The sequence below is a fragment of the Sulfitobacter sp. 15WGC genome (genome assembly GCF_005068605.1).
Classification (GTDB): Bacteria; Pseudomonadota; Alphaproteobacteria; order Rhodobacterales; family Rhodobacteraceae; genus Sulfitobacter; species Sulfitobacter faviae.
In genome coordinates this window covers 1-55,781 of record NZ_SZNL01000019.1, presented here as the reverse complement: position 1 = coordinate 55,781, position 55,781 = coordinate 1, and the positions used below count along the sequence as shown (strand labels likewise).

58 protein-coding genes and 4 pseudogenes (1 of these 62 running past the window's edge) are annotated in these 55,781 nt (G+C 59.1%); 30 read left to right on the top strand and 32 right to left on the bottom strand.

From position 1 onward, the window contains the following. From FCK22_RS14955 to FCK22_RS14900, 12 genes and pseudogenes are all read right to left on the bottom strand, one after another. Nucleotides 1–98: the 5' end (the start) of a type II toxin-antitoxin system PrlF family antitoxin gene (locus FCK22_RS14955; protein WP_005668772.1), read on the bottom strand. It extends 229 nt beyond the left edge of the window; the window shows 98 of its 327 coding nt (coding positions 1–98); the start codon lies at nt 96–98; the stop codon falls past the left edge of the window. Nucleotides 99–222: 124 nt separating this feature from the next. After that, a complete protein-coding gene (locus tag FCK22_RS14950; protein WP_067268401.1) occupies nt 223–876 on the bottom strand; it encodes a hypothetical protein in 654 nt (217 codons plus the stop codon). Nucleotides 877–979: 103 nt separating this feature from the next. Beyond that, entirely contained in the window at nt 980–1,573 is a 594-nt protein-coding gene (locus tag FCK22_RS14945) for a regulator (RefSeq protein WP_067268398.1), read from the bottom strand. Between the two features lie 72 nt (nt 1,574–1,645). Next, nucleotides 1,646–3,628 (bottom strand): ParB/RepB/Spo0J family partition protein, encoded by a 1,983-nt coding sequence (locus tag FCK22_RS14940; RefSeq protein WP_067268397.1) that lies wholly within the window; start codon nt 3,626–3,628, stop codon nt 1,646–1,648. 159 nt (nt 3,629–3,787) lie between these two features. Next, a complete protein-coding gene (locus tag FCK22_RS14935) occupies nt 3,788–4,177 on the bottom strand; it encodes a DUF3768 domain-containing protein (RefSeq protein ID WP_067268396.1) in 390 nt (129 codons plus the stop codon). An 87-nt stretch (nt 4,178–4,264) separates the two neighbouring features. Next, the gene (locus FCK22_RS14930; protein ID WP_067268395.1) at nt 4,265–4,474 is read right to left on the bottom strand and encodes a DUF6330 family protein; all 210 of its coding nucleotides are present in this window, start codon (nt 4,472–4,474) and stop codon (nt 4,265–4,267) included. A gap of 23 nt (nt 4,475–4,497) precedes the next feature. Next, a pseudogene (locus FCK22_RS14925) lies at nt 4,498–5,437 on the bottom strand (zincin-like metallopeptidase domain-containing protein). A gap of 40 nt (nt 5,438–5,477) precedes the next feature. Next, on the bottom strand, nt 5,478–5,948 hold the full coding sequence (locus FCK22_RS14920) for a hypothetical protein (RefSeq protein ID WP_231886454.1): 471 nt from the start codon (nt 5,946–5,948) through the stop codon (nt 5,478–5,480). Between the two features lie 1,220 nt (nt 5,949–7,168). Beyond that, nucleotides 7,169–8,380, bottom strand: a complete 1,212-nt coding sequence (gene repC, locus FCK22_RS14915) for a plasmid replication protein RepC (protein WP_067268408.1) — start codon at nt 8,378–8,380, stop codon at nt 7,169–7,171. A 213-nt stretch (nt 8,381–8,593) separates the two neighbouring features. Continuing rightward, nucleotides 8,594–9,523 carry a plasmid partitioning protein RepB gene (gene repB, locus FCK22_RS14910; protein ID WP_067268391.1) on the bottom strand — a complete coding sequence of 310 codons (930 nt, stop codon included), beginning with the start codon at nt 9,521–9,523 and terminating at the stop codon, nt 8,594–8,596. Next, nucleotides 9,507–10,700 carry a plasmid partitioning protein RepA gene (gene repA / locus FCK22_RS14905; RefSeq protein WP_040179904.1) on the bottom strand — a complete coding sequence of 398 codons (1,194 nt, stop codon included), beginning with the start codon at nt 10,698–10,700 and terminating at the stop codon, nt 9,507–9,509. Before repA ends, repB begins: the two co-directional genes overlap by 17 nt. A gap of 135 nt (nt 10,701–10,835) precedes the next feature. Beyond that, entirely contained in the window at nt 10,836–11,717 is an 882-nt protein-coding gene (locus tag FCK22_RS14900; protein ID WP_067268389.1) for a recombinase family protein, read from the bottom strand. A gap of 226 nt (nt 11,718–11,943) precedes the next feature. Here FCK22_RS14900 and FCK22_RS14895 point away from each other — a divergent pair, with 226 nt between their 5' ends. From FCK22_RS14895 to FCK22_RS19380, 3 genes are all read left to right on the top strand, one after another. Beyond that, nucleotides 11,944–13,011, top strand: coding sequence for a hypothetical protein (locus FCK22_RS14895; protein ID WP_076695219.1), 1,068 nt, complete (start codon nt 11,944–11,946; stop codon nt 13,009–13,011). 297 nt (nt 13,012–13,308) lie between these two features. Then, complete coding sequence (locus FCK22_RS14890) at nt 13,309–14,088, top strand: arsenic resistance protein (protein ID WP_231886354.1); 780 nt, start codon at nt 13,309–13,311, stop codon at nt 14,086–14,088. A gap of 54 nt (nt 14,089–14,142) precedes the next feature. Then, nucleotides 14,143–14,301 (top strand): hypothetical protein, encoded by a 159-nt coding sequence (locus FCK22_RS19380; RefSeq protein ID WP_231886353.1) that lies wholly within the window; start codon nt 14,143–14,145, stop codon nt 14,299–14,301. 69 nt (nt 14,302–14,370) lie between these two features. On the opposite strand, the gene FCK22_RS14885 is transcribed toward FCK22_RS19380, so the two are convergent. Then, the gene (locus FCK22_RS14885) at nt 14,371–14,772 is read right to left on the bottom strand and encodes a helix-turn-helix domain-containing protein (RefSeq protein ID WP_037953553.1); all 402 of its coding nucleotides are present in this window, start codon (nt 14,770–14,772) and stop codon (nt 14,371–14,373) included. Nucleotides 14,773–14,868: 96 nt separating this feature from the next. Here FCK22_RS14885 and FCK22_RS14880 point away from each other — a divergent pair, with 96 nt between their 5' ends. From FCK22_RS14880 to FCK22_RS14855, 6 genes are all read left to right on the top strand, one after another. Next, a complete protein-coding gene (locus FCK22_RS14880) occupies nt 14,869–15,276 on the top strand; it encodes a mercuric transporter MerT family protein (RefSeq protein ID WP_009824452.1) in 408 nt (135 codons plus the stop codon). Between the two features lie 12 nt (nt 15,277–15,288). Further along, the gene (locus FCK22_RS14875; protein WP_048535538.1) at nt 15,289–15,594 is read left to right on the top strand and encodes a heavy-metal-associated domain-containing protein; all 306 of its coding nucleotides are present in this window, start codon (nt 15,289–15,291) and stop codon (nt 15,592–15,594) included. A gap of 37 nt (nt 15,595–15,631) precedes the next feature. Then, the gene (gene merF, locus FCK22_RS14870) at nt 15,632–16,072 is read left to right on the top strand and encodes a mercury resistance system transport protein MerF (protein ID WP_081285561.1); all 441 of its coding nucleotides are present in this window, start codon (nt 15,632–15,634) and stop codon (nt 16,070–16,072) included. Continuing rightward, entirely contained in the window at nt 16,056–17,405 is a 1,350-nt protein-coding gene (locus FCK22_RS14865; RefSeq protein ID WP_050672455.1) for an NAD(P)/FAD-dependent oxidoreductase, read from the top strand. Before merF ends, FCK22_RS14865 begins: the two co-directional genes overlap by 17 nt. 58 nt (nt 17,406–17,463) lie before the next feature. After that, complete coding sequence (gene merA / locus FCK22_RS14860) at nt 17,464–18,915, top strand: mercury(II) reductase (protein WP_050672454.1); 1,452 nt, start codon at nt 17,464–17,466, stop codon at nt 18,913–18,915. 322 nt (nt 18,916–19,237) lie between these two features. Further along, a complete protein-coding gene (locus tag FCK22_RS14855) occupies nt 19,238–19,840 on the top strand; it encodes a hypothetical protein (RefSeq protein WP_231886352.1) in 603 nt (200 codons plus the stop codon). Nucleotides 19,841–19,883: 43 nt separating this feature from the next. Here the strand turns inward: FCK22_RS14855 and FCK22_RS14850 are convergent, their stop codons facing one another. The 5 genes and pseudogenes from FCK22_RS14850 to FCK22_RS14840 all read right to left on the bottom strand — a co-directional run bounded on the left by FCK22_RS14850 (nt 19,884) and on the right by FCK22_RS14840 (nt 23,478). Further along, nucleotides 19,884–21,128: a sialidase family protein gene (locus tag FCK22_RS14850; protein ID WP_050672453.1), complete on the bottom strand. Its 1,245-nt coding sequence runs from the start codon at nt 21,126–21,128 to the stop codon at nt 19,884–19,886. 169 nt (nt 21,129–21,297) lie between these two features. After that, nucleotides 21,298–22,074 (bottom strand): multicopper oxidase domain-containing protein, encoded by a 777-nt coding sequence (locus FCK22_RS19605; RefSeq protein ID WP_330220389.1) that lies wholly within the window; start codon nt 22,072–22,074, stop codon nt 21,298–21,300. Between the two features lie 89 nt (nt 22,075–22,163). Next, complete coding sequence (locus FCK22_RS19565) at nt 22,164–22,277, bottom strand: multicopper oxidase domain-containing protein (RefSeq protein WP_233152357.1); 114 nt, start codon at nt 22,275–22,277, stop codon at nt 22,164–22,166. A gap of 52 nt (nt 22,278–22,329) precedes the next feature. Further along, a pseudogene (locus FCK22_RS19560) lies at nt 22,330–22,455 on the bottom strand (multicopper oxidase domain-containing protein); the annotation flags it as partial. Between the two features lie 255 nt (nt 22,456–22,710). Continuing rightward, nucleotides 22,711–23,478 (bottom strand): DUF3047 domain-containing protein, encoded by a 768-nt coding sequence (locus FCK22_RS14840; RefSeq protein ID WP_231886351.1) that lies wholly within the window; start codon nt 23,476–23,478, stop codon nt 22,711–22,713. 357 nt (nt 23,479–23,835) lie between these two features. On the opposite strand from FCK22_RS14840, the gene lgt reads away from it, so the two are divergent. Then, entirely contained in the window at nt 23,836–24,765 is a 930-nt protein-coding gene (lgt, locus tag FCK22_RS14835; RefSeq protein WP_050672452.1) for a prolipoprotein diacylglyceryl transferase, read from the top strand. 69 nt (nt 24,766–24,834) lie between these two features. Here the strand turns inward: lgt and FCK22_RS14830 are convergent, their stop codons facing one another. Further along, nucleotides 24,835–25,218 carry a hypothetical protein gene (locus FCK22_RS14830; protein WP_009824461.1) on the bottom strand — a complete coding sequence of 128 codons (384 nt, stop codon included), beginning with the start codon at nt 25,216–25,218 and terminating at the stop codon, nt 24,835–24,837. A gap of 213 nt (nt 25,219–25,431) precedes the next feature. Between FCK22_RS14830 and FCK22_RS14825 the strand changes: the two genes are divergently transcribed. Beyond that, nucleotides 25,432–25,998, top strand: a complete 567-nt coding sequence (locus tag FCK22_RS14825; protein WP_009824462.1) for a Crp/Fnr family transcriptional regulator — start codon at nt 25,432–25,434, stop codon at nt 25,996–25,998. Nucleotides 25,999–26,115: 117 nt separating this feature from the next. Here FCK22_RS14825 and FCK22_RS14820 read toward each other — a convergent pair whose 3' ends face one another. The 8 genes from FCK22_RS14820 to FCK22_RS14790 form a co-directional block, all read right to left on the bottom strand. After that, nucleotides 26,116–26,988 carry a cation diffusion facilitator family transporter gene (locus tag FCK22_RS14820; RefSeq protein WP_231886349.1) on the bottom strand — a complete coding sequence of 291 codons (873 nt, stop codon included), beginning with the start codon at nt 26,986–26,988 and terminating at the stop codon, nt 26,116–26,118. 85 nt (nt 26,989–27,073) lie between these two features. Further along, entirely contained in the window at nt 27,074–29,419 is a 2,346-nt protein-coding gene (locus tag FCK22_RS14815) for a heavy metal translocating P-type ATPase (RefSeq protein ID WP_043847221.1), read from the bottom strand. Between the two features lie 121 nt (nt 29,420–29,540). Then, on the bottom strand, nt 29,541–30,098 hold the full coding sequence (gene petA / locus FCK22_RS14810; protein WP_009824465.1) for a ubiquinol-cytochrome c reductase iron-sulfur subunit: 558 nt from the start codon (nt 30,096–30,098) through the stop codon (nt 29,541–29,543). 87 nt (nt 30,099–30,185) lie between these two features. Next, nucleotides 30,186–30,860 (bottom strand): TVP38/TMEM64 family protein, encoded by a 675-nt coding sequence (locus tag FCK22_RS14805; RefSeq protein ID WP_043847219.1) that lies wholly within the window; start codon nt 30,858–30,860, stop codon nt 30,186–30,188. Continuing rightward, the gene (locus FCK22_RS18975) at nt 30,850–30,993 is read right to left on the bottom strand and encodes a hypothetical protein (RefSeq protein ID WP_009824469.1); all 144 of its coding nucleotides are present in this window, start codon (nt 30,991–30,993) and stop codon (nt 30,850–30,852) included. The genes FCK22_RS14805 and FCK22_RS18975 overlap by 11 nt, the downstream gene beginning before the upstream one ends. A 70-nt stretch (nt 30,994–31,063) precedes the next feature. Beyond that, nucleotides 31,064–32,515: a multicopper oxidase domain-containing protein gene (locus FCK22_RS14800; protein ID WP_043847217.1), complete on the bottom strand. Its 1,452-nt coding sequence runs from the start codon at nt 32,513–32,515 to the stop codon at nt 31,064–31,066. Nucleotide 32,516: 1 nt separating this feature from the next. After that, on the bottom strand, nt 32,517–32,984 hold the full coding sequence (locus tag FCK22_RS14795) for a rhodanese-like domain-containing protein (protein WP_043847215.1): 468 nt from the start codon (nt 32,982–32,984) through the stop codon (nt 32,517–32,519). Between the two features lie 39 nt (nt 32,985–33,023). Continuing rightward, nucleotides 33,024–33,569: a calcium-binding protein gene (locus FCK22_RS14790; protein WP_043847211.1), complete on the bottom strand. Its 546-nt coding sequence runs from the start codon at nt 33,567–33,569 to the stop codon at nt 33,024–33,026. A 196-nt stretch (nt 33,570–33,765) separates the two neighbouring features. Between FCK22_RS14790 and FCK22_RS14785 the strand changes: the two are divergent. The 4 genes and pseudogenes from FCK22_RS14785 (at nt 33,766) to ccmI (ending at nt 37,955) form a co-directional block, all read left to right on the top strand. After that, nucleotides 33,766–35,765, top strand: a pseudogene (locus FCK22_RS14785) (heme lyase CcmF/NrfE family subunit). 2 nt (nt 35,766–35,767) lie between these two features. After that, nucleotides 35,768–36,334 (top strand): DsbE family thiol:disulfide interchange protein, encoded by a 567-nt coding sequence (locus FCK22_RS14780; protein ID WP_009824474.1) that lies wholly within the window; start codon nt 35,768–35,770, stop codon nt 36,332–36,334. Next, the gene (locus FCK22_RS14775; protein ID WP_009824475.1) at nt 36,331–36,801 is read left to right on the top strand and encodes a cytochrome c-type biogenesis protein; all 471 of its coding nucleotides are present in this window, start codon (nt 36,331–36,333) and stop codon (nt 36,799–36,801) included. Before FCK22_RS14780 ends, FCK22_RS14775 begins: the two co-directional genes overlap by 4 nt. After that, entirely contained in the window at nt 36,798–37,955 is a 1,158-nt protein-coding gene (gene ccmI, locus FCK22_RS14770; RefSeq protein ID WP_043847209.1) for a c-type cytochrome biogenesis protein CcmI, read from the top strand. The genes FCK22_RS14775 and ccmI overlap by 4 nt, the downstream gene beginning before the upstream one ends. Nucleotides 37,956–38,235: 280 nt before the next feature. Here the strand turns inward: ccmI and FCK22_RS14765 are convergent, their stop codons facing one another. From FCK22_RS14765 to FCK22_RS14755, 3 genes are all read right to left on the bottom strand, one after another. After that, on the bottom strand, nt 38,236–38,547 hold the full coding sequence (locus FCK22_RS14765; protein ID WP_037953520.1) for a DUF2933 domain-containing protein: 312 nt from the start codon (nt 38,545–38,547) through the stop codon (nt 38,236–38,238). A gap of 119 nt (nt 38,548–38,666) precedes the next feature. Beyond that, nucleotides 38,667–39,209 (bottom strand): hypothetical protein, encoded by a 543-nt coding sequence (locus tag FCK22_RS14760; RefSeq protein ID WP_050672448.1) that lies wholly within the window; start codon nt 39,207–39,209, stop codon nt 38,667–38,669. A gap of 97 nt (nt 39,210–39,306) precedes the next feature. After that, a complete protein-coding gene (locus FCK22_RS14755; RefSeq protein WP_043847208.1) occupies nt 39,307–39,753 on the bottom strand; it encodes a DUF411 domain-containing protein in 447 nt (148 codons plus the stop codon). Nucleotides 39,754–39,878: 125 nt separating this feature from the next. On the opposite strand from FCK22_RS14755, the gene FCK22_RS14750 reads away from it, so the two are divergent. The 10 genes from FCK22_RS14750 (at nt 39,879) to FCK22_RS14705 (ending at nt 47,923) form a co-directional block, all read left to right on the top strand. After that, entirely contained in the window at nt 39,879–40,598 is a 720-nt protein-coding gene (locus FCK22_RS14750) for a response regulator (RefSeq protein ID WP_067264443.1), read from the top strand. Continuing rightward, nucleotides 40,595–42,037, top strand: a complete 1,443-nt coding sequence (locus FCK22_RS14745; protein ID WP_050672446.1) for an ATP-binding protein — start codon at nt 40,595–40,597, stop codon at nt 42,035–42,037. Before FCK22_RS14750 ends, FCK22_RS14745 begins: the two co-directional genes overlap by 4 nt. 17 nt (nt 42,038–42,054) lie before the next feature. Then, a complete protein-coding gene (locus FCK22_RS14740) occupies nt 42,055–42,648 on the top strand; it encodes a L,D-transpeptidase (protein WP_005619183.1) in 594 nt (197 codons plus the stop codon). A 128-nt stretch (nt 42,649–42,776) separates the two neighbouring features. After that, nucleotides 42,777–43,349 carry a L,D-transpeptidase gene (locus FCK22_RS14735; protein WP_043847205.1) on the top strand — a complete coding sequence of 191 codons (573 nt, stop codon included), beginning with the start codon at nt 42,777–42,779 and terminating at the stop codon, nt 43,347–43,349. 87 nt (nt 43,350–43,436) lie between these two features. Then, nucleotides 43,437–43,808, top strand: a complete 372-nt coding sequence (locus FCK22_RS14730; protein WP_248646541.1) for a cytochrome c — start codon at nt 43,437–43,439, stop codon at nt 43,806–43,808. Between the two features lie 5 nt (nt 43,809–43,813). Continuing rightward, on the top strand, nt 43,814–44,413 hold the full coding sequence (locus FCK22_RS14725) for a cytochrome c (RefSeq protein WP_009824484.1): 600 nt from the start codon (nt 43,814–43,816) through the stop codon (nt 44,411–44,413). 4 nt (nt 44,414–44,417) lie between these two features. Beyond that, the gene (locus FCK22_RS14720) at nt 44,418–45,308 is read left to right on the top strand and encodes a cytochrome c (protein ID WP_067264441.1); all 891 of its coding nucleotides are present in this window, start codon (nt 44,418–44,420) and stop codon (nt 45,306–45,308) included. 16 nt (nt 45,309–45,324) lie between these two features. After that, the gene (locus FCK22_RS14715; RefSeq protein ID WP_050686572.1) at nt 45,325–46,713 is read left to right on the top strand and encodes a multicopper oxidase family protein; all 1,389 of its coding nucleotides are present in this window, start codon (nt 45,325–45,327) and stop codon (nt 46,711–46,713) included. Continuing rightward, nucleotides 46,710–47,204 carry a cytochrome c gene (locus tag FCK22_RS14710; RefSeq protein ID WP_005619169.1) on the top strand — a complete coding sequence of 165 codons (495 nt, stop codon included), beginning with the start codon at nt 46,710–46,712 and terminating at the stop codon, nt 47,202–47,204. The genes FCK22_RS14715 and FCK22_RS14710 overlap by 4 nt, the downstream gene beginning before the upstream one ends. Beyond that, on the top strand, nt 47,204–47,923 hold the full coding sequence (locus tag FCK22_RS14705) for a DsbA family protein (RefSeq protein ID WP_067264438.1): 720 nt from the start codon (nt 47,204–47,206) through the stop codon (nt 47,921–47,923). The genes FCK22_RS14710 and FCK22_RS14705 overlap by 1 nt, the downstream gene beginning before the upstream one ends. Before the next feature lie 8 nt (nt 47,924–47,931). On the opposite strand, the gene FCK22_RS14700 is transcribed toward FCK22_RS14705, so the two are convergent. Then, nucleotides 47,932–48,126 (bottom strand): heavy-metal-associated domain-containing protein, encoded by a 195-nt coding sequence (locus tag FCK22_RS14700; protein WP_037953528.1) that lies wholly within the window; start codon nt 48,124–48,126, stop codon nt 47,932–47,934. Between the two features lie 149 nt (nt 48,127–48,275). Between FCK22_RS14700 and FCK22_RS14695 the strand changes: the two genes are divergently transcribed. The 4 genes and pseudogenes from FCK22_RS14695 (at nt 48,276) to FCK22_RS14680 (ending at nt 53,045) form a co-directional block, all read left to right on the top strand. Beyond that, nucleotides 48,276–50,786 carry a heavy metal translocating P-type ATPase gene (locus FCK22_RS14695; RefSeq protein ID WP_067264436.1) on the top strand — a complete coding sequence of 837 codons (2,511 nt, stop codon included), beginning with the start codon at nt 48,276–48,278 and terminating at the stop codon, nt 50,784–50,786. A gap of 9 nt (nt 50,787–50,795) precedes the next feature. Continuing rightward, on the top strand, nt 50,796–51,185 hold the full coding sequence (gene cueR / locus FCK22_RS14690; protein WP_009824489.1) for a Cu(I)-responsive transcriptional regulator: 390 nt from the start codon (nt 50,796–50,798) through the stop codon (nt 51,183–51,185). Between the two features lie 120 nt (nt 51,186–51,305). Next, the gene (locus tag FCK22_RS14685; protein ID WP_009824490.1) at nt 51,306–52,256 is read left to right on the top strand and encodes a DUF305 domain-containing protein; all 951 of its coding nucleotides are present in this window, start codon (nt 51,306–51,308) and stop codon (nt 52,254–52,256) included. A 20-nt stretch (nt 52,257–52,276) separates the two neighbouring features. Continuing rightward, nucleotides 52,277–53,045 (top strand): annotated as a pseudogene (locus FCK22_RS14680) (MauE/DoxX family redox-associated membrane protein). A gap of 2 nt (nt 53,046–53,047) precedes the next feature. On the opposite strand, the gene FCK22_RS14675 reads toward FCK22_RS14680, so the two are convergent. After that, the gene (locus FCK22_RS14675; protein ID WP_043847195.1) at nt 53,048–55,141 is read right to left on the bottom strand and encodes a protein-disulfide reductase DsbD domain-containing protein; all 2,094 of its coding nucleotides are present in this window, start codon (nt 55,139–55,141) and stop codon (nt 53,048–53,050) included. A gap of 350 nt (nt 55,142–55,491) precedes the next feature. On the opposite strand from FCK22_RS14675, the gene FCK22_RS14665 reads away from it, so the two are divergent. After that, the coding region (locus FCK22_RS14665; protein WP_136720531.1) for a transposase at nt 55,492–55,781 on the top strand (290 nt) is incomplete at its 3' end.

Below are 55,781 nucleotides of genomic sequence, written 5' to 3'. Positions count from 1 at the left end.
TCGCCCTTGCCCAGCTTGAGCTGTTTGCGCACACCCGCCGGCACGGTCGTCTGATACCGATCCGTGAGTTTCGAGACATCTTGTGCGAGGGCTGTCATGGCAGTCTCCTGAAGAAAAGGTTCTTTGCTGCCCGCGATAGGTAATGCATTTGCATTGCCTTGTCAAGACAAGCCGCAGCATCTGCTGTCGCCGGGCAGGTCGATGAACCGTCCGGCGCAGGACCTAATTTCGCCCCGCCAGGAACTCCGCCAGCACCGGGCTAGCCGCACCTTTCGCGGAGCTGAGCAGCTCCGAGCCCGCAAGCGAGGCCTTCGACAGACGTACGAGCCCACCGGTTTCCTCGATGCGGTAGCAGCGGCGTTTTTGCCGCCCCCGCCTGTAGTGCGTCGCAGTGACGATCTGGCAGGTGCTGCCATCGGTGAGCGTCACCGGTGCTGCGAGCTTGATCTTGTCGCCTTCCTCGTAGTCCGGGATCGAAGCCCAGTCCCGGCAGCGCTGGCGCCAGTCCTGGGCGTAGCTGTCCGGGTCTTTCAGGTCGGAGAGAAGCTCGATCAGCCCAAGCGGAGCACGAGATTCGTTCGGGCCAGCACTTTCCTCCATGTCCTTGTAGCCCCAGCAGCCGTCATCGTATCGGGTGAGGAAGACAGCCCCGAAAGTGATGGAACCATCCGCATCGGTGACATAGGTCGTGTCTTCGACAGGGGTGCCGTCGAGATTGGTGACCTTTGCCGCCGCATACCAGGTTGAGCCGACCTTGCAGGCCTTGACCAGTTCAGTTTTGCGCGTGTCGCCCTCAAAAGTGCAGAGCCGGGCGATTTCTGCTTTCTCATCCACGTAGTTCTGGACGCGGCCGTCGGTGTAGAAAAGCCAACCCATTTCAGAGTCCTTTCTCTCGTTTGGGAAAATTGTTGTCGCCAATGTCCCGAGAGGGCCGCAGGCCCGGCAGGGTATTGGCGATGCTTGTTTGAGAATGGGCGCGTTACGCCGCCCTCCGGTCATCGATTTCCATCAGCGCATCGAGCGGCACGCGGTAGGGCTGCGTGGCGTCGAAATCCTCGCAATTGCCGCAGTTCTGCACGATCGCGAAGGTATCGCAGGCATCCTTGAGGATAACCCGGAAGGTGCCGCCAAGACCTGAAGGCACCTCGTAAGTTCCACCGATGAGATAGTCCGAGGCCCGGCGCACGAAGACGCGGATGCTGTGGCCATCGGTGGCGAGCCGGATCGCCCCCTGCCCCCGATCAATCAGCACCTGCACATCGTCGAGGATGTCGGTGTAGAACTGGCCGGTCAGATCGCGAAACGCGATGCGGCGCTGCGCCATCCAGTCGGTATCCCGAAACGGGTTCATGCCGTCGGCGAAGGCGAAGGAGGGATCGGCCTGCTCGGTGGTAACGATACGGGTGGTCGTGCCATCGATGCCGTTCGAGCGCAGATGCACACCATTGCCGACGATGAGGATCAGGGCCGGCCTGTCCACGGGCCCGTTCCAGTTGGGCAGGAAGGTTTTGCAGGCGCGCGCGTGTGCGATTTGCGCCGCCACAGCGGACGCAGAGAACTTGAGAATAGCCATGAGGATGTCTTTCGGTTGGGTGTGGGAGGGTCGACCCACGCGGGGAATGCCTCGCGCGGGTCGCGTGATGGCTCAGGCCGCTTGCGCGACCGCGCTGTCAGGCTCGGGGGTTTCCGCAGCGGGCTCCGCCTCATCAAAGGCGACACCGGCGGTCTGCATCATGGGCGGGCACCACGCGGCCACGGCAGCGCGCTGCGCGTCCGTGAGCGTCGCGAAGGGATCGGCGAAGAGCTTGTCGCAGAAGGCGACGATCTCCTTCTTGCTCGACGAGGCGAGCGTCACCGCCTCCTGGGCCAGACCCAGATCCTCGCCGAGGATCTTCAGAAGCCAGGCCTTCTTGAAGCGGTTGAAGAGCGCCGCGTTCGGCGTCCAATGCGCGCGAATGTCGGGCATGATCTCAATCTCGAAATCATGCATCAGGCTGTCGCGCTGTCGGTCCCGCGCGAAGCAGGACTGCGTGGTGCAGGCCGTGGCATAGGCGACGAGCTTGGCCTTCTCCCCTGCCTCCAGCGCGCGAAACGCCGCAAACTGATCGGCGGGCGCGCGGCTGTCATCGAGCCAGGACAGATTAAGCGCATCATGCGCCGCCGCCACCTGCTCGAGCGAGGTCTCGTCGATCTCGTCCATCTTGGCGTGGTTGCGGTATTCCTTGCGGGCATCGATCTTGATCGCCTGCGTGACACTCATGCCGCTAGCCAGAACGTCGCTCACCAGCTTGAAGAGCGTCAGATCGAGCGTGGCTTCCGGATGCAGCGCCATCGCGGCCCCAAGCGCCATGGCTCGCTCGGTCTTGAGGTCCTCAGCCAGTGAGGCTGGATAAGTGATTTCGCCGGCGTCTGGGGCCTCCTCCCCGGCCGGGCTAGCCGAGGAGCCGCGCGCGCCCTCCTTTTTGACGGTGTCTTCCGGGCGGACGAGACCAACATGGAGCGTGATCTGCCCACCCTGCCACGACGCGATCACCCCAGACCGCGCGAGGTCCTCGGCGCTGTAGGCTTCCTGCAGGTCGCGGGCTTCCTCTTCCAAGGCGTCCGCGCGCTCGTAAAGGGCGTTGTAGGCACCGTCCTCGAGCCCCTCATCTTCCATCTCGAGTTGCAATTTCTCGAGTTCGGCGGTGATTTCATCGATGCGCTTTTGCGCAGCCTCATCAGGCTCGATCGGGCCGGGATAGACGCGGCCGTAGTCGGCCATGGTCGCGTAATCATAGCGGACCATCGCATCGGCCCAGGCAAAGCCCAGCCTCATACGGGCGTCCTCGGTGGCGGCACCGAGCTTCTCGAGCAGGATGGTCTCGACCAGCGCCGCATCCTCGAGCACGGAATGCTCTTCCAGAAGGTCAGCCGCGACGACGCCGCCGCGTGCCTCGTAGTCTTCGCGTACGAAAGCCCCAATGTCGTCGCTGACCTGCACACCGCGGGATTTGAGCGCCTGTCGAACGGTATAGGCCTGCAGGTAGCTGTCTTCCTTAGTGAGCGCCTCGTAGACCTCCTTCTGCACCTCCTGGCTCGGGTGCTCAGCGAAAGCCTTCATTGTGTCGAGCGTGATCGTTTTTGCCCGCGCTGCGGCGCGGATGTCTGGATGAATGAGGCCGTAGCGCAGCCGGCCTTTCACGGCCGCCACCGTGGTGCCGAAGGTCCTGGCGATGGTCTCGGGGGACTGGCCGTCGACCTCCATCATCCGAGCGAAGGCCTCGAACTCGTCGATGGCATTCATCGGTGCCTGGGTGATGTTCTCGGCGAGCGACAACGCCGTGGTGACGTCGCAGTCGTCAGGGACAAGGCGGCAGTCCACCTTGGTTTTCGCCGTGAACCCCTTGCTGGTCTTGTCAGCGATCAGCTCCTTCAGGGCTGCATGGCGCCGGCCACCGGCGAGGACAGCATATTTGCCGTCAAGCTTCTGGACCAGGAGCGGCTGCAGGAGGCCCAGTACAGCGATGCTCGCCTTCAGATGCGCGATGTTCTCGGGCTCATAGGTTTCCGGCGCGTTGCTGCGCACATTGGCGGGGTGAGCTGTCAGATCGCCGATGGCGACGGAAACGGGTTTGAAGCTTGCAGTCATGGGATATCCTTCTTGATGAATTAGGAGCGGCCCGCGCATTCAGATGCGCGGTCAATCCCCAAGGGCGGGGATCACCACGACAAAAGGCCCGCTTTGCCTTTTTGAGGGGCAGCGGGCCTTCATCGGCTGGAATGTCAGGAGGGGGTGTCCCCTGCCCTGCTACCAGTCGCGCGCCAGCATGATGGTCAGTACGCGCATTGTGGTGGCGGGATTGTCCGGGGTCTCGGCGCCATAGCGGAAGTCGGAATCCGCCTCATAGAGATCAATTTTCCAGAACACCGTCTCGCCGCGGATCTCAACCGCCCCGAAATCATGCCAGCCTTCCGGGTCATTCTCGGGCTCGAAGGTCTCGAACATTCCCGTGGCCTTCACCGCCTCGGCCATGAAGCCGTCACCAGCCTCCATAATCGAGCGGGTGACATGCATGCGGCCCTGGATGGGCTGCGCGGGCGGTATTCCGAGGCAGGCAAGCTTGCGGAACGCGTCGTTCTGCGCTGCGATCACACTTGGATCAGGGCAGTCTGTCTGGGTTTGTACGGTGATGGTCATGGGGCATTCCTCTGTGAAATTGAAACACCCAATCCAAAGCCCACTTTTCCTTTTCCGCACGGCGGATGCATCGAGGCCGAAGGCGCCCTACCCGAACAGCCCCTTGGGTGTGTAATTGGGGTTGGGGATGTTTTCGATCCAGCCGCCCTGTTCCTTGATGGTCTCGAGCGCTGCCGAGAGTGGATAGGCGCCCTCGGATGGGCTCCACCAATATGCTCCGCGTTTGAAGGTGATGATCTTGCGGCGGCCGTCAGCGAAGCAGGCCACCCGCAGCGTCTTGGGTTCCTTGCGTGACATGGGAGTCTCCGGTCTTTGTGCAATCAAGCTGCCTCGGCGCTCTCCCCTGCCCTGCCCGCCTCCGATCTGGCGATCAGGTAGTCGCAGGCGCGCTGCGCATCCGCGGCGTGCTTGAAGATGGCGCCCTTGTCCGAGCGCAGAACGCGCAGCCAATTGTAGAGATACGCCGCGTTCATCTCGAGCGTATGGGCCGTAAAGCCGAGCGTCTGGCCAAGGAACACCGAGGTCAGCTCGGCGACGATCTCTTCGCGGGCATAGGCCGTGTTGCGGAAGCGCGAGAGGCCGTAGTCGCGGTTCAGCCGATGGCGCGCCTTGGTGGCATGGGCGAGCTCATGCGCCCAGACCCCGTAGAAGTTCCGCGGGTTCTCGAACCGCGCAATCGACGGCATGAAGACCTTATCCACGGGCGGCAGATAGTAGGCTTCCGTGCCCGTGAAGACGGTCGTGATGTCGATGGCATCAAAAAAACGCCTGCATATGCGGGATGGGCTCGGACGGCGGATGTTCAGGCACGGGCTCCGGGTCGGGGTAGAAACTGTCGGGCAGGCCATCGATCTGGCAGGCATTGAACACGCGGTAGGATTTCTGGAAGCGAAAGATGCGGGCTTCCTCGGAGTGATCATCCCCGTCGCTGCGACCGTCCTCATCGGCGGCGTTCGTCCGGCTTTGTCCGTAGTAGACGACGACAGACGACTTCTCGCCCTTGCGAACCTTTGCGTCCAAGGCATTGGCCTGCGGCAACGTCATCCAGAAGGGCGAGCTATGGCCCGCCATCATAGTTCGCATGGTCAGCAGGAAGTTGTTTACGCCCTGGTAGGGTTCACCGCCCACGCGCAGAGGGCGCGGGCTGCCGCCTGCCGTCCAGGGCTTGCGCCAAGGCAGGACGCCGCGCTCGATGATGCGGATGATTTCGTTTGTGATGACCTCGGAGGCATCGAATTTGGGCGTGCGGGATCGGGCCATAGCTGGCCTCCTTTCGAGTTCTGTTGAGAGGGAATGGTGTTCAGGTTGACTGACGGGGCCGCGGATCGTTGGCGATCCTGGCGCCGAGTGCTTCGACCATGTCGGTGTAGGTGGTCAGCGAGACGGACCTGCCAAGACCGCAAGGGTCAGGGTCGGTCGATCCGTCCCGCGCCACCCGCGGCAGGTTCGCGAAGGTGATGACGTCGGTGACCGGTCGGATATCGATGAGCGGGGTCCCACGTGCGACCGCAAGAGCGGCCAGGGGAAAGCGCTCGATCGGCGCGAAGGTTGAAACGGTGGTCCAACCGAGATGGAGGAATGTCCCGCCCTCTCCGCAGATCACATGGGCATTCGGCAATGTCGCCGCCTGCTTCAAATAGCCGAGATCACGCAGGACAGCCTCGCGCTCGAGCCGCTGTGCCTGCCCGGCCTGGCCGGTTCGGCGTAGTTCCTTGTGTCGCCACCACGAGGCAGCGGTCGCGCGCAACACGCGCAAGACACCTGTTTGCATCGGAATGCCCTTCATCAGGAAAGACAGACCGGAATCCGGCCCGGACCCATCTGAGGGACCCCAAAGGCCCTCATCCGTCAGTCACAAAACCCGAAGAACACTTTCACTTTTCCTGGACCAAACCCATGAAACACCCAACCGCCACCGAACTGTACTGGTACGACGGGATCAGAACTTCCACAGGGCCCATCGGCTAGACCTGTGGCGGTTCCTTCTTCACGAGATAGCCCAGACCGCTCAATCGGCCCGCAACTGCCAACTTCTTCGTAAAGCGTGCTGATGCTTTGGCTTCCCGTCGATGTAGCGGATCGGCACCCTGGAAAGGGAAATCATGTCGACGAAGGCTGTTATGGGCATGATTTCTCATCGCGAATACCAAAAAACGTAATAACCTATTGTTATTAAATCATTTTCCGCCATCTGACGGATCAGATCATTCCGCAGCCAACATCAATGCACTCTTTTGAAGAGTTCGGGTGTCATGAAATCAAGAGATTGAGTTGCAACCGCTGTTCTGCGATGTCCTCGTCGTCCACTACGACCAAATCAGCTGAACGCGGGACCGCTGGCAACCAGCTGCTGCGCTTGAGGAACCGATTGCCTCGTTGGCCATGTCGTCATTATCGAAGTGACTGAGAAGTTACCGGCTCCCCCTTCCCCGCGCGCGGGAATTCGAGGATCGAGCCCTTGGTCAAACGGTTTTGGCAACCATCGATCGTCTGCTCCTTGTCCGCTACGGCCCGTAGCCACGATATCATGCAACAGACATCCACAACCTACCTCTCAGGCATTAGCACCGATGAAGGGCAAGCGAATATCCGAGGCCAGGACCCAAATCGCCGTCAGCAGGCGCCGGATAGCGTAGAGCCAATTGTTGAGGGTATTCATCATCAGATCTCAGACATCGAAAAGGGCAGGGGCCGCGGAGGCGCGGAACTGCTAGGTTGGCTGCAGCACAACGCTCTGTATGTTCTTCGCTAGCCGCCTTTGCGCTACTAGCAGCGATGGTCACCAGCTGAGGTTTTACCATGATGATCGGGATGCCCTCGTCATCAGAGCTTCGCCGGGACGAAGGCGAAAGCCACTTTCACGATCTCAAATACCGCCACACCTCAACCCCCTAACTTTTCTCTCTCGAACACCGTTTGTGTGCCGAGAGCCTACTTAACAGCTGTTAAGTTATGCCATGCCAGCCGCACGAGATCGGAGTTTAACAGCTGTTAAGCCGCGTTCCGCCGGCCAATCAATGCCATGACCATTGGGCCACAGGAAAACTCGCCTGCCGCAGCTTTGGCAGTCAGAGCTCGCAAGTATCCACCAGGCGATCTTATGTCGGCGAAGCGTTCCAGCATGGCAGCAACAACGATCGACGCTTGCTCCGGACCCATGAACCGCTGTGCTTCTTCCCATGCAGACGCACTGATTCCCATGGCTGGCCGCACATGGCACGCCGCATCGAAGAGCTGATGCCAATGCCGGATCTCACCTTGGTAGAAGGATTTAAGCGAGGGACATGCCGCGATCACTAGGTGCAGCGGGATCTTTGGCAGGTGTCTTGTGTCCTGTTCATCGACGTCAGCCACAGGCTCATCCGTGTCCACATCTGGCACACCCGCCGCCGCCCCGCTTTTTTCTAAAGCAGGTTCAAGATCTATAGATTCTTTATTTGAATTATGATGGTGACGCTCAGAATGGGCATCATTGGTGTTCATTTCTTCTGTTTCAGGGCCATCAATGATGTTGCGTGCCTGGTCAAGGAGAGCTTCAAGGTCGGCTCGATAGGCCGCGAGGTCCTCAATTGAAAGCTTGCGGCGAAGCGCGCGGGCTGTGAGTGCAGCCTTGTCGCGAAGCTGATCCCAGAAGCCTAGGCCGGGCTGTATCTCGTCTCCGAACTCGGCGAGGGCCGCGAGGTCGCGGCGCATGAGGCTTACGACCTCTCTCAGGCGCCTGACGCGCTCCTCAGCCTCACGTACGGCCTCTGCGGCCCGTGCTATCTCCTCGGACTGACAGTAGAGCGGGGAAAGATCGAAGCCAAAGGCAACGCGATCTTCGCCGTGCTTGCGGACGTAACGCTTCCCATTGGGGCTATCGCGCCGCTGGAGCAAGCCAGCCTCGACAAGACGCGCGAGGTGACGACGCATCGTGGAGCAAGGCATACCATTCAGGCGCTCACAGATCGCCTTGTTCGAGGGGAAGACGACCATCTCGGCGTTCCCGCCAAGCGCATCGTCCGGAAAGAAGCTGAGGAGCCCCTGCAAAACCGTCAGATCACGTTCCGAGACCCCAAAGGCCGCTTGCGCCTTGGAGAGCTCGCGCAGGAGTTCCCACTTGTTAACGGGTCTGGCTGGAACAGATGCCTCGGGTCGCTCAATGACGCGCAAATGGGCGTGCGAAATCGGCCGCATAAACGGCGAGATTGGTGTGTACTCCATGAAAATGTCCACGAAGACAAAAATTCTAGGGCCCGCGAATCGCTTTGCGCTTGCGGGGTAGGGGCCAGAACGCTACATTCAGAAGTGCGAAAACTGAGATTTTGTAGCGGGCTGATCCCGGTGCGAAACCTTACAAAGGTCTCGTGAAGCTAGCTTCTCGGGGCCTTTTTCTTTTTGCCTGTATCGTGCCTCCTTCTTGTTGGTTGCTCTTCCTCAGTCTCCTGAACGCTTCCAGCGCTCATGAAGCTCGGTAATCAGCTTTGGGGCATTGCCCTCCAACCAGCTGATAAAATCAGGTTCATCCGTAGTTAGATCAAGTTTGAGCTGCTTGCCTTGGCGGCCGGTCTTGACCGTCGCAGCTCCAACACCGGGGATCGCCAAAGCAGGCACACCCTTTCTAGACGGGCTTGCTTTCTTCTCTGCTCTCTTCGCAGCTGCCAGAACTGCGAGAAACGCACGCTCAGAAACCTCATCGACCGAGCCGGAACTTTCGGACTTGGCTGCATGAGCTACGGCTTGCAGTTGGTCTCGATCACCGTCGTAGGCACCCAAAGCCTTTTTGAGCTCTTCCCATCTCGGGCGACCAATCCCGGGAGCCGCACCAATTGCCTGGATGAGTTCCTCGCCGACCGTCCGAACGACACTCAAGAGTTGTGAAACCCCAGCTTCGTGGAGGTTAAGGACTTCGGCGACACCTCGATTGGTGCGCTCAGCCCCTTCCAAATGATCACCGTCCAGAAGTGCCGTCGCAACGAGCGCACGCTCAATAAAGCTAAGATCACGACGCTCTTGGTTCTCGAGAAGCTGATCTCGAAGCGCTTGATCACCTTCAACCTCTGTGACGATGGCTCGAACTTTGATACCGAGTTCGCGACATGCTTCCAGGCGTCTGCGGCCATAGATCAGGTTGTAGCGATCGCCTTCCAGTGGGCGGACCAAGACAGGCACACGCTGGCCGTTCTTGGAAATAGAGTTCTTCAGGCCCTCAACGTCAATCTGAAGCCTGTCATCCAACCGTCCTTCGGTAACAATCTGCGCCGGATCGATCTCAAAAACACCGCCACGCAGTCGGCGCCCTTCAAGAGCGTCAGGAGCGTTGCGAAGGGTCTGCAGCGGCAGGCCAAGTTTAGGCTTTCTTGCCATTCCGCCCCCATGTGTTCTGGATGATTTCAGCGATCTCATCGTTCACTGCGTTCATAGATTCGATCGCACGATCAAACGTCTGACGCGTGAAGTCCTTCTTGTCAGCTTCGTAGAGCGTTTGCTTGGTCAAGCCGGCATCAGAAATTGCGGTCGACTCAACCATGTGATTGGTCAGGACCGACCTCCCAAAGAGCCCGCGAATGAAGGCGATGACTTCGGTCTGTGGCGCGTCGCCGACTTTGTATCGCGTTGGCAAGAAGCGAAGCCAATCGAAGCGCAGATTTGCGCCTGCATCCCTGATTACTCCAAGGAGATCCGCAGTCATTCGCAGGAATTGGGACATCGACATAAGGTCAAGCATCTGCGGGTGAACCGTCACGAGCACACCCGAGGACGCGGAAAGTGCTGACATCGTCAAGAAACCAAGTTGCGGCGGACAGTCGATCACAACAACGTCGTAGTTCGCTTCAACACTATCGAGTGCGTCATGAACTCTCGCGAAGAACGCCTTCGCTCCGCCTCGCTGGATCGCAGCAGGCGTCTCGTGCTCGAACTCCATGAGTTCAAGGTTGCCCGGGATAAGATCAAGGCCGCGGATGTAGGTTTTGCGGATCACTTCGGCGATCGGAACCGGATCGTCATAGCGAACGGCATCATAGAGGGTTCCGCCCTCCATGAGGTCGAGTTCTGGCTGGATTCCGTGAAGAGCCGAAAGAGATGCTTGGGGGTCGAGATCGATCGCAAGAACCCTGTACCCCTTGAGCGCCAAGCGCTGAGCGAGGTGAGCAGACGTCGTCGTTTTGCCGGACCCGCCCTTGAAGTTCACCACTGAAATAACTTGAAGCTCGTCACCGTCGCGACGCCCAGGCACGTAAGTTCCAGACTTTTTTGCGTTTCCTTCAAGCGTCTGCCGGATTTCCCAGATATCGTCGAGAGTATAGCGACGATGACTTCCAGCCGTCGTCTCGACGTCAACGATCTTTCCTTCTCGATGAAGCTTCCGAAGATAGGTATGGTCGACGCCAAGGAGCTCGGCAGCTTCGCCGCTGGTCAAAGTGCGCATCACCTTCTTTGCATCCGGAGGGAAGTGTGCGGCGCGCTGAGCATGCAGGTTCGACGCGAGAAGTTCCGCGTAGTGCCCGATGGCGATGTCTAAATCCTGCTCTACTTCGCTCATGTCTGCCCCGATCCGTGGGCGCGTTTTTTTATGTGACCGCGCGTTATTTTTCGAGACTATTGCCCGACCAACCAGATTCGTGCAAGCACTTTCTAGATTTAGTGGCAATCGGTTAGGCCAACACAAGTGTGATCCTCAGAGGAGCCCCAGCTTTTCAGCACGCTCCAGCAGCATTCTGACCGAGGAAGGCTGCCAGCTGGTGCGACCGCGAGGGGTGCGCTCACGCATGGATTCGAGTCGGTCGCAGATTGCCTGCAAGGTGATCTCGGGGTCAGCACCTTTGATTGCAGCGACAATCGCAGGCAGGCGATCGTCGGTTTCGCGACGTCCAGCGCGTCCAAGCACTTCAGCGGGCAGGAATCCGTCCGCCACGTATGCCTTCACGGCGCGGAGCAGGCGGCTTTGCGTCCAGCGCCGATCATAGGGCAGGGGGCCATTGATGATCCGCAGGACGTCTTCCCAAGCCATATCGGGGCGCAAACGGCGCACATGGGGCACCCAATCCTGCGCAGTTTCGTTCAAGCGCTCCATGTAGCCGTCCTGTCGCGCCAGCCGCACCTTGCGCAGCGCTTCAGGGTCCTTGGCGCGAAGACCTGGGTTGCCGCCGACGCGGCCCTTTGAGCGTGCCGAGGCAAGTCCGGCTTTGGTACGCTCGCGGATCAGAGCGCGTTCGAACTCAGCCGCAGCGCCCAGAACCTGCAACGTGAACTTGCCCTGGGGCGAGGCAGTGTCGATCGGGTCCTGGAGCGAGCGGAAGAACGCCCCCTTGCCCTCCAGTCTTTCGATCACCTCAAGTAGGTGCGACAAAGACCGCGCAAGCCGGTCGATCCGCACGACGACCAGCGTGTCGCCCTTGCCAATCCGCTCCAGCACACGTGCAAGCACGGGCCGCGCCCGATTTCCGCCTGAGGCGTGCTCTTCAAAGATCTCTACGCAACCCGCAGATTGAAGGGCCTCGGACTGGGGCAGGGGGGTCTGATCCTCTGTGGATACGCGCGCATAGCCTATCAGGGGCATGGAAAAGAGCCGTTTGCAATTTAAGATATCGCCAATAAACGACCGTTTGTAAGCGAATGCAAGTGCCGGCTCTGTGGGGCTGTTCAGTCCAAAGCCCTTGGTTCCCTTACGCTGAGCGCGATCAGCGAGCTCTCGCAGACCATTGCGCGCACGTGCTATATAAAGTGTGCAGGCGCACCCTGACAAAACCCTTGGGTAAAATGCAAAAATGCCATATTTTGCACATATGGAGCCTCAAGCATGTATAAAGTATAATATTTTTGATGATCCTCTTGAGGATGCGGAGGAGCTTGAAGAGACTTCTGAGGACGACCTGTGGTTCCTGCCCGGTCCGATGGAAGAGGAGCCGCATTATCTGCCGCCCGGACCTAGGGCCGAAGTGCGTGAGACCGCTGTTCTTGACGATTGGCGACGTGCCGAGGCGGGCCATGCTGCCCGCCTTGCCCGTGTGGCCGGCCGGATCGGGGCGCTAGACGACCGTCTGAAGCGTGGCCCGGAAGGCTGGCGGCACAGGCTTGCGTTGATCGAGGCGGCAGACCTCAGCTGGTTTGCAGGCGACCGAATTGGCCCGGATCGGCTGGCGCTCTGGATATCCATGCGCTTGTCCGGCGTGCAGGACGACACCGCAGCGCTTGCGCGTGTCGGATGGGCGGTGCGGCGTCTTACAGGCGGTCCCGGCCCAGACGTGGACCTGTCCGCCTTCCTCGATCGCCGTGACCCCGAGAACATGGTGGATGAAGCCGAGCCCTTCGCGGATCGCGCGGGCGGGTGGCTTGACCTGATGGCGCAAGCCGCCGACCTGCACCCGATCACGCGTGCCTGCATGGGGTTTCACCTCTGGAGCCTCGCGGGCCTCGGACAGCAGAGCAACCGAATGGAAGCGGCGGTCACGGCGTCGCGCATTGCCGCGCATGAGGGCGAGGGGGCAATATTCGCACCCCTGGCCATGGGTGGGGCGGGGGCGCTGCGCGCCGGCGGCCCCCCGGCTGAACGTTTGGCGCGCTGGCTCGAGAAAATGGAAACGGCCTGCCTGACCGCGATGCGGCACCTCGACGATATCGAGACATGGTCGGCGCTGGCGGAAGCCGAGATGACCCCACTCTCGGGCAAGACGCCGCCAGCCCTGCGCGGAGTGCTGACCGAATGGCCCCTGGTCTCTGCCCCTATGGCCGAGGCCCTGACCGGAGCCAGCCGCGCCGCTGTCCAGCGCAACCTCGCCTGGATGGAAGCGCGGGATCTGGTCCGCGAGCTAACAGGGCAAGGACGGTTCCGAATGTGGCGCGCCACAAACTGATTGTCGAAGCGATCTGTGCGCGCCGATGTTGCGTCTATCCGCAGCACGGCTGAAACGGTGAGGAGCACCGTTTTGCAGATGCTCGAGGTCAAAGAGTTCGGCTGATCGGCTGAGACAATTCGGCTATCGCCACGTCCCCAACTACCATGAAAGCATTGTCGACTGGGTCGTGACCGGTCTGCGGGTATAAACCGGACAGACCATACAACGCTCCAAGCGACGAACGAGCCGTTGTCGCAATGGCCTGTCCAGTGATGTCTTCTTGAAAATCGCCTTCGGAAAGAGCAGGGGCAGGACATGAAGCTGCAAAATCTCGAACGCCATCAAGCCTGGATCTACCTCGCTGCCATCCTTTCCGGTCTGGTCTTGGGCTCGCTCGCCCCCGGTATCTCGGGGGTGTTCGAGGCGCTGCTTTGGCCGGTGTTGGGGCTTATGCTTTTCACTACCTTCGCTCAGATGCCGCTAGCGCACCTGCCGCGCGCGACGCGCGACCGGCGTTTCATCGGCACCATGTTGATCGGCAATTTCGTCCTGGTGCCGCTGCTGGTCTGGGGGCTGATCGCGTTCCTGCCTGACGATCCTGCGCTTCGGCTCGGGGTGCTTGTCGTGCTGCTGGTGCCCTGCACCGACTGGTTCATCACATTCACCCATCTCGGTCGCGGCGATGCGGTGCGTGCCGCGTCCGCGACACCGATCCTCCTCGCGGTTCAGTTCGCCTGTCTGCCGCTCTTCCTTTGGCTTTTTCTCGGCGAGGCATTCTTTGAGCTTCTCGCCGCCGACCGCATTGCCGCCGTCTTTGCGGCGCTTGTCCTGCTGCCGCTCACAGCGGCTTTCCTGCTGGAGCGTTGGGCAGAGGCGCGCCCGGAGCGGGCCGCGATCGTAAATCGCCTCGCCTGGCTGCCGGTTCCGCTTCTGGCTGTCGTGGTGTTCCTGATCGCGGCCTCGCAAGTCGACGCGGTACGGGATGCGCTGCCGGTTTTGGCGCAGGTGGCGGGCGCCTACGTCGCCTACCTCGTCGCCGCAGCACTTCTCGGTGCGGCGACCGGGCGGGCGGCCGGATTGTCCACTAGCGGGTGACGAACGGTCATCTTCTCGCTCTGAACCCGCAACTCCTTCGTCGTACTTCCGCTGGTGCTGGTGCTTGGACCGGAGTGGAACGTGGCGGCCGTGGTCATCGTCTTCCAGTCGCTCGTCGAGCTCTTCGGCATGGTCGCCTATCTGTGGATCGTGCCGCGCTATCTGGTCCCCGAACATGCGGCGACCACGCAGGACTCCGCGGGGAACGAATGATCGCAAACAACGGCGCTGGCACCATTGTCCGCTTGGCTGACATGCATGGGCGTCCTCAACTATGGCCCTTCAGGTCACCTCCGTCAGCGCGTCGATCACAGGGCATTCAGGGACATCGTCACCGGTGCATTGCGCCACGGTGGAAGACAGCACGCGTTCGATGCGTTTGAGATCGTCGATCTTGGCGCGGACCGAGGCGAGATGCGAATTTGCCAGACCCTGCACCTCGCCGCAGGTCTGGGCACCGCCATCGACCAAGGCGAGCAGATCGCGGACTTCGTCGAGCGTGAACCCAAGCTCGCGCGCGCGCATGATGAAGCACAAGCGCGCGACATGCCGATCATCGTAGACGCGATAGTTTTTGCTGGAGCGCGGCGGCTCGGGCATAACGCCGATGTTCTCGTAGTAGCGAATGGTCTCGAGATTGCAGCCGGTCAGCCTGGCCAGATCTCCGCGCCTGAGGACCTTCACCGATCTGTGACGATTTTTCACGTTTGACCCTCTTGAGCCTGTACCTGCTACAGACCCTAGATTAAGATCATCACTGAGGCAAGGATGATTCGAACCATGACTGAAACCACATCCGCCGACCGGCAGACGGCAATGGACGAAACAGGGGCTGCCGACAAAAAGGCATGGACGACAACCTGGCTCGGCGCGCTTGGCGCGCTGGCGATGACCTCATGCTGCATCCTGCCGCTGGTGCTGGTCAGCTTCGGCGTTACCGGCGTTTTCATTGCGCAGCTGGGCGTTCTCTACCAGTACAAATGGATCACCTTCGCGCTGAGTGCCGCCTGCATCGGCTATGGATTCTACAAGGCCTACCGTCCGATCCCGACTGAGGCCTGCGCGGATGGCACCTGCGCGCGCCCCATGAACCGGAAACTCATGCGATCCATTCTTTGGATTGCCACCGCCATCGTCACCGTCGCGATGATCTTTCCCTATCTCACCCCATACCTTCTGTCCTACTGAAAGGCCGAACCCATGAAGTCACTCCATCTTGCCCTTGCGGTCGTTGGCACTCTCGCAGCTTCCCCCGCCAGCGCCGCCGAACAGCGCATCAATATCGGGGTAGGCGAACTGACATGCCCGACCTGCTCCTACACGGTGGCGGCGGCCATGCGGGGCGTTCCCTCGGTCGAGATCATCGACTTCATGGAAGGAGAGGAATTCGGCACCGGCACCTACATCGTCGCCTTTGATGACGAGGCCGCCGATCAGGACATGATCGTCGAAGCAATCCGCGCCACCGGCTATTCGGCGGACATCGTCGAGTCCGGCGATTTCTGATCGCATTCACCGACCCGCACTCGGAGCTGGAGACAGCATGACAGACATGAACAATAACAATGAACCCACGACCCTTTTGCGGCGCGGCCTCATCGGCAGCGTATTTGCGGCGATCTGTTGCTTCACGCCGTTCCTGGTGCTGATCGTCGCCGGGGTCGGACTTTCTGCCGTTGTTGGTTGGCTCGACTACGCGCTTTTCCCGATGCTCTTCGCCTCGCTGAGTGCGGTTGCATATGCCCTGTGGCAGCAAGCCGGCAGACCAGGGCACAGTCCGAAAGCCCTTCTCATCGGCTTGGCGGTTGTTCTTTCGGCTCTGCTGTTCTGGCTGGAGTTCCGCTTTGCTCTGCGGATCTCGGTTGCCGCCGCTTTGGCGGTGGCGGGATATGCGCTCTGGCTCAGAAAATCAGGCAGTTCAGCAGTGAGCCGGATCAAGAGAAACTGGCACAAGGAAAGGAACAGGTATGACCAAGACCTATGACCTCATCGTGATCGGCGGCGGCACCGCTGGAAATGGCGTCGCCCGGATGGCCGCGGATGCAGGCTGGAGCGTCGCCAGCATCGACAGCGAACCCCATGGCGGCACCTGCGCCCTGCGCGGCTGCGACCCCAAGAAAATGCTGGTCGCGGTCACCGAGGGTGTCGAATGGGCCGAAAACATGGAAGGCAAGGGGCTGGAGGCGCAACCTTCGGTCAACTGGCCCGACATGATCGCCTTCAAGCGCAGCTTCACCGAAGCTATGCCACCGCGCATCGAAGCCGGGTTGGAAAAAGCGGGGATCGACGTCTTGCATGGGCTGGCACGGTTCACCGGCCCCAATACGATCGAGTTGAACGGCGAGACCCTGACCGCGAAGCATTTTCATATCGCCACCGGCGCGCGGCCGATGACGCTGAACATCCCAGGCGAAGAGCATCTGACCACCAGCACCGAATTCCTGGAACTGCCTGAGCGACCGAACCGCATCGCCTTTGTCGGCGGCGGCTTCATCGCCATGGAATTCGCCCATATTGTCAAGCGGGCGGGCGCGCGCGAAGTGACAGTGCTGGAGATGATGGACCGCCCCTTGGGTCCTTTCGATCCCGACTTGGTCGCAATGCTGGTTGAGGCAACCGAAGAGCTCGGCGTCGATCTCCGCACCAAGGCGAAGGTGGCGAAGATCGAAAAGCAGGGCGACGAATTCACCGTCACGGTGGAAACTCCCGACGGCACCGAAACGATCACTTGCGATCTGGTGGTGCATGGCACGGGCCGGGTGCCCAATATCGATCGCCTTAACCTTGAGGCCGCCGGCGTCGAATACTCACGCCGTGGCATCAAGGTGAGCGACGCGATGCGCACCACCAATCCGGCGATCTTCGCCGCGGGCGACTGCGCTGCCAGTGGGCCCAAGCTGACCCCGGTGTCCGCCTTCGAAGGGCGTGTGGCAGGCAAGAACCTGCTGGCTGGAGAAGACGAGCGTACCGTGGATTATCCGCCGATCCCGTCGGTAGTCTTCACCCTCCCGATGGTGGCCACCGTGGGCTTGTCGGAAGCGGTGGCTAGGGAACAGGGGCTGAAGTTCGACACCCATTTCGAAAAGACAGGGGACTGGTATTCGTCGCTGCGCGTCGGCGCGAAACATACCGGATTCAAGGTTCTTGTCGAAGAGGGCAGCGGACAGATCCTCGGCGCGCATCTGATCGGGCCGGGCTCCGAGGAGCAGATCAATCTTTTCGCCATGGCCATGGGTGCCGGGCAGACCGCCAACCAGATCAAGGCCATGATTTTCGCCTATCCGAGCTATGCCTCCGACATCGGTTCGATGGTGTGATTCAAAATTATTGATCGGGGCCGTGTCGCGATACCGATCGCAAGCTAAGGAAGAACCAATGGACCAAACTGTAACGAAAGACGATTGCTGCACTGCCAGTGAAACCCGCGATGACAACTACGATCTCATTGTCGTTGGTGCCGGCTCGGCCGGGTTTTCTGCCTCGATCACGGCAGCCGATGCCGGAAAGCGCGTGGCGCTTATCGGGCACGGCACCACCGGCGGCACCTGTGTGAATGTCGGCTGCGTGCCGTCCAAGGCGATGATCCGCGCCGCAGAGGCGGTGCATGGCGGCGCGTCGGCCGCCCGGTTCCCGGGCGTCGAGCCCTGTGATCATGCGGTGGATTGGGGTGCCGTAGTGCAAGGCACCACCGATCTGGTCGAGGAGATGCGGCACAAGAAATATATAGACCTGCTGCCCGCCTATAAAAGCGTTACCTATATCGAGGATGGCCCGGCGCGATTGGTCGAGGGTGGCGTCGCTGTTGGAGGACGGGTGATATCCGCCCCGCGCGTCCTGATCGCCACCGGCTCGCGCCCCCACCTGCCAGCGATCGAGGGGATCGACACAGTGGAGCCCCTCGATTCCACCGATCTATTGACTTTGCCTGACCGGCCCGAAAGCATCTTGGTGCTGGGCGGCGGCTATATCGGCTGCGAGCTGGCGCAAATGGCTTCAAGGCTGGGGGTGAAGGTCACGCTAGTGACCCGCTCGCGCCTCCTGCCGGGCGCCGAACCGGAGGTGGCCCAGGCGCTGACGCAAGCGCTGAAGGCCGAAGACATCGCGGTCGAGACCGGTCTTGCTTACGTCTCGGTCGCGAAAGCTGCGGGCGGCGTCAATCTGATTGTCGAACGGGGTGGCAAGACCGAGGATCTGACCGCCGAACGGCTGGTTGTGACCACCGGCCGGATCGCCAATTCCGAGAACCTTGGATTGGAAGAGCTTGGCATCGAGACCGACGCACGCGGCTCTATCAAGGTCGGTCAGGACATGGCGACCACGCGTGCCGGCGTCTGGGCCGCGGGCGATGTCACTGACCGTGACCAGTTCGTCTACATGGCGGCCTATGGTGCCAAGGTGGCGATCAACAATGCCCTTGGATTGGAGCAGATGCGCTATGACAACGCGGCGATGCCGTGGGTCGTGTTTACCGACCCGCAAGTGGCCGGCGTCGGCCTTTCGGAGGTTGAGGCCAAGGCGGCGGGGCACAAGGTCAAAACCAGTGTGATCACGCTCGACAACGTGCCCCGCGCCGTCGCTGCACGCGATACCCGCGGCGTGATTAAGCTGGTGGCCGACGCGAAGACCGACCGCCTGCTGGGCGGTCAGATCGCAGCACCGGAGGGGTCGGACACGATTCAGACACTGGCAATGGCGCTGATATTCGGCATGACCGCACGGGCGCTCGGAGAGACGATCTTTCCTTATTTGACCACGGTCGAAGGGCTGAAACTCGCCGCACAAACCTTCGACAAGGATGTAGCCAAACTCAGCTGCTGCGCGGGGTGAAAAGACGAGAAATTCCGGCGACACCGACTCATAAGCAGCGCTCATTGTGAACCAGCGCGTACAAAGCCACAAAGTGCTTGTGGCGGTCAGCATTCTCTCGGCATGGAGGCTGACGGCGGTAACGGATAATCACATATTAGAGCCAGCAGTGCACATCCCACGTTCTGTCATTAGGTTGGTTATTGTGGCGGGGTTCATAAACAGACCGATCTCATCAAGATGGAAAGTGATCGGGAGTTGCCGAGAACGTCGCTGGGTCAACAATTGGTCATTACATTAGCCCTGTCTATTTGATCGCCCGCAATACAAAGAAAGAATCGCCATGAATACAGTTGATACTGATTCTCGCACAACAGGTTCACTACCCGCATTCAACGCCCGAACTTTAGGGTTAATGTTCGTCGCAGGTTTCTTTGCGACCGTCGCGTTCGATCTGTTGGGTCAGATCATCAGCCCGGGCTTGGGCTTTTCGCGGTTGTCACCGCACGGGCTAGCGAGGAGCTTACTCGGCAGCCTTGGTCTGCCGAACGGTGATTTCGCAGGATATTTCGTACATTTTTATCTTGTTGGCCTGATTGGCTATCCCGTCGGTTGGTTGTTCGTCTTTAGACCAATTTGGCACCGTATCGCGGGGCAGACGAACTGGTTTTTGCCCTCAGCGATTTATGGGTTCGGCCTGTGGGTGTTCGCCATCGGGGGCACTACTTCTGTCGCAGATCTTCCCTTCTTTCTGAATTTCACCGGCATTGCCTGGGTAGCGCTGGTGGGTCATATGCTCGGGACCGGGATCATGAAAAAGCGTGGCACGCTACAATTTCCGGGCCAGAGACCAGTCACTATGGATGAGAAATCACCGTCATTTGCCGGTAGCCCTATTGCAGGAAATGCAATTCTTGTTGACGGTGATCGTTGGACCCACTCCTGATGTGAGCCAAGCGAAAGAACCATCAGCTTTCGTCCGGAAACCTTCAATAGGAAGCGAAAACCGTGCGTATAGTCGAACTCGGTTCCGGATCATCCGAGTTGCTGGGCTGTGTCCACGACAGGTAAACCCCTTCATTCGTTCGCGCCGTGCGCGGGAAGTTGACCGAACCTGCGCCGTTGTTTCGCGCAATCAGTTGCAGGTCCTTACACTGCTGACCGGTTGTGATCTGGCAAGCAAGGATCACCTCGCTCTCATTTGCCCATTCGACCCACGTCACGAACGCAGTCTGAGGGTCCAGCATGAGAATATCGACCCGACCGGCGGGAATCCCGAGGCTGACTTTCGCCGGATCGCCAAAATTTCTGCCACCATCGGAAGAGAACGCAACCTTGACTTCCGGCTTGTCATTTGCAGCCGTGAACCAGGCCACGGCGGCTGTTTGACCGGCGGTCGCGATGGCGGGGCCATTGACCGGGCAGCCGGAGATTTCCCAGCCGTCATTGTGGACGTTTGTTGGTTCTGACCACATGCCGCCTTGGTGTCTTACGACAGATATATCCCTGATTTCCGCATCTGTTCTGTCGCGGTATGCGACAAGGACGGTGCCATCGTCCAGCGATGCGGCGGACGTCTGGCAGCATGAACAGGTCTGCGCATCGACAAGAACATCATCGGTTCGCGTACCTTCGGGCGTGATCCGGGTTGCGCGCAACTGCATTGCATCCGGGTAGTTGCTGGCTGCGCTGGTGAAAAGCGGCTTGTCATATGCGCGTCCGTCAAGCCAGACAGACATCAAGGAACCGTCTTCGAGCGGCTGGAGCGTGACAAAACCGTGTTGGCTAACCGACCGATCATCATGTGGCGTTATCGGTGCGCTCCATGTCAGGCCCTCATCCGGCGAAAGAGAGATCTTGACGTCATAGGCATAGTCGTTTTTGGAATTTTCCCACAGCCAGTGAGCCGCAAAGGTACCGTCATCAAGCGCAACAACGGACGGAAAATCGGCCCAGTTCACGAAGAGTTCGTCGGACACGGTAACAGTGCGGGCCGCGCTCCATTCTGCGTCTTCAAGGACCGACAATTTTACCGCAAACCCGGCAGGGTGTGGTTCGGTCCAACCCAGCAGGACCCGATCATCCTGCAGTGCGAACAGGGTGGGTTCCTGCGCATTGTTCCCGACCGGTGGGTCTAGGTCGGCGAACTCCAATGGCTCGGCAAGGACCATGCCCGCCGTCATGCCCATGAACAGATGGGCCACAATCACGCCAGAATGGATTTTTGATGGCATTGCGCACCTTTCCGATTATCAGACCAGCGTCATTCACAACCTGAGCATAGGCAAATTTTGGCGAGTGCCATGTAAACTTTTGTATGACGGGCCTGTGCTTGTTGTTAAGAGCGATATCCCGTTGTGGCACAGCTTCGCGTCAACGGTTGGCGCAACCACCGCTCCGACCTCAGCTGACTTGCATCCAGGTCGCCATGCCATCAGCCTGATGGCTCAGCATATGGCAGTGCAGCATCCACGCGCCGGGATTGTCGAGTACGCACACAATCGTCATCGTCTCGCCCGGCGCTACGAGGGTCGTGTCGCGAAGGTGGGTTCGCGCACCATTCTGATCGGTTTCCCAGAAATGGTGGCCATGCAGGTGGATACCGTGCGGAAAAGCAGTGTCGTTCACCATCCGCACCTGCACTGCTTCATCACGTCTTGCCGAAATCAGCGGTTTGTTCGGCAGACCGCTCACGTCGTTGAAGGCCCAGCCCCCGAACCCGCCGTGCGCGCCGTCCCCGGCACCGCCTTGCATGAAGAGATCTGCCGTTTGCGTGATCTCTCCGGGCGCGGGCACGAGGTTCGCGGGGAGGGGAGCTATCGGCGCAGACCGGATTTGTCGCTGACCGTTCAACATAATGCCCCCCAGTTCCTCGCCACCCGAAGGCACGGTTTCTCTTAGGATCACATCACCCGTCACATCTGCGATGATGTCGATGCGCTGCGCCGGTGCGAGTTTTAGATTGCCCAGCGAAACCAGCTCGGGCAGCGGCATCCCGTCATAGGCCACACAAAAGCCCGTCAGCCCGTCGATACGTATCTCGAAAATGCGATCCGGTGTCGGATTGATCAGACGCAACCGGATGTGATCCCCCAGCCGCGCCTGCTCAGACGACAGGAAGGTGGTCATCAAGTCCCCCAGCCTACCTGCTGTTATGAAATCAGCGCGGTCGAATTCCATGTCGAACTGGCCGGTGTCATCAAGCCGAATGTCGAAGAGGATGGCCGTGATGTCCTGATCCACGTCTGGCGGGGCAGGTTCTTCGACGATCAGGGGCCGAACAGTCCGCGGGCGACCTGTTCGTAGGAAAGGTAGTGGGAGTGATACCAGTAGGTTCCGGCATCGGGAACCGGAAACCGGAAACCGGTACTCGTAACCCTCATTCGGGATGATGACATCCTGTGTCAGCACGTTTACGCCGTCCATCGCGTTGGGCAACCGAATGCCATGCCAGTGTACGAGGGTCCCGTCCTCCAGCCCGTTTTCCACCCGCGCCCGCAGAATATCGTTCTGGCGCTGTCTGATTTCGGGGCCGGGACAGGTGCCATTGAATCCAAGCATTGCAATGTCCCGCGACCCGATCCGGGTGAAGGCCGGGCGTCAGGGTGACAGGCACCGAAGCCGCACTCAGGGGCAGGGGGAGCGTGGCTGCGCCAAGCGCAACCATCATCTGAAGACGCTTAAGCATGGGTTTCCGTGTATTCCGTTTCTGGGGCCTGCAACCCACATCCCCCACCGTTGCGGAAGGGCGTCCCGGCGAGATATATTGATACATTGCAGATCGGCGCCCAGGTTTGGCGGAATACCGGAGAGCACCTAACGTATCTGCAGGTCCTGAATGGCCGCAAGGATCTTTCCGTCGGTATCATCGCTGTCGGCTGTCACCGCAAGACCGACCAGAACCTTTGGCATGTCCCCGAACGCACGCACGAAATCGCGATCCAGGTTCACATTCTCGGTGAAGTTGCCGGTTTGCGCCGTTTGCAGAATTTTCGATTTGAGACCCGTCGAGTAGGGGCTGTTCAGCAATGCGCCTTTCGCATGATTGCCACCCCAGACATAAACCAGCGCCCGCGTATTGGGATCACGCAGCAATTTGCGCGCCGTTGTTCGGCCAAGCGTGCTTGCGGTCTGCGGATCGACGAATATGAAGTACAAAGCAAGATTGCGATCATCGCCGCCGCGCCGTGTGAGGTCGGTTCCCTTAACACCCTGCGTGACGGACCATTCCCACATTGCTGCCTTTGCGGTGCCAAGGGCTGCGCTGACCGGACGCCAGAGAACCGAAACCGTGCCATCGGAAATCACGTCCAGCCGCCGACCTTGCAGGCCGTACTCGTTCGAAAAGAGCCGCAAGAGGCCCTGTTCTTTCCAGCTTCCATCGAATGGAATTGTCTTTCCTTGCGCATAGAGGGGCGGGGCGTTTGCAGCTAATGCAACAAAAGCGATGAAAAGTGTCGCTGCGAGGGACCGTATAAACATCTGAACTCCTTTTGCGATGCCGCTGGTCCTGCTTTGATCCCGGTTATCACCATTATGTGCCGTCATGATCCGTTGAATTGTGCCGGGCGCGCGCAACTTCAATGAACATATCCGTGATCATAGATGTGGTTGCGCAATGGTCGTTGCAGGACGCGGGAGCGAATTCAGATCATGGAGCGCGACCTTGATCGGCTGATTTCCCGCGACGGACGGATCCAGTAGGCGGCGGAGCTTCCAACCGTTACAAACAAGTACAAAACTCATGGGATACAAGCGCCTGAACACATGGACGCGGGTGCCGATGTGCGTCATCTCTGGTTCAACGGAACCGACTCCCGCACGCAAGGATGGCACATTCACCACAGCGCTTTGGGCTGGGGACAACAGGGTTGAACGCGCCAACGTCCGTTGCGGGAAACAAAATGTGGCTTTGTGTGAAACAGGCAAAGGTAACAAAGAATGCTGACTTCGATTATCCAATTTCCTGACATCGGAACAGAGATTTTTGCCGTTGATATCGGATCGTTCCGCTTTGCCCTGCGTTGGTATGCGCTGGCCTATATTGTTGGCCTCCTTATCGGCTGGCGCATCTGTGTCGCATTGGTCCGCTCTTCGTCAGTCTGGGGGGCCGGGGCGCCGCCGCTGCAACCCAAGCAACTGGAAGACCTGCTGACATGGATCATTCTGGGCGTGATCGTGGGGGGCAGGCTGGGGTTCGTGCTTTTCTATCAACCTCAGTACTATTTTCAGAACCCCGTCGAAATCTTCATGGTCTGGCAGGGTGGTATGTCATTTCATGGCGGCTTTTTCGGCGTGGTCGTGGCCACCTTGCTTTTTTGCTATCGCAACGGCGCACCCGTTCTATCAACGGCGGATCTGCTCGCTGTTGCAACACCACCGGGTCTTTTCCTCGGTCGGCTGGCCAACTTCACCAATAACGAGCTTTGGGGCCGTCCGACCGATGTGCCCTGGGCGGTGGCATTCCCCGGCGAGGCGGCCCAGTCCTGTGCGGGCGTCGTGGGCCTGTGTGGCCGCCATCCGTCCCAGCTTTATGAGGCTCTTCTGGAGGGTATCCTGCTTGGCTCGGTCCTGATCTTTCTGGCCTGGAAACGCGGTTGGCTGCGCTTTCCCGGAAGCCTTACTGGCCTGTTCCTGGCGGGATACGGAAGCGCAAGGTTCCTTGTCGAGTTCTTCCGGCAGCCTGATATGCAGTTCGTCACGCAGGACAACCCGATTGGACATGCGGTTCATTGGGCGGGCTATGGGCTGACAATGGGCCAACTGCTGTCGTTGCCGATGATTATCCTTGGCGCGGCCCTGATCGTATGGTCCCGCAGGCGTGTGACGGTTAATTCTGCGGATCTGGTGTCGACATCAGATTCTTTGTGAATATCCGAGCGTAGTGTTGGCGAAGTGACCATTGCGGCCTGGGTCCGCATATGAGCCTTGGGCGCGTGCTCAATGATGCGGCTTGCGTCCTTTCGCAATCATCAGATGGTGCTCTTGATGATGTACACCGATTGTCATCAGACCAAAGAAACCAAGGCCCTGTATTTGTTCACCATCGCCACCCACGATCAGTGCGACACCATCCTCCATTTCTTCTGACGCAACACTCCAGCCTGTTTCACCGGCAAGGAACGGTGCATGGGCGGGAACCATTGTGTTGATGGCCGACAGGACACGCGGGCTGCCACGCACTTCGAACCGTGCCCCGTCGGGCCGCAGAATGCGGGTGACCTCTGCCTTTCGTGTCAAAAGGTCCATATCGACCAGATGGTCCCTCAGTTTGTCGATATTGACGGCGCCCCAATCGGTTTCGGGATCGGCCTGGAGCAGCACAACTATTTCGGCCAATGCGGCGAAGGCGGACTGGCCGGTTTCCTGGGGCGTCGGACGCGTGACCCATGGATGAATGCATTTGTTGCGGCGTAACGGGTGTCGCAAGCAAGACAGCGAAGAGAACGGGTATCAGTCGCATGGACCAGCCTTTCCTGAGTGTATTCGGATTCAGCCTAGTACCTGATCGGACCCTGAAATGATGATTTGGATCATATGATGCCTGAACCCTATAATCTCATACCGCCCTCCGCCTTGCGTCCGCTGACGAGGGCCGCAGGGGATACGGTCTTTCGTCAGGGCGCGCGGACCTGCGGCCTTTATGTTGTTAAGTGCGGGCGCGTTCATCTTGAGCGTGTCGGCCCGGATGGCGAACGATTTATCATCTACCGTGCCGAGCCCGGGATGAGCCTTGCCGAAGCATCGGTGTTTTCGGATAGATACCACTGCGATGCGGTCGTGGCGGAGGCTGGGGCGTTTGTACAGATCGACAAAGCGGCGGTCTTGTCTGCCTTTGCAGATCCGGATTTTGCACGCGCCTATGCGCGGCAAGCGGCACAGCAGATACAAGCGCAACGTCAGGCGCTTGAGATCGTAGGCATCCGCCGCGCAGAAGAACGGGTCTATGCCGGTATGGTGGCGGGCCTGCTTGAAAGCTCCGTTGTCGATTTTGCCAGCGCGCTGCACCTTTCGCACGAGGCCACCTATCGGGCCTTGCGAAAGCTTGTGAATGATGGCCGGATCGCAAATCCGACCCGGGGAACGTATCATTTGCGCCCCTGAATGGATCAGCCGGACCATGCCCGGTTCGAGATAACAAAAGGTGCGGTAGCAAAGCTTGGCGGGTATTTCGCTTGCCCGATAACAATGAGAATTGCTGCCCGCGACGATGACCTGTTTTCAAAGATCGCCGTTATGCCCTGTCTTACTGCTCGCCGCTGAAAGGTCGATTGCCTCAGCGCCGCTTTCGTCGAAGCACCGTGTTTCGATCTGCAGGGTTGCGAAAAAGAACCCGAAGTCCTTACGCAGCATGTCGTAGGCGGTTTGCAGGACCTCTTCTTGATCTGCTTGCTCTGTGACACGCAGATGCGCGGAGAAGACATGCTTGCCACTTGTCAGCGCCCAGGCATGAATATGGTGAACATCGGAAACCTCGTGCAGTTCTTCAAGGGTACGTTTGATTTCAGGCAGACTCACTTCGGGAGGCGTGCCTTCCATCAAAAGATGCGCCGCTTCTTTCAGCAATCCCCAGCTCGCCCATAGCAGGACAAACCCGAACGCCATGCCAAGCAGCGGGTCGATCAGCAGAAACCCGGTGAATTCGATTGCGAGGGCGGTCACGATGATCAACAGACTGCCAACAAAGGTCTGGATGATATGCCAGAACGCTCCCTTCGTGTTCAGATCTTCCTTGCTTTGCTTCCAGATCAGCGCAAGCGAAATGAACTCCGTAAAGAGCCCCCCGGCAGCCGCAATCAGCATCGGACCCGTTGGAAGATCAATTGGCGCAGACATGCGCATGGCAGCCATCGCGATGACAACAACCGCCATGGCCAGCAAGAAGCCGCCATTCACAAGGGCGACGATGATTTCGGCGCGCGCCCAGCCAAAGCTCCGCTCTTCATCCGCCGGACGCAACGCCATACGCGCCGCGACAATGGCGACCAGCACACCGCCCACGGCCGAAAAGGTATGGAACGCGTCGGAGATGACCGCGATTGACCCTGTCCATAGGCCAATCGCCAGTTCAATCACAAAATAGATGCCGGTCAACTAGGCTGATATCGCCAGCCCCTTGCCGCCGGACGGCATATGCCCCTGATGTCCGCCTGCCATCATCTATCTCCTTAGTTTGCGACTAAAGCCGTACCCGTCGCAGCCGCAGTGCATTGCTAATGACGGAGACCGAAGACAGGCTCATCGCGGCGGCGGCGATCATCGGCGACAGAAGAAGGCCGAAAAACGGGTAGAGAATACCAGCCGCGATGGGCACACCTGCGGTATTGTAGGCGAAGGCAAAAAACAGGTTCTGCTTGATGTTTCGCACCGTTGCCTTTGCCAATCGGCGCGCACGCACGATGCCGACAAGATCACCACCCAGAAGGGTGATGCCTGCGCTTTCCACGGCAACGTCGGCACCGGTGCCCATCGCAATGCCCACATCAGCCGCCGCCAGGGCAGGGGCATCGTTCACGCCGTCTCCTGCCATGGCGATCCGGGCCCCTTCTTGTCTGAGGGAGTCCACCAATGCCTTCTTGTCTTCGGGCAAGACGCCTGCGTGGACTTCATCAATACCCAGCTTTGCGGCGACGGCTTCGGCGGTTTTCTGATTGTCACCGGTTGCCATTATGACCCTGAGACCGAGGCGATGAAGGTCATCGATGGCGTCTGCCGTGGACTCCTTGATGGGATCGGCAACAGCGACAATGCCGGCAAAAGTGCCATCTATCGCCACAAGCATTGCTGTCTTTCCAGATTCACGAAGGTCGTCCGCAGCAAATTCCGCAATCGAAGCGTCAACGTTGATCTCTGCCATCATGGCGGGATTCCCAAGTGCCACGACCTGGCCATCGACCATGCCTTTCACGCCCTTGCCAGTCACGGCTTCGAATTCCGTTGCGTTCGGAAGCGTCAGCCCCCGTGCCAGCGCACCCTCGACTATTGCTTCGGCCAGCGGATGTTCGGAGCCCCGTTCGAGGGCCGCAGCCATTGTCAGCAGGTCATTTTCAGCCTTGTCCCCCGTGGGCACCACGTCTGTCAGCTTGGGGCGCCCTTCGGTGAGTGTTCCGGTCTTGTCAACGATGACGGTATCGACACGCGCCATGCGTTCCAGTGCTTCGGCGTCTTTGATCAGAACGCCAGCCTGTGCCCCGCGGCCCGCCGCCGTTGTGATCGAAATGGGCGTCGCAAGGCCCAAGGCACAGGGGCAAGCAATGATAAGAACGGATACGGCTGCAGTAACAGCGAAGGCGAGCGCGGGATCGGGCCCTAAGAACAGCCAGACAACGAAGGATATGATCGCAATGACGACAACCGTCGGAACAAAGACGGACGATACCCGGTCCGCCAGACCCTGAATCGGCGCGCGCGACCGCTTTGCACCTGCCACCATGTCCACGATCTGGGACAGGACCGTGTCCGCACCGACCTGTGTGGCCCGGATCGCCAATGTGCCGTTCTTGTTGATCGTGCCGCCTGTGACCCGGTCGCCTTGTGTTTTCTCGACCGGCAACGGCTCTCCGGTGATCATACTTTCGTCGATAGATGAATGCCCTTCGAGGACCTCGGCATCGACGGGTATGCTGTCGCCGGGGCGTACCCGCAACCTGTCACCCTCAACAATGTGTTCGAGAGGTGCGTCATATTCCGTCCCGTCCGGCAGGATCCGCCGCGCCGTTTTTGGTGCGAGATCGAGCAATGCACGGATGGCATCACCCGTCCGTTCGCGGGCGCGCAACTCGAGCACCTGACCGACAAAGATCAGCGCAACGATCACAACCGCAGCTTCGTAATATGTCCCGACGCTTTGGCCGTTTCGATACGCTTCGGGGAAAATGCCGGGCAGGAATGTTGCGGCAAGCGAATAGATATAGGCAGCCCCGACGCCAAGCGCGATCAGGGTCCACATGTTCGGCGATATATTCCTGATCGATTCCCACCCCCTTTTGAAGAAGGGAAGAGCCGCCCAGAGAATGATCGGGGTTGCGAGGACGAATTCGATGTAGACGGCCGTCTGATGTCCGATCCATTCCCGCACAGGTAGGCCGACCAGTTCACCCATCGTCAGGATAACCAGCGGAACGGCGGCTGCCGCGCTGATCCACATGCGTGTTGTGAAATCGGACAACTCTTCTGACGGCTCGTCCGATGGAAGCATCGGTTCAAGCGCCATGCCGCAGATCGGACAGGACCCGGGCTCATCCTTCAGGATTTGCGGATGCATCGGGCAGGTCCATTGCGTACCGGCCTCGCCATGTGCTGGTGTCTTTTGGGCGTTTCCCGACGCATAGTAAAATGGGTCTTTGCCAAACTTGGTTTCGCAGTTTTCCGAGCAGAAATGAAAGACCTCTCCATCATACTCGGCACTGCGCGTGTCTTCGTCTATCTCGACGGTCATGCCGCACACCGGGTCGGTCGCTGTATCTGGGTCTGATGCGGTCGAGGTGCGCGTCATGTCGTGATGATGTTCTTGGTCCGTGGCCATCTTCTAATTCCCGTTTTCAAGACAATTGAACACATAACCCTTCCAGTTACTGGAGGGTCAAGACTCTTCCGACAACGCTGCGTATGAATTTTATGGGCCTTCGCGATGCGCGAAGCTCCTGTCAGCCCAGGGTCAGTATCATGTCTTCCGAAACGGACATCGTGGGAATATGCAGGTTCTCCGGTGCCGGACCCTTTCGAATGCGTCCTGCTGTATCATAATGGGAGCCATGACAGGGACAGAACCAACCACCAAAATCGCCGGCTCCGTCACCAAGTGGTACACATCCCAGATGCGTGCAAACGCCTATCATGACCAAGAAATTCTCATTTCCCGCCACTGCCCTGTTTGCATCGGTGGCCAGGTCATCTCCGGATATGTTGGGATTTCTGGCGACGGTATCAGGAAGGGAAAGCACATCTTCCGAACGGGCCTGCGCGATTTCCGCGTCGGTCCTGTGCCGGATGAACACCGGCTTGCCGAGAAAACTGACAGTCAATTGCGTTCCGGGTTCCACACCGGAGATATCGACGCGGATCTGGGACAGCGCGCGGACATCGGCGGATGGGTTCATCTGATTGAGCAATGGCCAGACCGCAGCCCCTACGGCAACCGCGCCCGTTCCGGCGGTGGCGTAGTACAGGAAATCCCGGCGGAGTTGTGGTGTTTGTGTATCCATAGCGATTCACGGTCGCAGCTTCCTGTGGGGGAAGGTCAATGGTAAAGTAGGCAATCACGGTTTTCATTTTTGCTGACATACTCAGACTTAGGAAGCGTTGGTTGACCGATTTGTTCGCCAGAGCGCTGCGACCAGCAACGGTGCGGCAGTCATCAATCCAAGACCGATGATGATCCACTCAGCAGTGCCGAAATCTCCCGACATGGCCTCTGCTCCGAAATGCGCGAGCAGGAAACTGGCTGGAAGAATGCCTGCCAGAGTTGCGATCAGGAACCGCCAAAGGCGCAGGCGGCTGAGACCGGCAGCGTAGCTCATTGCGTCAAACGAGATGAAGGGCAAGAGGCGAGACGCGAACACCGTCAACATCAACAGATTTTGAGAGCCCAATAACCCGAAACCGGCCTTATCCCCAAGCCAGCGCTCAACGTGGTCGCGCCCGATATAGCGGGCGATGATGAATGCCACGAGTGCACCCAGTTCCGACCCGATGGCGACATAGACAGCTCCGGCAACATGACCATACGCCGCGCCTGCCACCAGTGCGACCGGTGCACTTGGAATGGGGCTTGCCACGATCGAAACCATCATGAGCACGATGATGAGCAACGGTCCCAAAGCGCCGGCCCGCTCTATCCAGACCTCGATAGTCTCGCGGGCTATCGCCGGGCCATATCCCATTGCCCATATGGCTATCAAAAGTACGCCAAGCGCAACCACCAACCATAGCCCAACCCGATGCAGGCGCGGTTTGCTAAGCGGCATGGAGCACCAAAAGAAAGAGAGCTGCGAAGACAATTGGCCTTTGCTCGGGCAAGATGAAATGCATAGGCGCAGAGATGACGATCAACAGCCCGCCGGCGAGGGTCAGCCGCTTGATGTGCAATTCGGTTTTCATCTCAAACCTCTATCGAGGAATAGGATTCCCCTAAAGGTTCCTGTCAGCGGAGGGTAAAGGGATTTCTGCGCTAAGCAACACTGAATTGCCCCATCATGCCGCCGTCTTCGTGTTCCAGAATGTGGCAGTGATACATGTAGGGCGCAGCCGCTGAGGCAGGTTTTTCGAATTTCATCGCAAGCTCCACTTCACCATCCACCAGTACCGTATCCTTCCAACCCCTGTTCTCTGCACGCGGTGCCGTACCGTTTTCCGACAGGACCTGAAACCGGACGCCGTGAACATGGAACGGGTGCATCATCATGGCCCCACGCACAATCCAACGCTCGATGCTGTTGAGTTTGGTGGAAAAATTGAGCGTTCCCGAATCGTATGACGCGCCGTTGATCGAAAATCGGTTACCGGACCGCGAGAACATCATCCCCATGCCCATCGACATATCCAGTGACAGACGTCGGACTGGCGCGTCCTTGACCGCAAGATCAGGCAACTGCCCGTCCAGAGAGCCGGGCAGGGCGTCGATGCGAACCGGAAGGGTTGTGTCGACAGCGAAAGGCAGCACGGTGAATGGACTGCCGGAACCGCCGCCGCCCATCATTCCGCCCATGGCCGAATTAATGATATCGTCGGACTTCAAAACACTGTCCCGCCCGCTTGTGAAATCCACAAGCACTTCTGCGCGCTCTCCTGGTGCAAGGGTCAGGCGGTTCAGCGCAATCGGTCGATCCAGAAATCCGGCATCTGTCGCGATGAGATGAAGCGACCGGCTGTCAGACATGGACAGGCGGTAAACCCGCGCATTCGAGCCGTTGACGACACGGCACCGCACGATCCCCTTCGGAACCGCTGCCGACGCGCCGATTTGACCGTTCACAACCATTGTGTCGCCCTGAAACCCGTTCATGGACTGGTGCATGCCGGGATCGTATTTCAGGCGTCCGCGCCAGTTGAACTGACGGTCCTGCAATACAAGGGTCAGATCATCGACCCCGTAGGCGGATGGCAATCCACGGGCGTCATCCGCGTCATCCGTCACCTGCAGAACACCCGCCAGCCCCAGCATGACCTGCCGTGCCGTCGCGCCGTGAATGTGGCTGTGATACCAGGCCGTTGCCGGGGGCTGGTCAAGGTCCAGCACCGGCTTCCAGGTGTCTCCCGGTGCGATGGCCTGATGTGGTCCGCCATCGAACTCACCGGCAACAACCAACCCGTGCCAATGCGCCGACATCGGCTCGCCAAGCGTGTTGTGCACCTCTGCCCGTGTCTCGACCCCGGCCTGCACCCGGATCGTCGGGCCAAGGTATCCCTGGTTGTAGCCGAACGTTTCGCTGGCGGCACCGTCGTCAAAACGGGTCTCGCCCGTGCGGGCTTCCAGCTGAAAAAGCCGGGATGTCGTCGCATCGAGAAGGGGAGGATACGCGAGCCTCTTGTCCGATGCCGCGAATGCAGCCGATGGCAGGGCAAATGCAGCCCCAAAGCCTGCGGCATGGCCCAACAGTTCTCGACGGTTCAACAGTTTCACTTCAACTCAATTCCTCTGGCAGCGCCGCCAGAGCCATATCGACACTGACGACCGGATAACCGCCCGCGATCCAGCCCGGTCCGGCGGCAGAACCGAGCATGCCTTCGGATACGTCAAGAAAGCCGCTGTAGCCAGCCTGCCGAAGACTTCGCATGACGCGGCCAGACCGCCCGCCTGTCGCACAGATGAGCGCGACAGGCCGCCCTTCGGCCCGTTCCCGGGCGGCAAAAAGCCGCTCGGCGAAACGGTCCTCATGCAGGCTGATGGGCCAGGTACCGTCGGCAACGCCGGTGTCGGTCCATTCCGGTCGCGACCGAACGTCGATCATCCGGATCAGGTCCTGTTGCAGCGCATCTGCTGCCATGTCCGCCGACCAGACCTCGGCGGTCTGGGCGACAGCCGAGAAAGGTGCAACGGAACTGGCCAACATCGCAAGGCTTGCGCCGCGGCGCGTCAGAAAGAAGGCCATAATTTGCCCCCATCAAGCTGAGTGCCGCAGGCTTGACCCTTATTCGCTGTCATGATGACCTTCCATGTCCGTTCCGGTGGAAGTACCGTTCATTTTGCTCATCCGTGTACCGGCATCTTCCATCTCGTCCTGAGAGATCTGGCCGTTACCGTCCGCATCGAGATGCTGAAAGCGATCTACCATGCGCGCGCGCATTGCGTCCATATGCAAGGCTTCGAACTCGTCAAGTGTCAACGCTCCATCGGAATTCGCATCGAACTCCCGCATTTTTTCGGACATCTGCGCGGCCATTTCATGAGGCTGTCCACCGGACATCATTGTCGACATCATGTCCCGATCCATCATTCCCATCATGTTGCCCTGGCCACCCATCATAGCGGCATGCATCTTCATCATTTTTCGCATCATCGGCATCATGTCCCCGCCCATCATGCCCATCTGATTGTCGCCATCGCCCATCGCCATGCCGGACATATTCCCGCTGTCAGGCTTGCTGTCGGCAGCCCCGTCGGATTCCGCAAATGCTGTTTGCGCCATGCCAACCGCGATCACCACGCCAAGCGCAATAATTTCTTGTTTTTTCATTTCTCATTCCTTTCAGACTTACCCTAGATACATTGGCGTTATAGCGCTTTGATTAAAGGCCAAGCGCGGGCCGTTTTGTAATCATTTGTCACAGCATCCTGTTACAAACGGTGACAAAGCAACCACTCACAGTTCGCCGGACGATTTGCTAGACAGACGTCGATCCAGTGAATTCATTGAAGAGGCTGATGATCCTTTGACACCTGAAATCGGTCATTTCGCGCTGGCACTGGCCTTGGCCATGGCGCTTGTTCAAAGTGTGCTGCCCATCCTCGGTGCGGGGCGCGGAAACATCCTGTGGATGCAGTCTGCCAGATGGTCCTCGTTCGGTCAGGTTTTCTTTGTCGGCATCGCGTTTCTGGCGCTGATGCAAGCCTTCGTCACAAGCGACTTCACGGTCAAGAACGTGGTGGAGAATTCCAATTCACTCAAACCGATGCTGTTCAAGGTGGCAGGCACCTGGGGCAGTCACGAAGGATCCCTGTTGCTGTGGACCCTTATCCTGACGGTGTTTGGTGCGGCGGTCGCCCTCTTCGGATCGAACATTCCTCTGTCGCTGAAGGCAAGAACGCTGTCGGTGCAGGCCTGGATCAGTGTCGGTTTCCTGACTTTCATGCTGCTGACGTCCAATCCCTTCGACCGCGTTTTCCCTCCGGCAGACGACGGTCAGGACCTCAACCCATTATTGCAGGATGTCGGTCTCGCCATGCACCCGCCGCTTCTCTACTTCGGGTATGTCGGGTTCTCGATTGTCTTTTCGTTCGCGGTTGCCGCCCTGATCGAAGGGCGGGTGGACGCGGCCTGGGCACGGTGGGTACGTCCGTGGACGCTGGCTGCCTGGATGAGCCTGACCGCAGGCATCGCGCTGGGATCCTGGTGGGCCTATTATGAGCTTGGCTGGGGCGGCTGGTGGTTCTGGGATCCCGTTGAGAACGTCAGTTTCATGCCATGGCTGATGGGCACGGCACTGCTGCATTCCGCAATCGTGACGGAGAAACGGGATGCGTTCAAAAGCTGGACAATCCTTCTGGCGATCCTGACTTTTTCCCTATCGCTCTTGGGCACGTTCATTGTCCGATCGGGCCTGCTGACCTCTGTGCATGCATTCGCGGTCGACCCGGAAAGGGGACTTTATATCCTTGGATTGCTGGCCGTTTCGATCGGCGGTTCCCTTGCTCTGTTTGCCTGGCGCGCGCGACAATGGAGCCCGGCGGCCTGTTTAAGCCGATCAGCCGGGAAGCGGGGCTATTGGTGAACAACCTGCTGCTGGCCACGGCCACCGGCATTGTGCTGTTCGGCACCTTGTACCCGCTCTTCTACGAAGCCGCGACGGGCGGTGAAAAACTGTCGGTGGGGCCGCCCTTCTTCAATGCGTCCTTTATTCCCGTGATGCTGCCGCTCGTCTTTGCGATGGGGCTGGGGCCTTACCTGTCCTGGAAACGTGCCGATCTGGCGGGCGTTCTGCAGCGGTTGCGTTTCGTGGTCGTTCTGGCCGTGCTCGCGACATTGGTGACCTGGTATCTCGCCGAGGGCGGTCCGGTGTTGGGGTATCTGTCGCTGATGCTTGCATTCTGGCTGTTTTTCTCAACCCTGCGGGAATGGGCGATGCGCATAAAGCTGTTTGAGGCACCGTTCCCGGAATCGGTGCGCCGTGCACGCAACCTGCCCAGATCCTCTCATGGGATGACACTGGCTCATGCGGGGCTCGCGATGGCGATGTTCGGATTTATCGGCTCGACGGTCTGGAAATCCGAGGAAATCATCTTTGTCCGGCCCGGTACAGAGGTCAGCATTGGTGGGTTCGATGTCACCTTTGAGGGGGCCGAACGTGTGCGTGGGCCAAATTACTTCGCGGATCGTGGCACGCTTCGTGTGGCCCGGGAGGGGAACTATGTCACCGATCTCTTCCCGGAGCGGCGTACCTATCCGGTCGCGCAAACCACCACCACAGAGAGCGCCATCAGATCGACAATGGCCGGTGATCTCTATGCGTCCATCGCAAATCCGGCCGCCGAGGACGAGAGCACGCAAGGGGCTTGGACCCTGCGCATCCTGTATGAACCTCTGGTCAACTTTATCTGGATCGGATCGGCGATGCTTGTGCTTGGTGGGGGTCTTTCGCTGTCTGACCGGCGGTTGCGCGTCGGGGCACCCCGTCGCAAGGCGACAGCGCCCGCAGCACTTCCTGCGGAGTAGGCATGGGACGTATACTGGCATTCATTCCGCTGGCAATCGCGGCCATTTTCGGGGGGTTTTTTCTGTGGGGCTTGAACCCGGACCGGGACCCGAACAACATTCCTTCGGTTCTGATCTCGCAGCCGGCACCCGAATTCGATCTGGCCGCTGTCGACGGGTTGGAGACGCCAGGGCTTTCCCGCGCCGATCTGGTCGGGAACCCGCGACCGGTCATCGTGAACGTGTTTGCCTCGTGGTGCGTGCCCTGCCGGGCCGAACACGGGGTTCTGACCCAGATGGTCGAAAAGGACGGGCTGACGTTGTTCGGGATCAATTACAAGGACAAGCCGGAGGATGCGACTAAATGGCTTGCTGAGCTTGGCAATCCCTACGAAAGGATCGGGTCTGATCTGAGCGGCAGAGTGGGGATTGAATGGGGCCTTTCGGGCGTACCTGAAACATTCATTGTCGGCTCTGACGGGACGGTGTTGTTCAGATATGTCGGCCCCGTCGTGGGCGAAACGGCGATTTCCACATTCAGGGAAGCATTGATCCAGGCTGGCGCGTTAGCAAGGGGCCAGAACGGATGAGGTATATCGCATTTGCTTTCCTCCTGCTGCTTCCGGTGACGGCCTTGGCGGTCGAGCCAGACGAGATGTTGCAGGATCCTGTACTGGAGCAACGCGCCCGTGAAATATCACGGGAACTGCGCTGCGTTGTCTGCCAGAATCAGGACATCGACAGCTCCAACGCCGGGGTTGCGCGGGACCTGCGCATACTGGTGCGCGAAAGGCTTGTTGCCGGTGACAGCGACAAGGAGGTCATCGCGTACATCCACGCCCGGTATGGCGATTATGTCCTGATGCGCCCGCCCCTGAATCGCGCCACTCTCGCGCTCTGGATGGCGCCCTTCGTGTTTGCGCTTGTTTCGCTGCTTGTCGGCTGGACCGTCATTTCGAGAAGCCGGCGCAGGGCTGCCGCAACGGGATTTTCCGATGACGAAAAAGCGGAAATTGCGCGTTTCATTGAAGAGAACGCTTCAAAGGACGGTTCATGATCTGGTTGGTTTTCGCCCTGTTATCCGTTGTAGGTCTGCTTTTCATGGGCCTGCCGCTGCGCCATCGGTCGTCGCGGACACCCGTCCCGGCTGACGCCACGGATGCGGTCCTCATGGATCAGTTGGATGAGGTTCGGCGGGATCTTGAGCGCGGTGTCATTTCCGACACCGAGGCCACGGCGGCGGAGCAGGAGATCAAGAGACGGATCCTCGTGCAGTCGCGCCGGTCCGTTCTGTCAGATGGGAAACCGGCGGCAGGGGGCCGCTTGATGGTCGTTCTGAGCGCAGTGTTCGTGCCGGTCTTCGCTTTTGGATATTACTCCGCAATGGGCTCGCCAGAGATCCCAGGTGTCGCCTTTGCCGAACGTGCCACTGAACGGCAGGAAGCGGCGGAAATCGCCGAATTGACAGATCGTCTGTACGTCCGGCTCAGTTCAGACCCCGAAGGCGGGCCTTCGGAAGGCTGGATGCTGCTGGGGCAAACCTATTCGAAAATGGGCCGGTATGCGGATGCAGCCGATGCATATAGAGTTGTCGCACAACGACCGGAGGCCGATTCCGCCGTCTTCTCCATGTTGGCCGAGGTTCTGATCTACGCAGAGCAAGGTGTGGTGACACCTGAAGCGGACACCGCGATTGATCGGGCGTACGAACTGGATCCTTCCAATCCCGGTGCTGCCTTTTTCAAGGCAGTCTCGCTCGAGCAGAAGGGCGATGAGGCTCGGGCTCACGAAACGCTGGTGGCCCGGCTGGACGATGCGGATAGGTTTTTCCCGTGGATGGAAAGCTTTGTTGGCGAAGCCAACCGGATTGGCGCGAAGATCGGCAAGGCTCCGATCTCGCTGGCCGACTATGCCCCGAAGACCAGTGCGTCCGGCCCGACACAGGAAGACATCGAAAACGCGCAGGACATGAGTGTGGAGGAACGACAGGATTTCATCCGCTCGATGGTCGAACGGCTGGCCACGCGGCTGGAAGATGAGCCTGACGATCTTGATGGATGGATGCGGCTTGGCAATGCCTATTCGGTTCTGGGTGATACCGCGCCGGCAATCGCGGCGTTTGAACACGCTGAAATCCTGTTGTCGGAGGTGCCGGGAGATGACCCGCGCCGTCAAGCCGTGCAAAGCGCGTTGGAACGGTTGCGCCCGTAGTGGCGTGGGCGACCGTCGCTGTGCAGGTGAATGTGAGGCAGGATCAAGGTTTGGCGCTTAATCGAAAGCCCATCCGGTCCGGCCGTCGTCACAGACTATTTCGTGGGTAGTACCTTCAGACTGACCGACCAAGCGACATCCTACGGGAAGCATGACGTCGTGTGCCGCATCCCGTGTCACGGAAGGGGGCTCAAGTGGGCAAAGCTTGCCCGAGGCCGACTGGGCACAACCGCCGAGGGCCAGAATACCTGCAATCGGAATTCCGATTGTCAGCCGCGTTCTAGCGGGCGCGTACCAGTTCTCGTTCGGGAGCTTGGCCATCTTCAAATTCTGCATCCACAGTCGCCTCGTTCGCCTGTTCAACTCTTGACCCGTGACACGACTTTCCCATCATCCTGTGCATGACGACATGCGCACCAAGACAAAGTGCGAGCGGCGCAAAAAGGCCGACGTTGCCCCACAGACCCGCGATCGTGCCGCCTGCAATAAAGAATGCGGCGACTGGAAACAACATAACGGCACAACAGGCCATCATACCATACTGCATCAGTTTCGATGAACCGGTGGATTTTTGACTTTGATTGTCAGACATGTAGCTCTCCAGAATATGCTCGTGTTCTTCTGCGACATTCCAGTGAGGCAAGGTCAAGGGTACATTCGGATACAATTTGATCAGATGACAGCCTGCGGGTCGTTGACCAAGTTGGCCCGTCAGGTTGCCAGATCCAACGCATAGGACAGGAATGTGACGAGGGGGATCGGGGTCAGGCTGAACAGCAAGGCCATGCTCATTGTCCTGAACATGGTAGGCTTCGATGCCTCGCCAGAAGGTTCTGTCAGAACCACCAGAAGCGCGATGAAGGTGCCGGGCGCCAGGGCATAGAGATATACGCCCGAGATGTTCCCAAACATGAACGACCGCTCGAGCGTTGGTCCGACCACGCTCAAAGCTGTTGCACGGCTGCCGTTGAACGAGCCGAACAGATCGGCCGACATCACATAGACGGCAATGTGAACCCCAATGAATGCGACACTCCGCAGCAGGCCATCTAAAACCAGGTAAACAATCGGCCGATGCTGGTACTGCTTCAGCGCGACCGATGCGGAAACGAACCCCAAGTAATTCACGAGGAAAACGACCACAAACCCATTGGTAAAGACCTGCCGGAGGAAGCGCGAGAGCGCGGTCCCATTCGTCAGCAGCAGCGTCGCAAAACCAGGCGTTGCGAGGATGTAGACAAGCAGGAACGGCAATATGCTTGCCAAGCTCAGAACGGATACGTTCCAACAAAATCTGCCGAATGGTAAGGTCGGCGAAAAACTTTGTCGGAACGTATCGCGGGCAAACACGTCAGCCGTGGGTTGCGAAGACTTGCGTCGACCCATCCATCAGTACAAGCAGCACATCATAGGGATCACCTTGGGGGCCCATGCCGGGCGAACCCATGGGCATTCCCGGTGCTGTCAGTCCGCGCGCGACAGGTTTTTCGCTCAGCAACCGCCCGATGTCAGCCGCAGGCACGTGACCCTCGACGAAATATCCGCCCACGGACGTAGTGTGACATCCTGCCAGTTCCGGCGCGATGCCGTGTTTCTGCTTCAGAACCTGAAGCGTGTCGTAATCCACGTCCTCGACCGATGCCTTGAAACCGGCAGCGATCATCTCATTTACCCAAGCGCCGCAGCAGCCGCAGGTCGGTGTCTTTGTCACCTGCAACGTGGGTGCGGCGGTTTGCGACAAAGCAGGCCCGGCCAAGGCCAGGCTGAGTGCCGTAAGGCCAAATTCACGTCGGTTCACTTAAAACTCCTCGTTGTTCTTCCTTAAATAGTTGCTCGGTATCCCGAAGTCGACTGCCCGCGCTGTTACATTTGGCTACAAACACGGGATGGGCGTCCCTTGGTGAAAATGACTATGTTGGCGGCATGAGCGATCTGCCACGCATCCTTGTCGTCGATGACCATTCAGAGATTCGGAAATCCGTCACCAGTTATCTGGAACGCAACGGCATGCGTGCTTCAGCGGCGGAAAATGCAGTTGAGATGGACGCAAGGCTGGCGGAAGCGCATTTCGATCTGATTGTCCTCGATGTGATGATGCCGGGGGAAGACGGGCTGTCCGCGTGCAGGCGATTGCGCAAGGAAGGGCATATTCCGATCCTGATGCTGACCGCATTGGGTGACGACGAAGACCGCATCGCGGGTCTGGATGGCGGGGCAGACGATTATCTCGCCAAGCCGTTTAATCCCAAGGAACTGGTGGCGCGGATCAACGCGATATTGCGTCGGACGCAGCTGATCCCAAAACCGAATGGTTTTGCGGGGAAAACGTTGAAGTTTGCACACCTAAAGCTGGATTTCGATGGCCGCACACTGATTGACCAAGGCGGTTCGCGTACGCAACTTACATCCGGTGAACTCAAACTCCTGACCCTGTTCCTGCAAAGGCCAAGGACGGTCATTGGCCGCGAGGAGCTGCTCAAATTGAGCACCGGCCGGGTCGCCGGTCCATTGGACCGAACCATCGACAATCAGGTGAGCCGGTTGCGCCGGAAGATGGAAGAGGACGTTTTGCGCCCGAAGATCATCGCGACTGTCCGGCATGGGGGGTATAGTCTTTCCTGCGATGTCGAGATTTGCGAATGAAGCTGCTTCCGCGGACGTTGCGTGCACAGATTGCCCTTCTGGTCCTCGGTGTCTTGATCCTCGCGCAAGCTCTGAGTCTTTGGTTTTTCGTTGATGAACGCTCGTTAGCCATTCAGGCCGCCATCGGTGCCGAAGCCGCCGGAAGGGCCGCAAATGTCGCACAGTTGATTGAAGGCGCACCCCCGGAATTGCATGCCCAGATCGTCCGCGCGGCAACGTCTCCGCTCGTACGGTTCGACCTTACAGACGAGCCGTCGGTTGCACACGGACAACACGATGACGGTGGAGCGGTCGAAGCGCGGATACGGGCACTGCTTCAGGAAAGCTACAGCCGGGATATCCGGGTTGAGGTTCATGAAATCGAGGGAGGTCTGCTGCCCCTTCCGAACCTGTCACCGGAAATGGCGCAAATGCACGCCGAAATGATGCAGGGCAGCCTTGCGGCCATCGAGATGGAGCTGTCCATTGCGCTGTCCGGTGGGAATTGGCTCAACATCGAGACGCGGTTCGAACGGCCGCCTCTGCAAAGGTCGCTGGCGTCCAACATATCCTTTGCACTGACTGCGGGACTTCTGCTGGTTGCAAGTTTCTGGTTTCTCCTGTCCCGACTGACCGGACCACTCAACGATCTCGCGACTGCGTCCGAACGTCTGGGTCGCGGCGCCGCCAAGGGCGATCTGCCGGTCGTAGGGCCGAAGGAAGTTCGGGATCTGACCCGATCATTCAACATCATGCAGGATCGCCTGACGCGATTTGTCAGTGACCGGACCCAGATGCTTGCAGCGCTTGCGCATGATCTGCGCTCGCCTTTGACGGCGCTTAGGGTGCGGGCCGAAATGGTGGACGACGAAGACACGCGCACGTCCTTGGTGGCGTCAAGTGAAGAGATGCAACGGATGGTCGATGCGACCCTCGATTTCGCGAAGGGCGTCGGACAGCATGAAGAGGTCCAATCGGTTGATTTGCACGATCTGATCACTGGTATGGGCTTGGACAAGGTTCAGGTGACCAGCCAAGGTCCACTCATCGTATCCGTGAAACCAAGCGCGATGGGGCGCGCGTTGAGAAACCTGATTGAGAACGCGATCCGCTACGGGAGTGAGGCCAGGGTTTCGTGGCAACGCATGGGCAGTGAGGTAGTGGTCGCCATCGACGATCAGGGGCCCGGTATTCCCGACAATCAGCTGGAGGCTGTTTTCGGACCCTATGTCAGGCTCGAGACGTCGCGATCACAGGATACCGGCGGTCATGGCCTGGGGCTGTCGATTGCGCGCAGCATCATCCTTGAGCACGGTGGTTCTATCGAACTGAAAAACCGCACTGATGGGGGTCTGCGCGCTGAAATCACGCTGCCCGTCAAACAAAGCGCCGAGTCAGCCCCGAAAGAGGAAGGCTCGCCACATATGGCGCGGGTTGTTCGTCACCTCAAACCCGACTAGTTTAGTGAGGCAAGTATATGAAACGAAGATATTTCCTGACTTCTGTTGCAGCTCTTTCGGTGAGTGGAAAAACAGCATTCGCGCATAGTGACGCAGAGCACGACCGGCGCGTCGGGCCATCTGTGGTGCCCCCGGAGCAGTTGCCGCGCCAGGTTCCGTTCACCGAGGCAGACAAACCGGGAGAAATACATGTCGATCCGAACCAGTTCGCTTTATTTTGGACTTTGCCGAACAATCGGGCAATCAGGTATACCGTCGGAATTGGCCGGGAGGGGCTCTATGAATCCGGCGAGTTCTATGTCGCGCGCAAGCAAAAGTGGCCGCGGTGGACGCCCACACCCGCCATGATAGCCAGAGATCCTGACCGATATCTTCGTTTTGCGGGCGGTGTGCCCGGTGGGCTGAACAATCCACTCGGTGCCCGCGCCTTGTATCTTTACCAGCCAGGGCGTGGGGACACCTACCTGAGAATTCACGGCACAACGGATCCGAAGACGATTGGTCGACGTGTCTCAAACGGCTGTGCAAGGCTTACCAATAATCAGATCATCGAACTCTATGAGAAGGTCCCGCTCGACACGCGTGTTGTCCTGAAACCCATCGAGGTTTGAGGCAGCAGCGCGAAGACGTGTCCGTTGGCCGGGATACATATCGTTACATAATATCAGGCCCCGGACTGTTCATGAAATGCGACCAGGCGGGTAGTCTAGTGGATAGGCAGACAACAACATGAGGCCATATGATGACCCGCAAGCAAACACGTGTAACGCGTCGAGCATTCACGGCAGGTGCCGCATCGGCAGCTTTCGCGGCCCCGTCCATCCTGCGTGCGCAGGTGGATCAAACCAGTGTCCGAAGGAATATCTCATCGTTTCGTACACACGCTTGGCAAGACCACTTTGACGCTTTGGACAAGGGTATCATCATCGCAGACACCGTTACCCGCGTGATGCAACACTGGACGGCCGATGGCGAAATGCGCATTTATCCGACATCGGTTCCCTTGTCTGACGAGCTGACAAAGCGCGGCTACACGACAGTCACGTTCAAGGACCCCGAACCTGACTGGACCCCTACACCCTCCATGCGCGAACGTGACCCGTCTTTGCCAGCCTATATGCCGCCCGGGCCGGATAACCCGTTGGGCGTCCGTGCCCTGCACCTGAGTTGGACGTACTACAGGATTCACGGCACCCATGATACGCGCAAGATCGGAAGACGCTCTTCAAGCGGGTGTATCGGTCTCTACAACGAGCAAATCATCGAGGTGTTCGAAAGGACACCGGTCGGCACGCAGGTACGATTAATCTGATGTCGAAGTCCGGCATCCTGATTGCGGCGTTTTTTTGTCGTCGGTGGCGCGGTTGTGATCTGGCAGCAATTGCAGCCATCGTCTTCGATGCCCGGCCACACAATGACAACGCCTGATCTTTCGCAGACGGAAGAGGGCGCGCCGATTGCAGACGTGGTTGTGCCTGCTGAATTCTCAGCAAATGCCCAATTGGGAAAGCGTGTTTTCGATGGCGCTTGCGCCGCTTGTCACGGTGCGAATGCTGCCGGACAGAATGGCGTGGCACCGCCGCTTGTCCACAAGATCTATGAACCGAGCCATCACGGTGACGCCGCTTTTTTGCTTGCCGCGAAACAAGGTGTCAGAGCGCACCATTGGAAGTTTGGCAATATGCCGCCAGTTGAAGGCGTCACGCCCGGCGATGTGAAGATGGTTGTTGCATATGTGCGGGAACTTCAGCGCGCCAACGGGATCAATTGACAGGAATGACCAACTTGAACATGAAGATATGGATTACTGCCATTGCGATCGGGACGACCGGCGTTGCTGCCTTGGCGCATTCCGGAGCAACCGGCGTGGTGCTGGAGCGGATGCAGGGCATGTCCGCGATGGCCAAAACACTCAAGACGCTATCACCCATGATGCGGGGTCAGGTACCTTATGACGCCGATGTCGTCCGCAGGGAAGCTGGCGCGATGATCGGCCATGCCGGTGAGCAAATGACGCGACTGTTTCCTGAAGGCTCGGGTGGCGGAGTGTCCAAGGCGTTGCCGTCGGTCTGGGAAAACAGCGAAGAGTTCGCGGCCCTTGCGCAAGAGTTGAGAACAGCCGCCGAAGGATTGAAGTTGAGCGCAGGCAATGGGTTGGCCGCAGCACAGGGCAACGGTAGCGAATCAATGATGGGCGGCGCCACTGACGGGATGATGGGTGGCGGGTCCGCGCCTGCAATGGGAGGGGGCATGATGGGATCGGACCTTCCCATGACGACCGAGATGTTTGCGGACATGCCGACCGACCGTGCGTTCGCGATGGTCGCCCAGACCTGTTCGGCCTGCCACCAGAAGTTCCGCAAAGAGGACAAGTGATCAGATGCGGTGGTGGCGTTGGATCATCGGTGCGGGGGTCGTCGGCGGCATCGGCGTTGTCGCGGCAACGATAGCCTGGCCGATCGGTGCGCCAGTCTCGGACCTGACCCTGCAAGGCGATGCCCAGCGGGGGTCGTATCTGGCGCGCGCCAGTGGATGCATTGCGTGCCACACCAACTTTGAAGCTGGCGGGGCGCCATTGGCAGGAGGAGCGCCGCTCCGGACCGATTTCGGGACATTCTATCCGCCAAATCTGACCACCGATGTCGAATTCGGGATTGGCGGCTGGACAGTAGAAGAGTTTGCAAAAGCGGTAAGGCAGGGAATTTCCCCGGACGGAGACCCCTATTATCCCACCTTCACCTACCCGTTTTATGCAAACTACACGGATCAGGACATTGCCGATCTGTGGGCCGCGTTCCAGACCGTGCCAGCCGTGAATGTGCCGACCCCGTCCCATGAGGTGCCTTTTCCGTTCGATCAGCGATGGGGGATGAAACTTTGGCGGGCGGCTTTTCTGACAAAGCCTGACACCGCACCAGAGGCGGACCGAAGCGATGCTTGGAACAGGGGCAAGCTGCTGGTCAACGGGGCGGCACATTGTGCTGCCTGCCACACAACGCGGAACTTTGCAGGCGCACGCATAGTATCGAAGAGGTTTTCCGGCAACGACGCCTTGCCGGGAGGTGGCAAAGCACCTTCGATCCGGACGCGCGATCTTGTGTCCGAAGGCTGGACAACAGACGATATGGCTTATGCATTGCGATCTGGCATAACGCCGTCTGGCGACGTATTTGGTGGATCAATGGCCGAAGCCGTGCGCTATGGCACGGGCTTTCTGAGCGACGCAGACCTGAATGCGATGGCCACCTACCTGCTGGACAACAAATCATAATCTTGGGAACCCACGAATGATCACGCTCAATCGCCGCCAATTTCTGGCAACATCTGCTGCGTTCAGTGGTCTGTCGGCCAGCACTGGATTTGCGGGCACGCCATTCGCGACCCTGACAGCCCAGCAAAGCGACGTGCAGCTGCTGCCCGGCAACTATGGCAAGACATCGCTTTGGTGCTTTGACGGCGGCTCACCCGGTCCGGAGATTCGCGTGGCGCAGGGGGGGCGTGTCCAGCGCAGATTGGTCAACCGGTTTTCTCAGGGAACGTCGACGCATTGGCACGGCATCCGCATCGACAATGCGATGGATGGCGTTTCCGGCCTGACACAGGATGTGGTCCAGCCGGAGGAAACATTCGACTATGACTTTACTGTCCCGGATGCCGGGACCTATTGGTACCATGCCCATAATAGGTCGTTTGAGCAGGTGGGCAGAGGGCTTTACGGTGCACTGATCGTGGAAGAGGCCGAGCCTCTCGACATTGATCGCGAGGAAGTCCTGATCCTGGATGATTGGCTTATTGACCCCGAAACCGCGCAGATCAAAGACGACTTCGGAGCGCCTCATGATCTCAGCCACGCAGGGCGCATCGGCAACCTGCTGACGACCAATGGAACCTTCAATCTGGGCCTGAGTGCACGCAAGAACGAAAGACTGCGCTTGCGGCTGATCAATGCTGCCAATGCGCGCAATTTCCAACTGGGGCTGGAAGGCCTTGACGGTTGGGCGGTTGCTTTGGACGGCATGCCCCTGGCTGCACCCATTAAGGTGACGGAGCCGATGATCCTCGCTCCGGCTCAACGGATCGACCTGATCGTCGATGTGGTCGCGGATGTTGGTGAAACGGCTCATATTCTTCAGTTCGGCCGGGAAGAGGCCTTCAGCCAGGTTACATTCGAGGTCGTTGAGTGGGGCTCGAAAAATCGTCGAGACGCGCCTTTGGCCTTGCCGCCGAACGACCACAGGATGGTCGACTTGAGTGAAGCCACGATGCTCAGCCTGAGTATGGAAGGCGGTGCCATGGGGCGGATGAGGTCCGCTTCCCTTGGGGGCGAACTCAAGCCGATCGGCGAGATCGTCGAGGCCGGGTATTTCTGGTCGTTCAACGGCAAAGTGGACGGGATCAACGGTGATCCCCTTGCGCGGCTGGACCGCGGCCAGAATGTACGATTGAAGATCGTGAACGACACGGCGTTTCCGCACGCGATGCACCTGCATGGCATTCACTTCCACGAGGTCGCCGAAAACGGCACCCTCGGACCGCTGCGTGACACGACCCTTCTTGAACGGGGTCAGACGCGCGAGATTGCCTTTGTGGCGGACAACCCGGGCCAATGGCTGCTACATTGCCACATGCTGTCGCATGCGGCTTCGGGCATGATGACCAAGATCGTCGTTGGATGACCCCGCGATCCGTCTATCTTGCGTTGGGCGTAGTTACCGTTGCGGTGGCTACCATATTCCTGTGGACCCGGTCCGGCGGAACCGACCATACGGCGGAAAACCTCATCAACTCCTCAGCCGATGTGGCCGCGGGCGAAGTCCTCTATGCCGAAAATTGCGCCGCGTGCCATGGCGCAAATCTGGAAGGTGAAGAAAACTGGCGCAGTCCGCGTGATGACGGAAGCCTGCCCGCACCGCCGCATGATGCAAGCGGCCACACTTGGCACCACGCGGACAGCATGCTGTTCGCCTACACCAAGCTGGGGGGCGCCGAGGTTCTCGCGGCGCAAGGCGTTGACTTCAACAGCGGCATGCCCGGTTTCGGCGACCAACTGAGCGACGGGGAAATCTGGGACATCCTCGCATACATCAAGTCAACATGGCCGGAGCGTGAACGCGCCACGCAAGCCGAGCGCACGGCCCAGGATATTGCCTCACAAGGAGACGGATAATGAAAAGATTCTTGGCTACCACCGCACTGTTAATGCTTCCCATCGCTGCGACGGCAGACGGCATGGACGAAGACCGGATCAAGGAACTGGTGCTGGAAGCCATCCGCGAGAATCCGGGCATCGTGTTCGAGGCCGCGCAGTTGTTCGAACAGCAACAGCAGGCGTTGCAGGCGCAAGCCGCAGCGCAGGTTCTCGATACGGAAAAAGCCACGCTTGAAAATGATCCCAATGCGCCCGTTCTGGGCAATCCGGATGGCGATGTCACGGTTGTCGAATTCTTCGACTACAACTGCCCCTATTGCCGCCGGGTTAAACCTGAAATGGAGGCATTGCTTGCCGCTGATCCCAACGTCAGGGTCGTTTACCGGGAATGGCCCATTCTGGGGGACGGGTCGGTTTTTGCCGCCCGCGCGGCGCTGGCGTCCCGAAACCAGGGCAAATATGAAGAGTTTCATTGGGCCATGATGCAACTGAAGGAACGCGCAGAGGAAGCATCGATTCTCCGCACTGCGGAAAACATCGGCCTCGATGTTGCACAGTTGCGTAGCGACATGAACGGACCGGAAATAGAAGAACACATACAGACTTCCATGCGGCTTGCGCAATCTCTGGGGTTCAGTGGCACACCTTCATTTGTGATCGGCGACAGTCTTGCGCCGGGCCTGATCCAGGCGGACCAGATGATCGAGCTTGTCGATCAGGCACGGGCCGCCGAATAAGGACAAGCTTACGCGGCTGAAGCGTCGTAGCCAGCGTCAACGATGGCTTGCCGCACAGCGGCCTGTTCCAATGTGCTTTGGACAGTGACAAGGCGAAGGTCCAGATCGGACGTGACAACGGCTGATGGATCCTTTGCCTTGATGCCGCTTTCGATAGCGGATGTACAGTGTCCACAGCTCATTTTCGGGACGGAAAAAATCATGAAGGCCTCCATTTTTGGTACAACCTCAGACTTGGTCGTTCCATCGGGAGGAAGGTCAAGCAAATATCAGAAAAATAAATGAGATACTCTCTTGAGCTTCCAGCAACTGGAAGCCCTATATCAGGGTAAGTTCAACCGAGGAGTCTCTCATGACCGACCCCAATACGATACGTCTGTCCGTTTCCGGCATGAGCTGCGCGTCCTGTGTGGGCAGGGTTGAAAAGGCTCTCGGCGAGGTTCCAGGCCTTTCGAACGTCAGTGTCAATCTGGTGAGTGAAACGGCACAGTTTCAGACGGATGATGCAGCCACGACGGGCGCAGCGGTTGCGGCACTGTCGCAGGCCGGCTACCCGGCAAGCACGGCGCGCGTCACGCTGAACGTAGACGCCATGTCCTGCGCGTCCTGTGTCGGTCGGGTTGAACAGGCGCTTGTACGGACACCCGGCCTATTGAATGCGGCGGTCAATCTAGCAACCGAAACGGCTGTGGTAGAGTATCTTTCAGATGCCATCACCCCGGAAGAGATTGCCCGGATCAGTACGGAGGCGGGATACCCGGCCGAGATTGCGCAGAGCGATGCGCACGAGGACCGATCGGACCGCAAGGCAGAAGAAGCCGACGCGCTGGCGCGCCGTGTCATCCTTGCCGCGATCCTGACCGTTCCGGTGTTCGTTCTGGAAATGGGAAAACACACCATACCCGGCTTTGAGGGCCTGATTGAGAGCACAATCGGCATTCAAACGTCGTGGCTGATCCAATTCGCGCTTGCCACGGTGGTTCTGTTCGGACCGGGTTGGAGGTTCTTTGCGAAGGGCATTCCGGCGTTGATCAAGCGTGCTCCGGATATGAACAGCCTTGTCGCGCTGGGAACCGGGGCGGCGTGGACTTATTCCGTAGTCGCGACCTTCCTGCCACAGGTGCTGCCTGACGGTGTGCGCGCCGTCTATTTCGAAGCAGCGGCGGTTATTGTCGTTCTGATCTTGTTGGGTCGCTGGCTTGAAGCGCGGGCCAAGGGCAAGACCGGTGCAGCCATTCAGGCCCTTCTTGGTCTGCAGGCAAAGACAGCCAGGGTCCTGCGCGAGGGGCAGGCGACCGAGGTTGACATCAAGGAACTTCGGATCGGCGATCAGATCCTCGTGCGTCCCGGTGAAAGGCTGCCTGTCGATGGCGAGGTCACAGAAGGATCAAGCAACGTCGATGAAAGCATGATCACCGGTGAACCCCTCGCCGTGCCAAAGGCTGCTGGCGAACCGGTGACCGGCGGCACGGTGAACGGCACCGGGAGCCTGACCATAACGGCGACGCGGGTCGGGGCGGATACCACGCTGGCGCAGATTATCCGCATGGTCGAAGATGCTCAGGGGGCCAAGCTGCCGATCCAAGGCCTAGTGGATCGCGTGACCATGTGGTTCGTGCCTGCCGTTCTGGTTCTGGCGCTTGCGACTGTGGTTGTCTGGCTGCTGGTCGGTCCCGATCCGGCTCTGACCTTTGCGCTTGTGGCGGGTGTCTCCGTTCTGATCATTGCGTGCCCCTGCGCCATGGGGTTGGCCACGCCCACCTCGATCATGGTGGGGACAGGACGCGCTGCCGAGATGGGGGTGTTCTTCCGCAAGGGAGATGCGCTGCAACATCTGGACGACGTCGGCCTCGTTGCGCTCGACAAGACCGGGACGGTCACCCAAGGGCAACCCAGTTTGACAGACCTCATCACGGCCGACGGCTTTGACCGGGCAGAGATACTCGCCCTCATCGCATCTGTCGAGGCGCAGTCTGAGCACCCGGTGGCAGAGGCCATCGTGCAGTCCGCAAAGAGCGAAGGCCTGTCCTGGCCCGATGCGACGGAATTCCGGTCCGTGACCGGCTACGGTGTCGAGGCGCTTGTCCAGGGCCGCAAGGTTCATGTCGGTGCGGATCGCTTCATGGTGCAGCAGGGCATTGACACCAGCCCGCTGGAAGACCGCGAAAGGGCGTTGGCCGAAAAGGGACGCACCGCGCTTTATGCTGCGGTGGATGGAACCCTGGCGGCTGTGATTGCCGTGGCAGACCCGGTCAAATCCTCCAGCGCCGAAGTGATCGCAGCTCTGCATGATCGAGGGATCAAGGTCGCGATGATCACCGGAGACAAGAAGGCCACGGCAGATGCCATAGCCCGCGAGGTCGGGATCGACCACGTCATTGCAGGGGTATTACCGGATGGAAAAGTCGCCGCCCTGGACGAATTGCGGCAAGGGAACAGCAAGATCGCCTTTGTCGGGGACGGCATCAACGACGCGCCAGCACTGGCCCATGCCGATGTCGGCATCGCCATCGGAACCGGCACGGATGTCGCAATCGAAAGCGCCGACGTGGTGCTGATGTCGGGGGATCTGCGCGGCGTGGTGAATGCAATAGACGTGTCGCGCAAGACCATGCGCAACATCCGGCAGAACCTCATCTGGGCCTTTGGCTATAACGTCGCGCTGATCCCTGTGGCGGCGGGCGCGCTTTATCCAGCCTTTGGATTGCTCCTGTCGCCGGTGTTTGCCGCCGGGGCCATGGCGCTGTCCTCCGTGTCGGTTCTGACCAACGCGCTGCGGCTGCGACGGATCAAGGCGACGATGTCGGAACAGGATCCGCCCCACGACGCGGCGACGAAATTCGCAACGCAGCCCGCAGAATAGGAGACAGGTGTGAACATCGGAGAAGTATCAGAACGCGCGGGTTTGCCAGCGAAGACAATCCGCTACTACGAAGACATCGGCCTTGTCCGGCCTTTGCGCAGCGATAACGGATATCGCGCCTTTCGCGACAGCGACATCCACAAGCTCGCATTCCTGGGCCGCGCCCGGACCTTGGGGTTCTCGATAGAAGACTGCCGCACGCTGCTTGATCTCTATGAGGATGAGACACGGGAAAGCGCACAAGTAAAAGCGGTCGCACAAGAACACCTGGCGGCCATTGACGAAAAGATTGCCCAGCTCAGGTCGATGCACGATACGCTGTCACACCTCGTTGACGCCTGCCATGGCGATCACCGCCCGGATTGTCCGATTCTGAAAGATCTGGCCAAAGAGCCGTAGCGCATGATGCTTGGGGCCGACATTCTTCGGATTTTCGCACCGTAGCGTTGGAGTTTGTTGGAGCCCTCCCCCGCTGGAATGTTGTTTCTTCAGCAATTCAAGCCAAGGTGGAGGGATCAAATGTCTGAAGATACGACCGGGAAATCTAGCGGCGGGTCCCACGCCCGTTCAAGTGAAGATGCAGCACATTCGGGGGGCCATTCAGGTTCATCCTATGGCCGGTTTCTGGCGATGGTTGGCACGTCGACAGCGATCATGTTCGGCCTGATGTACATCAACTCGTACTCCTTCGAACATGTCTACTGGAGCGAAACCCGATTTTACATGACGTTCATCATGGGCGCGACGATTGCGACCGTGATGCTCCTTTTCATGTTGAACATGTACAAGAACAAGGGCGTCAACGCCGCGATCTTTCTCGGGTCTGTCGTGATGTTTGCCGGCGCGCTCTGGCTCGTGAGAAGCCAGGAGACCATTCAGGACGAAAGCTGGATGAGCGCGATGATCCCGCACCACTCCATCGCGATCATGACAAGCGAACGGGCCGAGCTGACAGATCCACGGGTCAAGGCTCTGGCTTCGGAAATCGTGACGGCGCAAAATCGCGAAATTTCCGAAATGCGTTTCCTCATAGATGACATTGAGGCAAATGGCGAAGCCGGTCCTGAATGGCCACTTGGTGAAGCGGACGGTCCGGCTGAAATGGAGGGGCTTCAAGAAGCGATTGCAACCCCGGTGATTGCCGGAATCCGTCCTGCACCGCTCAAAGCCGAAGAAATAACACGCGCACTGGGGTCCGACGGACAATGCCGTTTCATTCGCGCCGTGAACGCCGATCCCATTCTGGTCACGGACGGGGCGGGGAACGGCGTCGCCAAGATATCCGGATCGCTGGTCAACTTCACGTCGCAAGACACAGTGACGTCCGGTGGCGTCCTGTCTGCCGATGGTGGCCAATTCACGCTGGCGCCGGGTGACGCGGACGGTGAAGACGCCACCCTGCTGTTTGAATTGACGGGAGAGACGCCTCTGACTGTCGGATTTACCGGGTATTGGACCTGCAACGGTTAAAGGATTTAAAGGAACGCGTCATGACGAGAGAGGCAAAATCCACCCCGAAGACGGCGGTTTTGTACCGAATGGTGATGGAGGAGCATGTTTGTCCCTATGGGCTGAAAATCGAAGGACCTGCTTGAGCGGGAGGGGTATTCGATTGAGGACCGGCCTCTGAACACCCGCGAGGAAACGGATGCTTTCATGGAAGAACACGGTGTCGAAACGACTCCGCAGACCTTTATCGGCAATGAAAGAATTGGTGGCTATGACGCGCTGAGGGAATTTTTCGGCCAGGACGTAAAGGATGACGACGAGACGACTTATCAACCCGTCATTGCGATATTCGCGGTCGCATTCCTTATGGCGCTTGGTCTCAGTTGGGCGTTTTACGGTTCGATCCTGACGCTGCGGGCATTCGAGTGGTTCATCGCGATCTCGATGAGCTTTCTTGCTGTTCAAAAACTGCAGGACGTCGAGACGTTTTCCACGATGTTTCTGAACTACGATCTGCTTGCCCAGAAATGGGTGCGCTATGGCTATGTCTATCCCTTCGGCGAAGCACTTGCCGGTATTCTCATGGTCGCCGGTGCCTTGGTCTGGATCAGCGCGCCTGTTGCACTGTTCATCGGTACGGTCGGAGCGGCTTCAGTTTTCAAGGCCGTCTACATCGATAAGCGCGAGATCAAGTGCGCCTGCGTGGGCGGCGGTTCAAACGTGCCGCTGGGTTTCGTGTCCCTGACCGAAAACCTGATGATGATATTCATGGGCGTCTGGATGTCGGCGCGTGCGATGGGCCTCTTTTAGGCCTAACCATCCGTTTTCAAAGCGGTCACAGGGTCGCCAAGTGCAGCCCTGCTCAGCGCGTCGAGAACGGCTTCGGACGTCAGAACCTCGGACAGGATGATCCCGTCTGGCGCGTTTGGCCCGTAGACGATGTTGAACGGGATGCCAAACCTGTTGTGGCTTTCCAGATACCGGGAAATGTCAGTGCTGGGCCTAGTCCAGTCTGCCCGCATCGCAACGACATTATCACCCCGCAGTTGGTCGACCACGGGCGCACGGTCCAGCACCAGCGTCTTGTTGGCCTTGCACGTCAGGCACCAGTCTGCGGTCACGTCGACAAAGACGGTTTTTCCCTGCGACACCAGTTTCGGTATCTCGGAGCGATCGAACGCGACCCAGTCCTGGCCCACCGCTCTCGTCTGCGGCGGGATTGTCAGCGCCGTCGGCACCAGAAGGCTGAGAACAGCAACCACCACCAGCGCTGTCGGGCGCGTCAATCTGCCCGGCAAACGTATTGTTGCGAGAAGAATGAAAAGGCTCGTCATAAGCAGCACGGTCATGGCCACCCGGCCACCCGCCACCCCTATCAGTACCCAGAGCAGCCAGATCGCGGTCCCGGCCAGAAGACCGGCAAGCACCCATTTGACGACAACCATCCAACGTCCCGGCCTGGGCAACAACCGGACCAGACCAGGCTTCCCCGCCAGAACCAGATAGGGCAGGGAGAGCCCAAGCCCCAGAGCCGTGAAAACGAGAATGACATCAATCGGGCGCCCGGACAGGGCAAAGGCAACCGCTGTCCCCAAAAACGGGGCCGAGCAGGGCGTGGCCAGCACCGCCGCGAAGGCGCCTGTTGCAAAATCTCCGCCATACCCGTCGCGACCGCTTGATCTGGCCAGCCGTGACTGCAACCCGGAGGGCAATGAAACTTCGAACACCCCGAACAGATTGGCAGAGAACACGGCAAGCACCAGAAACATGACGGTCAGGAAAACAGGGCTTTGGAATTGCAGGCCCCACCCAACGGTGACGCCGACGGATTGCAGAACCAGAATGATTGCGGCGAGGGCCCACATGAACACCAGAACGCCAAGCGCCGACATCAGGAACCCATTCCGGACCTCGTGCGCTGGCTTGTTTCCATGATTGAGAACCGATGTCAGCTTGATGGACAGGACAGGCAGAACACAGGGCATGACATTCAGGATCAGACCGCCAAGAAAGGCAAAGGCCGCAATCGCCAGGATTTGCGTCAGATCCGGCAGGTTCGCCATAACCTCGAATGGTGCACCCGGGATGCGGTCTGACCAAGCGGGCTGCGCTGTCACCGCGCGTGATCCATCGGTCAAAGTCAGTTGCAGGGGCGGCGGATCCTCCCCTTGCGCGAGAAGAGGCAGCTTGGCCCAAAGGGCTGTTCCCGCATCATCGGTTCGGATGTCCGGTTTGCCAAAGGTGAATTCCGGCCCCAGTTCCGGAAAGATATCCGGCTTCACAAAGGCATTCGCACTGCGCGCCGTCACATAAAGCGCATCATCCGCGATCACCGCCGTTTCGACAATGATGTCGCTCTCTTCGGGACCAAGCGGCACCCGCTGGGCATACTCCGAAATCAGGCCCGCCGCCTTCGCGTCAATCCCGGTGCCCGCCGGAATTGTCAGTGCGAGATCGAAATCATGCGGCACACAGACAGTCGAGCACGCCAGCAATGAAACACGCGCCTGCAATGTTGCGGACTGGCCCGCAGTTTCGAGAACTGCCTGAATGGGCAGGACGACACGGGTCTTGTAGCCAAAATTCTCGATGCCGAATGCCGTGAAGCGCTCAGGCGCGGGCCAGAGCATCTGTGCGCTCACCAGATTTTCCGATCCATCCCATGAAATTTCAGGCGGCAGACCCACCTCGCCGGGCGAACGCCAATAGGCTTTCCAGCCCTCGGCCAGCTCGACATCCAGGCCAAGGGAAAGGGTTCTGGAGGTTTCCGCGACCCCATTTTCAACGGAGATGAGCCGGGCCGTGATTGTTGAATTCTCGTAGGTATCGCTCGATGCAGCAAAGCCCATGGAGGCCCAAAGGCAAGCCATGAGAAGGAAGAATAGGCGCAACGTGGTTCGCATCATCTTTTGGCTCGCTTCCACCCTTGTCCCGAGATCGAAATCCGAAGCACCTCTATGGCTGCATCTCCCGGTTGGTCAACTTTACAAACGGATACAATGTCGTTTGTGAAGCCATCCCGCTGCGAGAATAACGCGACGAAGTCCGCGTTCGTAGCAGGAAGGCCAATAGAAGCTTTTTTCTTCATTGAACATTTCAATCGCAACCGCGGCCTCCAACCTTCCAGCGCTGGAAATTGAAACCAAATGCGGATGACTTAGTTGAACGCTTAGCAATTGAGAGAAGGAAGAAGAGGTGTTGTCACATTAACGGTCCTGAGGTTGCTGGTTCATTGATCTGGGCGTAGGCGGTGTCGATGCAGACACAAAAGATCAGCTACAAACGCCACCGGTTTCCGCCTCAGATCATCGCTCATATTGTCTGGCTTTACGTCCGGTTCAACTTGAGCCTGCGCGAGGTCGAAGAGCTGATGCTGGAACGTGGCGTCGACGTTTCGTATGAGACAATCCGGCGCTGGAGCGTCAAGTTCGGCCCCCTGATCGCCCACGTTCTACAGCGACGGCTGCCGCGCCCCGGCGATGTCTGGCATCTGGACGAAGTCGTTGTGAAGATCGCGGGTCGGTCATACTGGCTCTGGCGCGCGGT

What these genes read in the sequence shown, in the direction of transcription:
- FCK22_RS14695 (WP_067264436.1), top strand. Translation starts at nt 48,276, where the DNA reads ATGACCGACCCCAATACGATACGTCTGTCCGTTTCCGGCATGAGCTGC.
- FCK22_RS19605 (WP_330220389.1), bottom strand. Translation starts at nt 22,074, where the DNA reads ATGGAATTCGACCGCGCTGATTTCATAACAGCAGGTAGGCTGGGGGAC.
- FCK22_RS14855 (WP_231886352.1), top strand. Translation starts at nt 19,238, where the DNA reads ATGAATACAGTTGATACTGATTCTCGCACAACAGGTTCACTACCCGCA.
- merF (WP_081285561.1), top strand. Translation starts at nt 15,632, where the DNA reads ATGACAGACATGAACAATAACAATGAACCCACGACCCTTTTGCGGCGC.
- FCK22_RS14715 (WP_050686572.1), top strand. Translation starts at nt 45,325, where the DNA reads ATGATCACGCTCAATCGCCGCCAATTTCTGGCAACATCTGCTGCGTTC.
- merA (WP_050672454.1), top strand. Translation starts at nt 17,464, where the DNA reads ATGGACCAAACTGTAACGAAAGACGATTGCTGCACTGCCAGTGAAACC.
- FCK22_RS14850 (WP_050672453.1), bottom strand. Translation starts at nt 21,128, where the DNA reads ATGCCATCAAAAATCCATTCTGGCGTGATTGTGGCCCATCTGTTCATG.
- FCK22_RS14880 (WP_009824452.1), top strand. Translation starts at nt 14,869, where the DNA reads ATGACTGAAACCACATCCGCCGACCGGCAGACGGCAATGGACGAAACA.
- FCK22_RS14685 (WP_009824490.1), top strand. Translation starts at nt 51,306, where the DNA reads ATGTCTGAAGATACGACCGGGAAATCTAGCGGCGGGTCCCACGCCCGT.
- repB (WP_067268391.1), bottom strand. Translation starts at nt 9,523, where the DNA reads ATGGCAAGAAAGCCTAAACTTGGCCTGCCGCTGCAGACCCTTCGCAAC.
- FCK22_RS14945 (WP_067268398.1), bottom strand. Translation starts at nt 1,573, where the DNA reads ATGGCTATTCTCAAGTTCTCTGCGTCCGCTGTGGCGGCGCAAATCGCA.
- FCK22_RS14950 (WP_067268401.1), bottom strand. Translation starts at nt 876, where the DNA reads ATGGGTTGGCTTTTCTACACCGACGGCCGCGTCCAGAACTACGTGGAT.
- FCK22_RS14795 (WP_043847215.1), bottom strand. Translation starts at nt 32,984, where the DNA reads ATGGCCTTCTTTCTGACGCGCCGCGGCGCAAGCCTTGCGATGTTGGCC.
- FCK22_RS14890 (WP_231886354.1), top strand. Translation starts at nt 13,309, where the DNA reads ATGAAGCTGCAAAATCTCGAACGCCATCAAGCCTGGATCTACCTCGCT.
- FCK22_RS18975 (WP_009824469.1), bottom strand. Translation starts at nt 30,993, where the DNA reads ATGAAAACCGAATTGCACATCAAGCGGCTGACCCTCGCCGGCGGGCTG.
- FCK22_RS14895 (WP_076695219.1), top strand. Translation starts at nt 11,944, where the DNA reads ATGGAGCCTCAAGCATGTATAAAGTATAATATTTTTGATGATCCTCTT.
- repA (WP_040179904.1), bottom strand. Translation starts at nt 10,700, where the DNA reads ATGAGCGAAGTAGAGCAGGATTTAGACATCGCCATCGGGCACTACGCG.
- FCK22_RS14700 (WP_037953528.1), bottom strand. Translation starts at nt 48,126, where the DNA reads ATGATTTTTTCCGTCCCGAAAATGAGCTGTGGACACTGTACATCCGCT.
- FCK22_RS14865 (WP_050672455.1), top strand. Translation starts at nt 16,056, where the DNA reads ATGACCAAGACCTATGACCTCATCGTGATCGGCGGCGGCACCGCTGGA.
- FCK22_RS14745 (WP_050672446.1), top strand. Translation starts at nt 40,595, where the DNA reads ATGAAGCTGCTTCCGCGGACGTTGCGTGCACAGATTGCCCTTCTGGTC.
- FCK22_RS14930 (WP_067268395.1), bottom strand. Translation starts at nt 4,474, where the DNA reads ATGTCACGCAAGGAACCCAAGACGCTGCGGGTGGCCTGCTTCGCTGAC.
- FCK22_RS14790 (WP_043847211.1), bottom strand. Translation starts at nt 33,569, where the DNA reads ATGAAAAAACAAGAAATTATTGCGCTTGGCGTGGTGATCGCGGTTGGC.
- FCK22_RS14725 (WP_009824484.1), top strand. Translation starts at nt 43,814, where the DNA reads ATGACCAACTTGAACATGAAGATATGGATTACTGCCATTGCGATCGGG.
- petA (WP_009824465.1), bottom strand. Translation starts at nt 30,098, where the DNA reads ATGGATACACAAACACCACAACTCCGCCGGGATTTCCTGTACTACGCC.
- FCK22_RS14825 (WP_009824462.1), top strand. Translation starts at nt 25,432, where the DNA reads ATGATGCCTGAACCCTATAATCTCATACCGCCCTCCGCCTTGCGTCCG.
- FCK22_RS14730 (WP_248646541.1), top strand. Translation starts at nt 43,437, where the DNA reads ATGCCCGGCCACACAATGACAACGCCTGATCTTTCGCAGACGGAAGAG.
- FCK22_RS14920 (WP_231886454.1), bottom strand. Translation starts at nt 5,948, where the DNA reads ATGCAAACAGGTGTCTTGCGCGTGTTGCGCGCGACCGCTGCCTCGTGG.
- FCK22_RS14775 (WP_009824475.1), top strand. Translation starts at nt 36,331, where the DNA reads ATGAGGTATATCGCATTTGCTTTCCTCCTGCTGCTTCCGGTGACGGCC.
- FCK22_RS14805 (WP_043847219.1), bottom strand. Translation starts at nt 30,860, where the DNA reads ATGCCGCTTAGCAAACCGCGCCTGCATCGGGTTGGGCTATGGTTGGTG.
- FCK22_RS14750 (WP_067264443.1), top strand. Translation starts at nt 39,879, where the DNA reads ATGAGCGATCTGCCACGCATCCTTGTCGTCGATGACCATTCAGAGATT.
- FCK22_RS14740 (WP_005619183.1), top strand. Translation starts at nt 42,055, where the DNA reads ATGAAACGAAGATATTTCCTGACTTCTGTTGCAGCTCTTTCGGTGAGT.
- FCK22_RS14735 (WP_043847205.1), top strand. Translation starts at nt 42,777, where the DNA reads ATGATGACCCGCAAGCAAACACGTGTAACGCGTCGAGCATTCACGGCA.
- FCK22_RS14710 (WP_005619169.1), top strand. Translation starts at nt 46,710, where the DNA reads ATGACCCCGCGATCCGTCTATCTTGCGTTGGGCGTAGTTACCGTTGCG.
- lgt (WP_050672452.1), top strand. Translation starts at nt 23,836, where the DNA reads ATGCTGACTTCGATTATCCAATTTCCTGACATCGGAACAGAGATTTTT.
- FCK22_RS14815 (WP_043847221.1), bottom strand. Translation starts at nt 29,419, where the DNA reads ATGGCCACGGACCAAGAACATCATCACGACATGACGCGCACCTCGACC.
- FCK22_RS14940 (WP_067268397.1), bottom strand. Translation starts at nt 3,628, where the DNA reads ATGACTGCAAGCTTCAAACCCGTTTCCGTCGCCATCGGCGATCTGACA.
- FCK22_RS14675 (WP_043847195.1), bottom strand. Translation starts at nt 55,141, where the DNA reads ATGATGCGAACCACGTTGCGCCTATTCTTCCTTCTCATGGCTTGCCTT.
- FCK22_RS14935 (WP_067268396.1), bottom strand. Translation starts at nt 4,177, where the DNA reads ATGACCATCACCGTACAAACCCAGACAGACTGCCCTGATCCAAGTGTG.
- FCK22_RS14900 (WP_067268389.1), bottom strand. Translation starts at nt 11,717, where the DNA reads ATGCCCCTGATAGGCTATGCGCGCGTATCCACAGAGGATCAGACCCCC.
- FCK22_RS14780 (WP_009824474.1), top strand. Translation starts at nt 35,768, where the DNA reads ATGGGACGTATACTGGCATTCATTCCGCTGGCAATCGCGGCCATTTTC.
- repC (WP_067268408.1), bottom strand. Translation starts at nt 8,380, where the DNA reads ATGGAGTACACACCAATCTCGCCGTTTATGCGGCCGATTTCGCACGCC.
- FCK22_RS14705 (WP_067264438.1), top strand. Translation starts at nt 47,204, where the DNA reads ATGAAAAGATTCTTGGCTACCACCGCACTGTTAATGCTTCCCATCGCT.
- FCK22_RS14720 (WP_067264441.1), top strand. Translation starts at nt 44,418, where the DNA reads ATGCGGTGGTGGCGTTGGATCATCGGTGCGGGGGTCGTCGGCGGCATC.
- FCK22_RS14765 (WP_037953520.1), bottom strand. Translation starts at nt 38,547, where the DNA reads ATGTCTGACAATCAAAGTCAAAAATCCACCGGTTCATCGAAACTGATG.
- ccmI (WP_043847209.1), top strand. Translation starts at nt 36,798, where the DNA reads ATGATCTGGTTGGTTTTCGCCCTGTTATCCGTTGTAGGTCTGCTTTTC.
- FCK22_RS14875 (WP_048535538.1), top strand. Translation starts at nt 15,289, where the DNA reads ATGAAGTCACTCCATCTTGCCCTTGCGGTCGTTGGCACTCTCGCAGCT.
- FCK22_RS19565 (WP_233152357.1), bottom strand. Translation starts at nt 22,277, where the DNA reads ATGAGGGTTACGAGTACCGGTTTCCGGTTTCCGGTTCCCGATGCCGGA.